The organism is Pseudoalteromonas shioyasakiensis, from assembly GCF_024518675.1.
GTDB classification, from domain to species: domain Bacteria; phylum Pseudomonadota; class Gammaproteobacteria; order Enterobacterales; family Alteromonadaceae; genus Pseudoalteromonas; species Pseudoalteromonas shioyasakiensis_B.
On the sequence record NZ_JANIGL010000001.1, the window covers coordinates 57,672 to 115,342 of the forward strand.

Sequence of the window (57,671 nt, forward strand, 5' to 3'; positions counted from 1 at the left end):
AGTTATGTAATTGTTTTAATTAACCTGAACTTTGGTTAAGAGATTCACTATATTTTGATTTATTATCCAAAATTCAGGTTATTTAAGCTCATCAGCCACTTCAGCTATTTTTTGTCTGAGCCAAATATGGCTGGCATCGCGATGAAGTAGCGGGCTCCATATCATGTCTAACTCAAATGGTGGGATGGGAAAAGGCGGCTCTAAAATGGTCAAGCCAGGGTCGTCTAAATAAATATTTGCGGCTTTTGATGGCAACGTCGCGACTAAGTTTTGCTCTTTCGCTAAGTGAATAGCGACGTGGTAGTTACGAGTAAAAGTGGCAATATTGCGATGTTTGCCAAAATGAGCAAGGGCCTCATCAACCCAGCCAAGCTTTTGCACATCTTTTGGATCCATGCCCACGCCAACACCAAAGCCTGTCTTACTTACCCATATATGGCGAGCTTTTAAATAGCTATCTAGGCTAAAACTTTCGATTATGGGATTATCGGCTTTAACTAAGCAACAGAAGCTGTCTTTCCAAATGCGTTTATGGTGAAACGATTGGGGTAGGTTTTCAAAGCGATTGATTGCCATGTCTACTTTACCATTTTCTACATCGTGGAAGGTGACATCACTGGGTGTGAGAATATCCAAGGTGGTGTCAGGGGCTTCTTCATGTAATTTACTTAGTAGTCGTGGAGCGAGTGTGCTGGCGGCGTAGTCACTGGCCATGATCCTGAACACACGTTTACTTTGGCTTGCTTCAAACTCCCTATTAGGCGCCAGCGTTTCTTCTAGGGTCATTAATATTCCACGGATCACTGGCTGTAACTCAATAGCGCGTTCGGTAGGTACCATGCCATCACTGGTGCGTACTAAAATAGGATCGTTAAATAAGTTGCGTAACCGTTTTAGGCCATTGCTCATTGCAGGCTGAGTGATATTGAGTTGGTTTGCGGCACGAGTGACATTGCATTCGCGCAGTAGGGTGTCTAAGTAAACCAGTAAATTTAAATCTATCTTACTAATGTTCATTGTGTGTCCTTGCGTTTACCAGTACTGGATAAAACGTTGTGTGTGAGGATAAGGGTAAATGTGGCTAACGATACCGTTTGTTATATTTTTTTGCGCTTGTTGCCAATAGTTTACATCCAAAAGCTCAGGGTGTGCCTGGGTGAAAATAGCTTTATAACGCGGGTTAGGCATAACAAAAGTACAGAGTTGTTCAGGAAATACATCTTGCGGCGCAACTGAGTAACTTTGTTCATCTGTTAAATAATCATCATAGCTTTTGGCTTTTGGTAGTGCTCTAAAATTCATATCTGTTAGGTATTGCACTTCATCATAATCATAGAAAATGATACGTTTATGGTTACTGACACCAAAGTTTTTAAGCAGCATATCACCGGGAAATATATTAACCGCAATCATTTCTTTGAGGGCTTGGCCATATTCTGTGATTGCCGTTGTCGCCTCTTCCTCAGTGGCTGTTTCTAAAAATAAGTTCAGCGGGGTCATACGTCGCTCAATATATAAGTGCTTTATAATGACTAAATCATCTTCAATCACCATTGACTCACCAATGGTGACTTTAAGCTGTACGAGTAACTTATCGTCAAAGCGCGATAAAGGAAATACGACGTTCGAATACTCTATGGTATCAGCCATGCGGCCAACACGGTCATGGCTTTTAACGAGTTGATAGCGTTTAAGAACGGTGTCTCTGCCAAATGGTTTGCTTTCGCCAAATTTATCTTTAATTACTTTAAATACATAACCGAATGAGGGAAGGGTAAACACCATCATCACCATACCTGGCGTTCCTGGGGCTATGATAAAATCATCTTTAGAGCGTCCTAAGTGGCCAAGAAACTCTCGGTAGAACTCTGTCTTGCCTTGCTTATGAAAACCAATGGCATTATAGAGCTCTGCCAATGTTTTATTTGGCATTAATTGATTTAAAAAACGTACCAATGCGGAAGGTGCATGCGTTTCAACCATAAAGTAAGCACGAGCAAAGCCAAAAATCACCCGCATTTGAGATGAGTTGGTCAGTAGGGCATCTAAATAAAGCCCGTCATTATTATGGTGTAAAACAGGAATGATAAAAGGCTGAATACCACTGCTTGAAACTACTCGACCAACAATATAGGCTGCTTTGTTGCGATAAAAGGGGGTTTGCAGTATATCAAAGCGCATTTGCCATGCGCTGTGATGGGTATCCGGTGCTTGTTTATAAAACGCCTTTACCAGCAAGCGAATATCACGCTCTAGATCAACAAAATCAGCCTTAAAGTCAAACTGCTCTATTATTTTACGGATGGTCGGTTTAAGCCCATCAATAACGGGGAAGTAACTTCTGTACTCCGCTTCAATCGGTAAAGCAGGTGCATCAGCAAGCGATGTTTCGACAAAAATAAAATCATTATTAAAGTAGCGACGATGAAAAAGCCGACAAAATACCGAGTTATAAAATGTTTCTGCAAGCTCTGCTTGAGGGTGAAATTGCAGAAACTGTTGGTAATGTTGTTTACTGGCGAGCCATAATTCTTCATCCAGTTGCTCGCTAAGGGTTAAATGTGCCGTTTTTAAATGTGTGATGGTTTCGTTTACGCGTTCATCATAGTGACTTATTCTAAGCCGGCTTATTTCATGTAATTGTGGCCAATTTTGTGAAGCAAAGGCGACAGGTGCCTCGGCGGTAATTTGTTGGAATAATTGATAGTGCTTTTTAAAGCCTTTTAATATGAACTCAGCAATTGTGTGTGCGTGCATGTGAGAGTACTCCTAAAAAACGACATAGAGTTTTTACTCTATACTTGTTAAGAGTATGCTAAAAAATAGTAAAACCCAATAGCTTATTCATAACGTTTTAGCTTTTTTTCAAGTTTGGTTAGTTGCTTTTCAACTGTTTTGACATCTCTAGCATAGCGTTTATTAATTGCCTTGAGCTGTTTTTTTATATCTTTGCTAATTCTTTTTGTTTCGCTGTCACTGAGTATTCGTTTCAAGCGCTGTTGCTGATTAAACTCAGCGCGATCTCTGTCGCGTGAAAGAATATCTAGTTGGTGATTTTGACTGCGAATTTGTGCATTGAGGTTACGAACGATCTGTTCTTTTTCCAGTGTGTTAAGCGTTTTAACATGGTTGGCGTTAGGATCTGAAAATGCAACATTGGTTTGTTTTATTTTGTGCTCTGTCGCATTGGAGCCACAAGGGAATTGGCTAAATACAGTACCTCGGTCTGTTGTACATTTATAGTAATGCGTTTTAGTGGCAAGGACTTGGGCAGAAAATACTGTCACGAGGATGAAAAATAAAAAACTTAAAAGGTATGTTCTCATAATGAGCTTCCATGCTTGGATCCCTTATGAAATATAACCCAAATTCGGTAAATCACAAGGTAAGTATTACAAAGCCACGTATAAATTAACAACAGTGGCTTTGCTAAACGTTGGTTACTGAGTAAAGGTTTTTAACTTTTTAATGCTTTGTACTAAAAATGGAATATCTAACCCTTGTTCAATAGAAAAGCCTTGCGCCGCAGAGATGTTTTTATAGTTGCCGTCAGAATCAATTAATGTAATGCGATCCTTTTTGTAAGCAATAAACACACCTTGCGAGTAGGTCACACCAGTATCGTCTTTTTTGTCATATAAATTAACACCCAACATGCTTTGTGTCGCTATATCAGAGCAGTTTAAGTATTCGCCTATGCTCGTAGCAATGATATCGCTTGGCTGAATAAGACCTTCGACTTGTGTGATTTTTTTGTCTGAGCTGTAAAGCCGTGAAGTTGTGACAACGTCATTGCTATTTTTAGCTAAACTAAATGCATAAACATGCGTTTGTTCATCGAATGACAGTGATGCAATATCGGTTTGTTCTGCATTAATAATACGTATCGCTACATTGTTCGTGGCTGCATCGTTAATAAAGTCAAAATCAGCAAACCCGGTTACCGTTAAGCTTCGTTGCTTATTATGCCAAGCTGGAAGTGATTGCTGAGTAAATAAAGCTGGCTTGTAATAAGCAGGCAAACCATACGCTAAGCTAAACAGTGTATCTTGGCTATTTACGGGCTGTAAAAAGTGCTCAGTGTGATACCAATCATTATGTTTATCAGCAAACTTAGACAATGATTCGTTATCAGCAAACACTAAAATGGTGCTGCCGGCATTGGGGGTTGACTCACAACGTGGCAGTGGGGCTGGCAAAGCATAATTTATATTTTGATTTGATAGCCTAACATTATGCGCTTGTTTGTAACTTTCAATATCGAGTAAATCGTTTTTAGCTAGCAGGCTTTTTGCTGTTGTTGGGTATGATAATGGTAAAACGTTATCTTGCTTGGTGATGTCAAACTCAAGGTTGGCATCGGCCCAAATATGGATACTGTGGCTCAGGGCAAAGCAGGTGACTAAAAGCGAAGTGGCGTAACGGCCAAATTTATACTGCTTTAAGCGTGCTAAATGGTGCCAAGTATAATTACTGACTAATAATTGAAACGCTAAAATTAGCATAACAATACCGCCAGCTAATAAAGTCGTTAGGGCTGGCGAGCTGGTGAGACGATGCCATAACAGAGTGACGATTTCAGGCAGTGCCGAGCTACTCAGATGATATCCTAAATTAAAATAAACGTAGGCGTCTAGGGTAAGCAAGGAGGCACCAAAGGTAGCCAGTACTGCTGCCATACCCCGAATATGCCGCGGGTAAGGAAACACTAAACTCAGAGGAAAAACCGTCAGCACAAATGCAATAAACGTGATAAAGCTGGTGTGGCTAAGCCAAGTCACCAACATATACACAGTGCCCATTACAGTTGTCGGTGGCGAATCGGCAAATAAGTAGCTTAAACTAATAAATAATACTAAGCCGATATTAGCAAAGGTAAACCAATGCCCCCAGCTTAGTAATTGACTCGCTTTAGACGAAAACTGATTGTGCTGCGATAAATTCATATAAGTTATTTAACCGATTGCGCTAATGCTTTGGCAAAGTTATCAGCAACGGCTTGTCTTTTCCCTGTTGGTACATGCTCTTTTAAGATATGCGTGATAGAATTTCCTAAACACATAAGACTTAAATCAACCGGCGCATTGTGCTCAGTTAACACATCAATGAGCTGATCGACGATTTGTTCTACTTCATCATTAGAATATTTTGATAAGATTGGCATCAGTTGGTTCAATAAAAGAGTTATATTCTCGTATTTTAACACCAGAGGCGTGAAAAACAAAGATGACAATAGATGTTAAAAAGTTAGTCGTTCATTATGTAGACAAAAAAGACGACGATACGCAGATCCATTTACGCAATGATGAAATGGCTGTTAATGATAAAGTTGCAGTATTTATCGAGCAATTACATCACGCTTACAATGGTAAACCTGGCAAGGGTTACTGTGCTTTTAGTGGCGATAAAAACAGTGTTGTTGCGTCAGCCATGCAAAGCTACCGCAATGACGAGCTTGGTTTTTGGCACATGACAGAGCAAGCAACAACGGTATTAAAAGAAGAGTTAAATAAGTACGCGTTTAATGAAACTGGTTATTTAATTTTTTGCCATTACCAGTATGTTGCCACTGATTATATGTTGATTGCCATGATCAACATTAAAGAGCATTACTCTATTACCTCAGAGCTTGATTTAGCCTCATCACGCCACTTAGATATTTCGCGGATGCAGCTTGCTGCGCGGATTGATTTAACCGGTTGGGATACCCAAGCTGACGACAACCGTTATATTTCCTTTATCAAAGGACGTGCTGGGCGAAAAGTTGCTGACTTTTTCTTAGACTTTTTAGGGTGTGAAGAAGGCATTGATCCAAAACAGCAAAGCCAAGCTATGCTTAACGCCGTTGAAGATTATTTATCTGAGCAGCAATTTGATAAGTCAGAGAAAGATGACTTACGCAAACAAGTGTTTGATTACTGTAATGACTGTGTAACTACAGGTGAAGATGCCAATGTCAGTGAATTATCGCAAGCACTCACAAAAGGTGATGACAACCCATTCGATAGTTTTTGCAAAGAGCAAAGCTACGATTTAGAAGAGTCATTCCCAGTTGATAAAAAAACCGTGACCAGCATGGTTAAATTCTCGGGTCTTGGTGGTGGTGTGAGTATAAGCTTTGAACGTAAGCACTTGGGAGAGCGTGTCACATATAACGAAGCCACTGATACGTTAGTGATTAAAGGCATACCGCCTAACCTTAAAGATCAATTACAACGGTTTATGGAAAGTGAAGACTAGATCTTTAAGCCATAAGCGGTAAGTTTTAAGATTGATTTGAGTTAAATTAAAGCGAAGTGTATGCACTTCGCTTTTTTTATACTAGTTTTAAGCGTGTTTTCGCTTTTTACTCGTTTTTTATTGCAATAAATCATGTCGCTCTGACTTGCTAATATTATTTTGAGAGGTGAGGAACGTACCAGCTACAAACTAAGGTCAGTGCAAAATTATTCAACAAATTTAAACTACATGTTAATTTTAACTTAATAAAGTTGCTGGTTTTCTTGAAATAGACAATAATTAATGATAATTATAGGTACGACAGCTACTTTTAATACAGCTTTTTAGCTGTGAAGTTTATTTAAATATATGATATTTAGCTATTTTCACTTTTCGGTGAAAAGCGTTATTTTTGTTTTTGCTGTTAACTAAAAATCGCCAAGTATTTAACAAATAAGGAGAGAAGATGAAAAATATATTTACTATTGCTTTGATCTCTGTTTTTACAATGGGATGTACGTCAACAACAATGTCATTAAGTGAAAAGGATATTGAATACGGTCAATTTGTCATAAATGAAAATTTATCAAGCGAAGATAGTGTCCAAGGCTTTAAGTTTAGTGGCTGGAAGTCTCTTTCAGATAACTATCTTATAATCACAGCTGTACATGACAAAGACTACCTTATACAAACGAATGGAACATGTATAGATTTGAATAACTCACATGATATTCAAATAAACCGAACTTCAAGTTTAGCTATTTATAAACAAAGTGATTCAATTTCTCGTGCAGGGAATTTTGCTGGGAAGTGTAATATTAAATCGATTTATCCAATTTCAAATGAGCAAACAGATGAGCTCGTTAGTATAGGTAAAACTTTTAAAAGTGAAAGCTAATATAATTCACTGAAAATAGTTGGCTAATTTTTCCAATATTTAGCCAACTTTTATGCATATTTTTGAATGTGATACCTATACTGAACCATAACAGACTACCTCTGCGAGAGTGCTTTCCTGAAGCTTCCATTTATTATAAAAAATTAATTTGAACTCTGTGAACTTCTGAATAGATGCTGGAATGAGTATTTAGATAAAATGTGAACCTTACTTACTCATTGATAGAAAACAGGAACTGGATTATTATTTAGCCAATAAAAATATTTTTATTAAACTACGCATAAAAAGCAAGGTAATGGAATGCGACAAACACTAAAAGATGCGTTTTGCTTTGAAATGGATGCAGGAATTCGTTTATACATGCTTAATGAATTTGATGCTGCTTTTTATCATTTAGAACGAGCTCATATTCTTGGTCAGCGTTATATAATTCCCCATACTAAATCTCACTGGTGGATGCTTAAAGTTGGCTTGAAGCAGCATAAATTTAGAGATGTATTTGGCCAAGTAACCAGGATTATAGCGTCGTTATTATTTTCTAAGATTTGGGTGCCAATGGGCAATACTGGTGGCTCTAATGTTAATCCATTAAAACCTATGCCTATTCCCGAAGATTTAAAGAAGGTTTTACAGTCATGAAACAGCCAAAGGTTTTTGAAGGTGGCTGTTTGTGTGGCTATATCCGCTACCTTGTTACTGCGACAAAGCTGGCTTCACATACCTGTTCGTGTAAACAATGCCAGCGTCATTCGTGTGGATTGAGTTATCAAAAGAACAAATAGAGTGGACAGGCCCAGGTGGCTTGCCAACAGTGTGGCGCTCATCTGAGTACTCGAGCAGGGCTTTTTGTTCTCAATGTGGAAGTACAATTGGTGCGATTGACGATAAGCCGACAGTAGCAATTGCGCTTGGAACTTTTGATTCTCCAAATCGCCAAGGCTTGGCGCCACAATCTCATTCTTATATTTCGAAGTTGCCTAAATGGTGGAGAATTGATCACTTAAAAACATGTGATTAGTTTAGGTAAAACAGCGTATAAGCTCGGCCGCTATAATATTAATTAGAGAAAAGAAAATTTGAGAAACAAAAAGCCGCGTTAATTTTCATTAACGCGGCTTTTTACTGTGCTTTTAGCTAAACCAAAGGCGTTAATCAGCACTCATGGTTTTAGTCATTGCAGCGCTTGCGCGACCAGCTGGCTTGATAGAGCCGGCACGTAGACCACTATCAGGAATAGCTTCACGTTTGTCGTGTGCCATCGCTTTAGGCGTGTGGGCAACTTCGCTATCAGCAACAGCAGTTGGTTGTGCCATTGGCGCACTTGCATGGCCGGCAGCAATTATTGTTTTGCTGTTTGCATTAGCAACCGGTGCTTGTTCAGTTACAGCAGGTGCTTCTTCAGTTGCAACAGGCGCCTCTTCAGTAGCAACAGGTGCTTCTTCAGTAGCAACAGGTGCTTCTTCAGTAGCAACAGGTGCTTCTTCTTCAGTTACAGCAGGTGCTTCTTCAGTTGAAGAAGGTGCTTCTTCTTCAGTTGCAACAGGCGCTTCTTCAGTTACACTAGGCGTTTCTTCAGTTACAGCAGGCGCTTCTTCAGTAGCAACAGGTGCTTCTTCAGTTGCAGCAGGTGCTTCTTCGGTTGCAACAGGTGCTTCTTCGGTTGCAACAGGTGCTTCTTCAGTTGCAGCAGGTGCTTCTTCAGTTACAGCAGGTGCTTCTTCAGTTACAGCAGGAGCTTCTTCAGTTGCAGCAGGTGCTTCTTCAGTTGCAGAAGGTGCTTCTGTCGTGGCCTCAACTTTTGCCAAGTCTTCTGTGGCAAGCGCTTGTTCTACTTGCTCTGATGCATCAGTTGCTGTTTCTTCCGATTTAGCTTTAAGCTCAGCTTCATACTCGGCTGCTGCTTGATCTGCTACTGGAATAAACGCAGGCGGTTGAGTACCTTGTGTTTCATTGCCTTCTTCACCTTGCTCAGGGCGGCGACGACGTTGTCCTGCAGCACGTAAGTGACGTGGTGAGCGGCGTGAACGAGTACGTGTTTGCCCTTGCTCTTCGTCAGCTGATGCATCTTGCTCAGGAGCAGCAGTGTGCTCTGGCTCTGATTTTGGTACTTCAGGTGCTTTCTCTTTGCTTACATTTGGCTGTGTTTCAACTTGCTCAATGTCAACAACAGGTTTAGCTTCAGGCTTTTCTTCAGCAGCTTTAGCAGGCTGTTGTGATACAGCTTGTTCCGTTGTTGCTGAATCTACTGCTGCATTATCATCATTTTGCACACGAACTTTCTTACGAACGTTGCGGCGTTGACGACGTGCTTTTGGCTTTTGCTCAGTTTTTTCAACGTTAGCGTCTTTATTCTCTACAGGCTCTTTAACATCAGCTGTAGGCTTTTTATCGTCAGTACGGTTTTCGTTGCGTTTACGAGAGTTTGAATTACGACGACGCTTATTGCGGTTTTCGTTTCTATTCTCTTTTTGCTCTGTGTTACCAGTATCTGTCGTTGATGCTTCCTCAGTAGGACGTTCATTTCGCTCGTTTTGAGGTTTATTGCGTGAATTGTTGCGACGACGTTGGTTATTTCGGCGGCGGTTATCACCATCATTGTTACGATTGCGGTTATTACGGGTATTCGATTTATTAGTTTGCTCTTTCTTCTCTGGCTCTTGTTTTTCACCTGAGTCAGCAAATAAAGATTTAAACCAATTGCCAATGCTAGCCAGTAAACCCACTTGCTCATTAGCACTTACTGCTGCTTTTTGTGCTGGTGCTGGTGTTTCAGCTGTTTGAGGAGCTGGACTTGATGGCATTACAACACCTTTCAATCTCGGCTCTTCACGTACTGCAACAGTTGGCGTCTTCGATGTTTCAAACACTTCTGGCTCAGGTGCTACAACTTGGTCATAGCTTACAGTTTCAAGTGTTTCATCTTTACGTAAACGCATAACTTCGTAGTGTGGTGTTTCCATGTGTTGATTTGGAATGATCACTACATCACAGCTGTGGCGTTTTTCAATGCGGTGTACGCTACGGCGTTGCTCGTTTAATAGATAAGCGGCAACAGCAACAGGCACTTGCGCATTAACTTGCGCTGTATTGTCTTTAATCGCTTCTTCTTCGATTAAACGTAAAATTGATAACGCAATCGACTCGTTTGAACGAATAGTCCCTTGGCCGCTACAACGAGGGCATGGCCCTTGGCTTGCCTCACCTAGTGAAGGACGCAAGCGCTGGCGTGACATTTCAAGTAAACCAAAGCGTGAAATTTTACCAATTTGTACGCGGGCACGATCTGGTCTAACAGCATCTTTTAAGCGGTTTTCTACTTCACGTTGATGGCGTGGTGGTGTCATATCGATAAAGTCGATAACGATTAATCCACCTAAGTCACGTAAACGTAATTGACGGGCAATTTCGTCTGCGGCTTCTAAGTTTGTGTTCAGTGCTGTTTCTTCGATATCACCGCCTTTTGTGGCTTTTGATGAGTTGATATCGATAGAAGTAAGTGCTTCGGTTGGGTCAATTACAATTGAGCCACCTGAAGGCAAACGCACTTCACGTTGGAAAGCAGATTCAATTTGGCTTTCAATTTGATAATGCGTAAACAGTGGTACTTCGCCAGAGTAAAGCTTTACACGGCTCATAAAGTCAGGGCGAAAACGTTCAATGTGTGCTTTTGCTTCTTCAAATACACGTGGTTTATCAATTAAGATTTCACCAATATCACGGCGTAAATAATCACGAATAGCACGGAAAATCACGTTGCTTTCTTGGTGGATTAAAAACGGTGCTTTGCCAGAGTTTGATGCCTGTTGAATGGCATCCCAGTGTACAAGCAATGCTTTTAAATCGTAGTTAAGTTCTTCAAACGATTTACCCACACCCGCTGTACGTACAATTAAGCCCATACCCTTAGGTAATTCTAAACGGCTTAATGCTTCTTTTAGTTCAGTACGCTCATCACCTTCGATACGACGTGAAATACCGCCAGCGCGAGGGTTATTAGGCATAAGTACTAAGTAGCTGCCGGCAACGCTGATAAAGGTGGTTAGTGCTGCGCCTTTTTGGCCGCGCTCTTCTTTATCAACTTGTACGATCACTTCTTGACCTTCTTTGATTACGTCACGAATGTTCGGACGACCTTGGAAAGTGTAACCTTGTGGGAAGTAAGTACGTGCGATTTCTTTTAAAGGAAGGAAACCGTGACGTTCAGCGCCGTAATCAACAAAGGCTGCTTCTAATGACGGTTCAATACGTGTGATTTTGCCTTTGTAAATATTGGCTTTTTTTTGTTCGTGACCCGGGCTTTCGATATCTAAATCATACAGGCGCTGGCCATCAACCAGTGCTACGCGCATTTCTTCTTGCTGCGTCGCATTGATTAGCATACGTTTCATATTGTTACTCTACTGTGTTATGTCGCTGACATGACGAATTTTTTCGCCTGTTCAGTTGCTCCTGTCGCTTGTTTTTATGCAGTCTCACGACTGGATATATGGCGGAGCTTGGTGCTGTATTTGTTTACAAGTGACTTTATGGTTGTGGCTGACAATAACGTTTTTTACGTTATTAGGTTCATAATAGCGACAAAACTAGCGGCTGTTTTACAGCATCGTATTGGTGTCTTGTCCAGAGTCGACCATTTTTAAATTTACTTGTTTACTTACAGCACATCTGCTGAACGGCGTTTAACGCCGTCACGATCAGACAAATTATCTGTTCAAATTGCTTTTATTTTCTGCAATTAAGGCTGTTCATGCTCAAACTTAACTTACGATATATTACGCGCACCGTCGTTAATTGAACGCACGTGCAAACTAGGTCTGTATAAAAGCTTTGGAAAACTTATCTCGGATCTGTATGATCAATTACCTAGAATGTGCATCACGAATGTCTTAATGTGTTAAAAAGCACCGTTGTTATTGCAAATACTATTTTGCACTGGTGATTATCCCACTATTATAACCGTGTTAGCAACTAAATTATTTTACTTAAATCAGTGATTAGGCAATGTCAGAAAAAACCGGCTTACAAGTATCTTTCGTCACGATTACCGAAGACCACCTAGGTCAACGGATTGATAACTTTCTTATTACCCATTTAAAAGGGGTGCCTAAAAGCGCTGTTTATAAAATTCTCCGTAAAGGTGAGGTACGGGTTAACAAAAAACGTATTAAGCCTGTATATAAACTTCAACTTGATGATGTGGTACGTATCCCACCAATTAAAATAGCTGAGCGTCAAGACGACTTTGTGCCAAATAAGCTTGATAAAGTGAAGCAGCTGGAAGAGGCTATTTTATTTGAAGACCAATACCTTATTGTGATTAACAAGCCTTCAGGTATGGCTGTACATGGCGGCAGTGGGTTAAGTTATGGCTTAATTGAAGCCTTGCGGTCATTACGGCCACAAGAGCGCAGCCTTGAACTAGTCCACCGACTCGACCGTGACACTTCTGGGTGTTTATTAATTGCTAAACGTCGCTCTGTATTGACGAGCTTACATGAGCAACTGCGTGAAAAAACCATGGAAAAAAACTACTGGGCACTTGTTGATGGCCAGTGGGAGTCTAAAACTAAGAATGTAAAAGAGGGCTTACGCAAAAATACCTTGCAGTCAGGGGAGCGTATAGTGCGAGTAGATAACAGTGAAGAGGGTAAACCGTCACACACTCGCTTTAAAGTCCTTGAACGTTTTGATGAATGTTCGTTAGTGCAAGCCTCACCAGTAACAGGGCGAACGCACCAAATTCGTGTTCATACCCAGTGCCAAGGTCACCCTATTGCCTGTGATGATAAATACGGCGACCAAGCATTTGATGCCGGCATGCGCAAAATTGGTTTAAACCGACTATTTTTACACGCACATGATTTGAGTTTTTATCATCCTAAAAACGAAACAACCATGCGTGTTGAAGCGCCACTTGATAAGACCTTAACAAATTGCATAAAAACATTACGCGCAGCTAAATCGTGAAAAATTATAAATTAGTGATATTTGATTGGGATGGCACCATCATGGATTCGGTGACTAAAATTGTCAACTGTATGCATCAAGCTGCAGTAAGTTGTGGTTTAGAGCCACCAAGTGATGAAGCTATTAAAAATATTATTGGCTTATCACTCGAACACGCTGTGGCGACTTTATTCCCTGATAATGCCAACCTATATCCTGATTTAATCGCCGGATATAAGCATCAATATAAACATGTTGATGTTACACCTACGCCTTTATTTGCCGATGTCGAACTGACATTGGCAAGGTTAAAAGCTAAAGGGGTTATTTTAGCGGTCGCGACAGGTAAAAGCAGAGCAGGCCTTGAGAGGCTATTGACTGAAACAAAACTTGGCCACTATTTTAGCGCCACACGAACAAGTGATGATGCGCAATCTAAGCCTTCGCCTGATATGCTGTTGCAATTAGTCAAAGAGCTTAATATTGATTCTGCAGAAGCATTGATGATTGGCGATACGAAAATTGATATGGCGATGGCGCAAGCGGCTCAGATGGATCGTGTTGGAGTCACTATGGGGGTGCATAATGCAGCCCACCTTAGTGAATTTGAGCCACTTGCTACGGTTGATTCATATCAACAATTATCGACTCTTTTACTCGACTAGCAGGCTTGGTTGTCTAGTACATCTAAACCAAACTCAGTCAATAATTGGCTGAGTTTAATCAGCGGTAACCCAATTAAGCTGTTTGGATCATCGCCGCTGAGCTTTTCAAATAAACAAATGCCGAGTCCTTCGCTTTTAAAACTACCGGCACAATTGTATGGTTGTTCAGCATCGCAATAGGCGTTTATTTTAGCCGTTGTTAGTGTTTTAAATGTCACTTTAAAAGGCTCTACGATAGTTTTTATGCTATCGGTTTTTATATCATACACAGATAAACCGGTTAAGAAGGTGACAGTGTTTGCACTAAATAAGCTAAGCTGTTTAATTGCGTTTTCTTTGTTGTGCGGCTTACCTAATATTTGCCCATTAAAAACTGCCACTTGATCTGAGCCAATAACTAACCCTTCAGTATATTTACCCTGCGCGGCACGTGCTTTTAATGCACTTAAGCGCATCACTAACTCGGAGGGGGATTCATTGGCAAGAGGAGTTTCGTCAACATCAGGAGAAAAACTGGCAAACGGAAGATTAAATTTTTGCAATAAAGACTGACGAAATGGTGAACTTGAAGCTAATATAAGCGGGTAGTGCATGGATTATTTTCCTAATGAAAATCAGATTGAGTTAGGATAAATCAGATCCGTTGGCAAAACAAAGAAATGAATCGGGAAAAACCAGCTAAAAATGGTTTTTTACTTTGACTAACCAAGTAACTATCTATATGATGCAGCCCCTATGCAAAAGGTGAAAATTCCCATCACTCTTCATCCAGGCAAAGCAGCTCAACACCGTTTAAGTTATGACGGCATTGTTCAGCTTGAAAAACTGACTCGTTTACGAGAAGTTATCCAGGAAGAAGCAGGTGAAATAGCGGTAAAAATTCATTGCAAGAATGATGAGCAAGGTTTAGTTGTGATCCGTGGCAATTTGTCCACACACGTAACTGTTACTTGTCAGCGTTGTAATGGTGATTTAGGGTTGGATTTGGATCAAGACTTTGTGTATTCGCCAGTCGGTTTGGATGCAGAGTCAGATGATCTTCCAGAAGACTACGATGAAGTAGCACTTGATGAAAATGGTGAAATAGACGTTTACGAGTTAATCGAAGACGAACTACTTTTAGCAGTTCCATTAGTGCCTACACACAACGAAGCTTCATGCAGTTATTCAGCAAAGCCTGCCAGCTTTGGTGTACTAAAGGCGGAAGATGATAAACCAAATCCATTTGATATTTTGAAACAACTTAAGAAAGATTCTTAGGAGAAGACTATGGCTGTACAAAAAAGCAAAAAGTCTCGTGCAAGACGCGGCATGCGCCGTTCACACGATGCGATCAGTGGTCCAACTTTAACTGTAGACCAAACATCTGGTGAGACTCATCGTCGTCACCATGTGACTGCAGATGGTTACTACAAAGGCGTACAAGTAATTTCTAACTAAGAGATTGCTTATATGCTGACCAATCTAACCATTGCGTTAGATATGATGGGGGGCGATTATGGCCCCCGTTCATCTATCCCCGCAGCCGTTAACGCGGTAAATGCTAATGCCGACTTAAGACTCATCTTATGTGGCAACGAGCAAGTAATATCTAAAGAACTCGAATCCCTCGATTCTTTATCTCATCCAAGATTAATTATTCGTCATTGTAGTGAAGTTGTCACTAATGGCTGTGAACCGGCTTTAGCTGTTCGTTCTAAAAAAGATTCCTCAATGCGTGTAGCCCTTGATTTAGTTAAATCAGGTGAGGCACAAGCATGTGTCAGCGCGGGTAACACCGGTGCATTATTGTTTATGGCGCATTACGTATTGAAAATGTTGCCCGGCGTTAAGCGACCTGCATTGATATCAGCGGTGCCGACTGAGCAAAAACACCCTGTCTATTTACTTGATTTAGGTGCCAACGTGCATTGTGATGCACAAACCTTGTATCAATTTGGCATTATGGGCTCCGTGGTTGCAGGACAAGCGCTCGGTTGTGATAACCCGAAAGTCAGCTTATTAAATATCGGCTCAGAAGACATTAAAGGCCATGAAGATATTAAACAAGCCGCGCAGCTTATGCAGCAATGTGATTACTTAAATTACACCGGCTACAGCGAAGGCAGCGATATATTTACTGGTAAGTCAGATGTGATCGTCTGTGAAGGTTTTGTCGGTAATGTTGCCCTTAAAACCTGCGAAGGTATCGCTAAGCTTATTATGTTTAAGCTAACTAAAGCGCTAAGAAAGCACTTTTTCTACAAATGTATGGCTTTTTTACTACGTCCTGTCATAAAAAAACTCTATAAAAGGGTGAACCCCGACCAGTATAACGGCGCAAGTCTGGTAGGATTGCGCGGTATTGTCGTAAAAAGCCATGGAAATGCATCAGCTAAAGCATTTCATGCTGCTATCGATGAAGCTGTCAGAGAAGTAGAACGTCAACTTCCCGAAAAAATAGCAGCTGTCTTCGAGCAAACACATTCAACAAAAAAAGTAACGGCTGACGAGTAATTAATGATGTCAGGCGCTTACTTAAACATTTATTAAATTGTTTAATTAAAAGAGCAAAGTATGGCACAAAAAATCGCACTTGTTTTTCCAGGTCAAGGCTCACAATCTGTGGGCATGTTAAGTGAGCTACTTACTGAATCAGACATTGTAAAAGCAACTTTTGCCGAGGCATCAGATGCACTTGGTTATGACTTAGCAGCACTCGTACTGAATGGTCCAGAACAAGAACTAAACCAAACTCATCGTACTCAACCTGCTTTATTAACCGCTTCGGTTGCTATTTATCGTCAATGGTTAGCTGCAAATCCAGATGCAGATGTGACCATGGCAGGACACAGTTTAGGTGAATATTCAGCGTTAGTCTGTGCAGATGTGCTGAGCCTTGCACAAGCGGTTAAATTGGTTGAAAACCGTGGTTTATATATGCAAGAAGCTGTTCCTGCTGGTGTGGGTTCTATGGCTGCAATTATAGGTCTTGGTGATGATGAAATTAAAGCTGCCTGTATCGCCTCAGCGCAAGAAGAAGTCGTGGCACCGGTCAACTACAACTCACCAGGCCAAGTAGTTATAGCGGGCCATAAAGCGGCGGTTGATAGAGCATCAGAAGCGTGTAAAGAAGCCGGCGCAAAACGCGCATTACCTTTATCAGTGAGCGTACCATCGCATTGTGAACTGATGAAGCCAGCGGCAGAAAAATTAGCTGTTGATTTAGCCGCTTTAACATTTAATACACCTAAGTGTGATGTAATTAATAATGTTGATGTCAGTGCAGAAAATACTGCCGATGCAATTAAAGATGCATTAGTACGTCAATTATATAGCCCAGTACGCTGGACTGAAACGGTACAAGCCTTAGTAGCACAGGGAATTACCCAAAGCTACGAGTTTGGTCCTGGTAAAGTATTAACGGGTCTAGCAAAACGAATTGATAAAGCAATGGTATGTGGTTCGGTAAATAGCCAAGCTGCCATTGATGAAGCTAAATAAGAGTAGGATAGTAATGGCAAATTTATTTTCACTAGAGGGCAAGGTAGTCCTTATTACTGGTGCAAGCCGTGGTATTGGTAAAGCAATTGCGACAACCTTAGTTGCGCAAGGCGCGAAAGTTGCCGGCACCGCTACCAGTGAGTCGGGTGCGGCTAAGATCAGTGAATACTTAGCTGATAACGGTAAAGGTTATGCGTTAAACGTAACTGATCCTGCATCGATTGAGGCGACACTTGCTGCGATAAAAGCAGATTTCGGTGATGTTGATGTATTAGTTAATAATGCTGGTATCACCCGTGATAACCTTCTAATGCGCATGAAAGAGGGTGAGTGGGACGATATCATCGATACCAACTTAAGCTCTATTTTCCGTTTGTCTAAAGCGGTATTACGCCCGATGATGAAGAAAAAGCAGGGCCGTATTATAAATATTGGCTCAGTTGTTGGTACTATGGGTAATGCAGGTCAAGCTAACTATGCAGCGGCGAAAGCGGGTGTTATCGGTTTTTCTAAATCATTAGCACGTGAAGTTGCGTCGCGCGGTATTACTGTAAACGTAGTGGCCCCTGGTTTTATTCAAACTGATATGACTGATGAGTTGACAGACGAGCAAAAAGCAGCAACGCTTGCTAATGTACCTGCTGGGCGTTTAGGCCAGCCAGATGAGATTGCCGCTGCTGTTTGTTATTTAGCGTCAGATGCCGCTGCCTATGTTTCGGGCGAAACGCTGCACGTTAACGGCGCAATGTACATGGTTTAAGGAACGTTGTTCCTTTTTTAAATTAAGCATGCTTACCGAAAAATGTTGAATTTTTTGTTATCTTGCTTTAAACATACTTGAATTCGCTGTGAAAATAAGCGATAAAAGATAAAAATAACACTCAAGAGGTTTGACCAGATAAATAATTATCAGCAAATCCTTGAATCACAGAATTATGCGCCGTAAACTACGCCGCAATCTGAAAATAACGCATTGGCGTTTTTAATAAAGGAAAGAAGAATGAGCGACATCCAAGAACGCGTAAAGAAAATCATCATTGAGCAACTAGGTGTTAAAGAAGAAGAAGTAAAGCATGAAGCTTCTTTCGTAGATGACTTAGGCGCAGATTCACTTGATACTGTTGAATTAGTAATGGCTCTTGAAGAAGAGTTTGACACTGAGATCCCAGACGAAGAAGCTGAAAAGATCACTACAGTTCAAGCTGCAATCGATTACGTTACAGCTCACGCTGAGTAATCAATCGCAAATTAAGGGCAGCATTCGCTGCCCTTAATCTATCCGTTATATGATACTAATTAACTTAGTACACACCCCACCTAAAATAATAATTCCCTTATTGGAGGCAACCCGTGGCTAAACGTCGAGTCGTCGTAACTGGCTTAGGAATGTTGACACCGCTAGGTAACGATGTTGAATCAACCTGGCAAGGCTTGTTAAATGGCAAAAGTGGTATTCAAACTATCACACATTTCGATACTTCAAGTTTTGGCACCAAATTCGCAGGCTTGCTGAATGATTTTAATGCGTCTGACTATATGTCACCGAAAGATGCGAAAAAAATGGATTTGTTTATCCAATATGGCATAGCAGCGGGTGTGCAAGCATTACAAGATTCTGGCCTTGAGATCACAGAGCAGAACGCACAGCGCGTTGGTGTAGCTGTTGGCTCAGGCATTGGTGGTTTAACGTTAATCGAAGAAAACCACATAAAATTATTAAACAGTGGCCCACGTAAGTTATCACCTTTTTACGTACCGTCGACCATTATCAATATGATCTCAGGTCATTTATCGATTATGCATGGCTTACGAGGCCCTAATATTTCTATTGTTACTGCATGTACAACTGGCCTACATAATATTGGTCATGCAGCGCGTATGATTGCATACGGTGATGCAGATGCCATGGTTGCCGGTGGTGCTGAGAAAGCTTCTACGCCGATCGGTATGGGTGGCTTTAATGCGGCTCGTGCACTTTCAACCCGTAATGACGACCCACAAGCGGCATCTCGTCCATGGGATAAAGACCGTGACGGTTTTGTGCTTGCTGATGGTGCTGGTGTTATCGTACTGGAAGAATACGAGCACGCTAAAGCACGTGGCGCTAAAATTTACTCTGAGCTAGTTGGTTTTGGTATGAGCGGTGATGCTTATCACATGACCTCACCACCTGAAGATGGTGCAGGTGCTGCCTTGGCGATGGAAAATGCGTTAAACGACGCAGGCGTAAACGCTGATCAAGTGGGTTACATTAATGCTCACGGTACTTCAACCAACGCTGGTGATAAAGCTGAAACCTCAGCGGTTAAATCAATCTTTGGTGATGCAGCAAAAGATGTGATGGTCAGTTCATCTAAATCTATGATGGGTCACTTGTTAGGTGCTGCGGGCTCTGTTGAGTCAATAATTACAATCTTGTCATTACAAGATCAAAAAGTCAGCCCAACAATTAACCTTGATAATCCAGACGAAGGCTGTGACCTAGACTACGTTCCTCACACCGCACGTGATGCTAAATTAGACTACGCATTATGTAACTCGTTTGGTTTTGGCGGTACTAATGGCTCGTTGCTGTTTAAAAAGGTATAATCTTTTTAAACAACGAGACAGAATAATAGCCCAGTTGTGACTGGGCTTTTTTATATGCAAAAACAACAGCTAATTACAACATCTCAAGCCAGTTTAGTTAATACCCGTGATCGTGGCTTAAACTATGGTGATGGCTTTTTCACAACCGCTAAAATTGTCGATGCTAAGGTGGAGCTATGGCCTTTACACCGCGCACGTTTAGTGGAATGTGCTAAACGTTTAGCCTTCCCTGAAATTAACTTTATTGAGCTTGAAGCGGCTATTAGCGCTTATATTGCTAACGAAAAGTGCGCAGTACTAAAAGTGCTGATCACCCGGGGTGAAGGGGGGCGAGGTTATGGCCTGCCTGATCAACCACAACTGAACATCGTATTGTCTTTATCTGCATATCCATCTCATTATGATGAACTCAAGTTAACTGGATTAAGCTTGGCTGTGAGTCCGATAAAATTAGCAGCACAACCGCTATTTGCCGGCTTAAAAACATTAAACCGATTAGAACAAGTGATGATCAAACACGCCATGCAATCACAACAATGCGATGATGTTTTAGTCCTTGATCATCAAAACCATGTTATAGAAACCTCGGCAGCGAATGTATTTGCTATTAAAGCTGGGCGAATTTTTACCCCACAGTTAAATGAATGCGGTATTAAAGGGGTTTACCTACAATCGTTATGTGCTAAATTGCCTGTTGAATTTGTGCAAATGACAGTAGAACAATTAAAAACAATGGATGCTGTCTTTGTGTGTAACAGTTTAATGGCTGCTATTCCTGTAGCTGCTATTGATAATGTTAAATTTGAGATAAAGACGAGTTTAAGCGTATTAAATGGTTTAACAGCCAAGGAGTTTACGTGTTAAAAGTGATTACCAGCATTTTAGTTCTGGCGTTAGTGGTGACGGCAATTGGTTATCAACAACTACAAGCAACCATAACCAGTACATTAATGGTTCCTGCCAACACTCAATTTGAGGTAAAAAAAGGAACTGGGTTTAATCAGCTTTGCCAACAGTGGCAAGCAAAAAATTGGTTAGAACACTGTTTTAAATACCAGGTTGTGGCAAAGCTAGATCCGAGTCTCACAGATTTGAAAGCCGGCCTCTATGAACTTGATTCGGGCACTGTGCTGGATAATATTCGCCGTATAAATCAAGGTGAGCAGGTTAGTTTTAGTTTTACTATTATCGAAGGGCAAACATTGCGTGATGTACTTGCGTCAATAGAGCAGGCACCGAATTTACATCAAGATCTAGAGTTAGAGAAGTTGAGTCAGCAAATTATAGATTCTGATCAACACTTAGAAGGCTGGTTGTACCCTGATACGTATCATTATCATGCCGGTGATAGCGCGAGCTCACTACTTAAACGAGCACACCTTATTATGCAGCGCACACTTGATGATGCATGGCAGCAACGGGCTGAAGACTTGCCGCTTAACAGCGCTTATGAGGCGTTGATTATGGCCTCAATTATAGAAAAAGAAACGGGTCTTGCTAGTGAGCGACCTATGATTGCCTCAGTGTTTACTAATCGCCTTAACTCTAACATGCGATTACAAACTGATCCTACGGTAATTTACGGTTTGGGAACTGCCTATGATGGTGATATTAAGCGTAAAGATTTAACCAGCTACACGCCTTATAATACCTATAAAATAAATGGCTTACCGCCTACACCCATTGCAATGCCTTCGAAGGCAGCGATTTTAGCAGCGCTAAATCCGCCAGAATCTGACTTTGTGTACTTTGTGGCGAAAGGGGATGGCAGTCATCAGTTTTCAAAAACACTCAAAGCACATAATAAAGCTGTGCAAGATTACTTACGCTATCAAAAACAATTAAGTAATTAACTCAGTAGCAAATCGAATATATAAAAGAGATACCATGACAGCTAAATTTATAGTGATCGAAGGGCTAGAAGGAGCAGGTAAATCAACTGCTATTTCTATTTGTCAGCAATTTTTGACCCAGCATAATGTTGATTTTGTCAATGTTAGGGAGCCAGGTGGTACGCCACTTGCTGAACAGCTACGTGACTTAGTTAAAGCGAATCATCAAGAGCAGATTGCCAGTGAAACAGAATTGCTGATCATGTATGCGGCCCGTGCTCAATTAGTTAATAACGTTATTCGTCCTGCGCTTAATAATGGTCAATGGGTACTTGGTGATCGCCATGATTTATCGTCACAAGCTTACCAAGGTGGCGGACGTGAAATTGAACAAACGACTTTAAAAGCACTATCGGATATTGTGTTAAAAGGCTTAAAGCCTGATTTAACTATTTACTTAGATATTGAGCCATCAATTGGTTTGGCGCGTGCGAAAGGACGTGGCGAGCTTGATAGAATAGAGCAAGAAGCACTGAGCTTTTTTGAACGTACTCGGGCACAATACCTTAACCTTGCAAATAATGACGATTCAATTAAAACAGTGAATGCAAATCAAACTATGGCGCAAGTACATAATGATATCATTACGGTTTTAGAACAGTTTATGCAAAGTAATAATTAATATGATTTACCCATGGCTTAGCGAAATAGAACAACAGCTTAGTACGAGTCTACGGACCGGGCGATTCCACCACGCTCAACTGTTTAATGGCCAACAAGGTGTGGGTAAAACAGCAATGGTTGAGCAACTTGCTGATGCACTTTTGTGCCAACAACCGAGCAATATTAAAGCATGTGGTCAATGTAAGAGCTGCCAATTAAATCAGGCTGGTACTCATCCCGATAAATTTAACGTGCAAGTTGAAGGGCAGAGTATTGGGGTTGATGAAATTCGCACTGTAAGTGACTTTATGAGTCATTCAGCTGCACAAAATGGTAATAAAGTGGTGATCATTAAAGATTGCCATAAAATGACTACTGCGGCTGCCAATGCCTTGTTAAAAACACTTGAAGAGCCGAGCCCACAGCGATTTTTATTATTAACCACCACCACAGCAACACAATTACCCGCCACTATTTTAAGCCGTTGTAGCCGAACTGATGTACAAGTCTCTGATACTGATAGTACTCAACAGTGGCTCGCATCATTACAAATTATTGACTACCCTTGGCTTAGCTTGTTTTATCAACAACCTTTATTGGTGCAGGCTTGGCAGCAAGCAGATCAGTTAACAACGATTGAACAACTGTATAAATTTGCAACTAGCTTAAAACAAGGCCATAATTTCAGTGAGTTAGTAGATATTATTAATAAAGATAGTGAATTAATACGCGTTTTTTGTTTATTTGTGAGTGATCAGTTAAAGCAGCAACTCGTGTCTGGCATGCAATTTGATGCTTATCAGCAGGCACAACAGGCTTTAACTGAGTTTTATCAAAATAGCACGCAAGTGCTTGGCCTTAACTTACCATTGGCTGTCTCTCGATTGGCGTATTCACTACGTAACGGATAATTAGGATTTTTTATGCAAGAGTTACTTGTTGATTTAGAAGATTTAGACGAACTTTACCGCTGTTATATGCCTTATCTTAAAACAGGCGGCTTATTTGTACGCACTAACATGCGCTACGAAATGGGTCACTCATTAGCGCTAAAAGTTACTCTTCCGGATGCATTAGAAGATGATGTCGTCACTGGTAAAGTAATGTGGATCACCCCACAAGGCGCTCAGAGCTCTAACCCACCAGGTATAGGCATTAGTTTTTTAGATGATAAAACTAACCTTAATGCGAAGATCGAAAAACTACTAGGGACTATGTTAAACTCTGGTAATCCAACTTATACCATGTAGTAAGCAGTAATTGTGATTGTAGATTCTCATTGCCATTTAGACCGTCTTGATTTTGATAAACTTGATTTAAACCTTGACCAAGTACTTGATAGTGCACGGGCAAAGCAAGTAGAACACTTTTTATGTGTGAGTGTTACCTTAGATCAATTTCCAAGTATGCTGGAAAAAATTCAACACTACAGTGATGTGTCGGCCTCATGTGGCGTACATCCTCTTGATCAAAAAGATGCCCTTGATAAACAACGCCTGATTGATTTAGCAAGTCACGATAAAGTCGTCGCCATTGGTGAAACAGGGCTTGATTATTATTATTCAAAAGACACCCATACCATTCAACAAGAAAGCTTCGTTGGTCATATTGAAGTGGCTAACCAACTACAAAAGCCGTTAATTATTCATACCAGAGATGCCCGCGCCGACACGATTAATTTAATGCGCGAGTATAACGCTGAAAAATGCGGTGGTGTATTACATTGTTTTACAGAAGATTGGGATATGGCCAAAAAAGCCATTGATTTAGGCTTTTATATTTCTATCTCGGGCATTGTGACTTTTAAAAATGCAGTAGAGCTAAAAGACGTTGTTAAACAAATCCCACTTGATAGATTACTTATTGAAACCGACTCACCTTATTTAGCACCAGTACCTTACCGTGGTAAAACCAATCAGCCTGCGTATGTGCAAGATGTGGCCTACTACATTAGTGAACTTAAAGGTATTAGCTATAAAGAATTGGCTACAGCTACAACAGCTAATTTTTATTCACTCTTTAATTTAGCAAAGCAGGGTTAACGTTTTATGAGCCAAGCACCACTTCCTCTACTTTTAATGGGGCCAATGGTGCGCCGTGCTGATAAAAATGAGGTTTGCATTCAGTTTGCAACCTCAACGCCGCTAAACTGCACAATAGAGCTTAAGCAATACAATAGTTATTGTGAACATGAGTCTGTTTGTTTAGGTGAGCGGCTTTTTTTACATTACGTTATTTTAAAGCCCATCGAGCATGAATTTCCATTAGATACATTGATAAGTTACCGGCTTTTTAATGGAGAAAATGAAATAGCGCTTAATGAATTTTGCTACCCTAATAAAAACACGCCTGAATTTGCTATCCCGAGCACGTTAACTCACATATTACATGGCTCATGTCGTAACCCTCACCATCCAGCAAAAGACAGCTTGGTTGCTGCTAATCACTTTGTACAAGCAAAGCGCAGTGATAATGAGATAGGGGCTGATATTTTGCTGCTATCGGGAGATCAAGTTTATGCCGATGATGTAGCGGGCGCTATGTTAATCGCCATTACTCGGTTAATTGATGTGTTGGGAATATACCAAGAACAACCGCTTGATATAGAGTTACCCGAAGATATACAACAGCAGCTTTACCAGCGCCATCTTTATTTACCTAAAGTTCCATGGCAACAACGCAATAAAATAGGGGTAGGGTATTGGCTGAAAAAAGACGTACCGCATTTTTCAAGTTTAAAAGCCGATAATCATTTAGTTTTTTTTCAAGAGTTTATTGCCCTTTATTTACTCAACTTTAGCCCTGTCGTTTGGCAGTTAGTAGATTTTGAAAGCATCAACTATCAGGCGAGTTCACCTAAGTGCCAAGATATATTTGATAATGAAAAGGCGGCATTGCTAGCGTTTAAAACCGGATTAAACGACACTCAAGTGTTATTTGCCAACGTTCCGAGCTACATGATGTTTGACGATCACGATGTAACAGATGATTGGAACCTCACTGCAGGTTGGGAGCAAGTAATTTATCAGCACCCAGTCAGTCGACGTATTGTCAACAATGGCCTGATAAGTTATTGGTTATTTCAAGGGATTGGAAATGATGCTGGCAATAAAAGCTTCAGCTTATTAGCACCTTTTAAGCAAAGCTTCGCAGCCGATGAGCAATGGCAGTTCAAAACGTTTGATAAAACCCTATTAGAATTTAACCATTGGCACTATGAACTCAATACCGTACCAAAAGTTGTGGTGCTAGATACACGCACCCATCGCTGGCGTAACGAACAAAACTTTAATGAACCTTCAGGTTTGCTAGATTGGGAGCGCCTGACAGAGCTTGAAGACAGTTTATTAACTCATGAGCAAGTTATTATCGTTTCCCCTGCGCCTGTTTTTGGTGTTAAATCGATAGAAGCCATTCAAGCACTGTTTAATATCTGTGGCCAACCATTGTTAGTAGATGTTGAGAACTGGATGGCACATGAAGGCTCCGCGAAAAAGCTACTTGATACCTTTCGTCGTGACGACACCCCAAAAGAGACACTAATTTTGTCTGGTGATGTTCATTACTCATTCTGTTTTTCAGTGCAAAAACGTTTTGGCAAACACCCCAATCGTATTTGGCAACTTACTGCCAGCGGAATTAAAAACGAATTCCCGCGTAAGCTAATTAATATTCTCGATAAGCTCGATTCAATATTATATGCCCCTAAAAGCCCTCTCAACTTTTTTACTAAACGTTGGCAAATGGAGGTCGATAAACATCAAACTAAAGGTGAAGGGCAAAAGTATTTAGTCAGTGACGCAGCAATAAGCTTAATAGAGCTTGAAAACGGCAAACTCGCCCGTTATCAGCTAATACATACTGATAACAGAACGACAGAGTTTGATTTAGAGCAGAACTAACTTCTCTTTATTTGTAAGAGTGAACGGGTGGTGGAAGTTTGTTTGTTAAAATAGTCAAGCATAGAATAATTATAAATAGCATAGAATTCGCACCCGCCTGAAGTGAGTAATCAACGGTTGAGTGTAGTAGCATTGCTGTTATTGCAATAGCACAGCCAAAAGCAGTTCCTTGATATAATGATGTTTTACGAGTTTTCATAGTATTAAGGCACAGCCAAAAACAATACAATACTAATATCCCAAGTATTAGGGTAGCAGGTAAACCGAGTTCGACTGCAAACTGGATATAGTCATTATGTGCATTATCATAGTAACCTGAGTATGGCTCGGACTGGTAAGCAGGGAAAGCGGTATAAAAAGTACCGCCGCCAGAGCCGATGAAAGGCTTATCTAAGATTAGTGGTATTGCATCTCTTACAACTTCATCTCTAGATTCAGAGTGAAGGCTTGTCTCGGTTATGCGCTCTTTAATTCTTTCAACATCGAATAATGCACCTATAATTATTACATCAACTATAAAAAAACTGAGGATTATATATTTAAAAGAGGGTGGTTTGTTTTTATAGATAAACACTGCAATTAAGCTTATTAGGGTTAATGAAATAAAAAATGCTGAGTTCCCCATTCTGCTGCGCGTTAGAATCAAAGCAACAATTATAATGATCAATGCTATTCGTATCGCTATTTTTGGACTCAGCAATACAGCGGTAAAATCCCTTAAAAGCTGAACCTTTGAATTTGAAGGTTTAGGCTTATTGTTGAGTTGGCTAATAAACAAGCCGATCCCAAGTGATAAGCTTAACATAAGGTAATTTGCTAGGAAGTTGGCGTAAGAAAAACTTCCTAAAGCTCGCCCTGTTTCTTGATAACCAAAAACTGGGCTCATAGCTGATGGGGTCAGGTTTAAAAAGCTGGCATATAATGATTGACATAATGCCGTTAAAGTAATGGTATAAAGTAGTATTTTAACTTTTTGTTTTGAATCACAGTATACAAACAGTAACCAGCATAGTATGAGCATATAAGTTGTTTTTATCAACATCTGATTTGTTTGTTGGGTATCTATACTTACTGTCAGCGTTTGTATTGAGCATAATGTGATAACACATAAAAGTGAGCTAAAAATAGGCCAAGAAAAAACTGGGGGTAAAAGCCTCCTAGAAAAAAACAAACTATTTGCTAGGTGTAAGGTGAAAACAGAAGTTAGTAAAAAGCCTAACGTCATTATAGCCCAAGGCCTAAAACTTCCTAAAGGAATAGGTAATAGAAAAATAAGAACGCAAAGCATATAAAAAATAAGTTTATTCAATGTATTCTCATGATAAATATAATGAGTGCAGCATTGATCGTTGCACATTCTAAATTTAGATTATTAAATTCCTGATTCCGAAATTCCAGAGTCTCCACCTGAGCCACCTGAGCCATTTGGTGTTGTACGATTAGGGAGAGAAAAGTCAGGGATTAAAAGAGTAGGAGTACCACCTGCAGCAGTTGCTTCTGACGCAACTGTTGCATCTACGCCATATGTTATAGCCGAAAGAGTTATAGTGTCAAAGTCCGTACCATATAAATTCAGGGCGTGTAAAAAGTCACTAATTAATGGGTTATCTTTACCAATGGCATTAATAACAGTTGAAACCATAAAGTCAACATCACCAGAATTACATTCACGACTGTAACAAATTGAGCTAATTTCTTTAACTAAGCTTTGAGTGAAATCATCTGGTTTATTTGGCTGCGCATCTTGAAGAGTGCTAATTAATTTATCGGCATGTGGTTTGGTTGCAGTTTGTAAATCTTTAGCTATGACTTGCGAAGGTACAAACCATAAAGCTCCAATCATTATACCTGTTAAGGTTATAACTTTCATTTTAGTCCCTTTATTATGTAAATGTTACTTAATTACTGAATATAAACTCACCATTAGATAAAGTAAACTGTTTATTGTTTATATCATTTTTAAGAGAATTAATTGAGGTTGGGGTGCTAATATATATACCCTGCAACCCATCGCAGGCTAAATTTTTAAGCGTTAACATTGTTTCCTTGTCTTCAATTAGTGATGCTAATGTCTTGATACCAAAGCCATGACATATTGTGTTGACAGTTTGAATAAAAAACTGAGCTTGGGTATTATGTGTAATACCTTTAATGTAGCTGCCATCAAGCTTTATGTATTTTATATTAAGGCCTTGAATGTACCTTAAAGATGATAGGCTTATTCCAAAATGTTCAACACAGACGTTTATCCCAATTTCATTAATAATATCTATATGCAAAGTCGCTGTGTGTATGTTTCGAAGTAAGCTAGATTCATGAAATTCAAATATGAGGTTATTCTTGAGTGCGGCCTTAGTTTGAGAGAATAATCGAAGCCATTTAATGAAATCCCTTGAGTAAAGGGATGATTGACTTAAGTTTATAGCAAACCTCGCTTGTGGGTATTGCTCTTTAATTACAACAAAGTCGCGAATAAGTTTTTTATCTAATTCAATTGTTAAATTGAGAGTTTCGGCCATCGTAAATAAATGACAGTTGTTAATTGTTCTGTCATTGTGAACAAAAAGAGCGAGTACTTCAAAATATTCGATTTTTCGCCCATCATGAGCGGCTTTTATTGGCTGGATCTTGAAATTAACTTCACCAGAAGAAATAATATTATTTATTATCTTGCGCCACTGAATAACGCTAAAATGCTCGTTAACCTGCCCCTGCTTATTTACTTCATTAAAAATGCAACGCGTATCTAATAAAGATAGTACCTCATTCAATGAATGTGTAGCTGATACCGACAGTACAGCAAAATTGGCATAGCCTTCTGTGTGTATATCTAAGCTTGATTCTTTAAAGTAGTTATTTAGTTCAGTGTATATTTCTTGCAAGAAGTATTGATCATACGGTGCTAATATCATGAATGTGCCACCGTTTAACCTATAGATTTTTGTATTACTTAATTGGGAAAATCCATCTTTAATCTTTTCTGCAGTATCAAGCACATATTTATCACCGTCATGATAACTAATTGACATATTGATATTAGAAAGTGATGGAAGAGTGATCATTAAAGCGCTAAGCGGCTTATCTTCAGCAATTGAGCTAACTACTGAATTAAAAAAACTTTCAAGATACTTACGATTTCCTAAACCTGTTAATGGATCAACATAGAGCTTCTCCGTTAAGTCTTCAGCTTGCCTTGTTAATGAATCAAAAGTTGCCTGTAGATTTGTAACCATGAGATTAATAGCTTGAGTAACCGTTCGTAATTCCCTAGCAAGAGGCATTTTTCTAGTAACAGTAAAGCGCTTGAGAGTAACTAAATTGGCTTGTTTTTCTAGTAGCTTTAGAGGCCTAAATATTGCTTTTAAAATAAAGTAAGCAACTATCAATGACATAAAAGCAAGCCAAACTGTATTATATAATGACTGAACTGTACTTTGCCAAAGGGTTCTATATGAAGAAGCTGTATGGGTTGTTACTTCAAGGGTACCTGCAATCATCCAACCATTACTTACTTCTGAACCTTTAGAGGGGGCCTGTAAGGTAAATTGATTGATAAACCACTGTGGTACCGTTTCTACCTGCTTGGAGTTTTCTAGGGAAAAGATAACATTGCCATTGCTATCTGTTAAACGGATATGCTGATAAAAACCTGAATCGAAAATTGCACGGCTCATTGTTTTGGCAATAGTATAATCATCTAAGTTCATAAAAGGTGATATTGATAGACCCAAACTATTGGCAGTATCTTGGGCATGACTACTCATTTGTGATTGTAAGTAGTTACGCGTGGAATCTATATTATTGAAAAAGCTTATTAAAAATGACGAGAGTGAAGTTATAATAATTAAACCATAAATTTGGGTTTTTAAGCTTATGCCATCTTTTATCTTTAAAGACATATCAATAATCCTTTAATATTTAGGGGGTTGGACGAACTTGCCCTTTTTCAATTCTTTCAATCATTGCGGCCCAAGAGGAAACACCAGGGCTTGTCCTTAACTGATTTCCTAGGCCCTTCGCTTTTGCTAGCCAAAGCCCACTACCATTAAAACTATATATAGGTGTTAGATCGTTCCTCTGATCAGCAGTGGTGACCTTGCTAGTGAAATTGTCCAGTACAAAAGGTATTTGGTTAGGTTGTTCAAAATAAATTAGGACCATATGCGGTTGATTAACATTTATTTTCCTTACGTACATGAACCTAATTTTATCTTCAGATATACCTAATGATAAAAGGGTAAAGTATTTAGCAATCACATAATCTTCACAGTCTCCAGCACCCATGCCTAAGGTTTCCAATGGTGTTGCCCAGTAATCATTTTTGCCCCAATGCTTAATGTCGTCTTTATACTGTATATGCTTATTCATAAAGTTATTGACTAAATGTATTTTTCTCCAGTCAGACTCTGAACTATTGCTTTTTAAAAAATCTAACCAACGTTTGATGCGTGTTGCCCCCTGACTATCATAATGTTTCGTAGCGTCACTTAGCACTTTAGTGTCATGTAAGTGTAGGATTGAATTTTCGGTTTTTGCTGTGGTGGCTATTAATAAAAATAATAAAAATTTATAACGCAAAGACTGTCCCGTAAAGCATACCATTAAGGAGGCTTAACCAGTGTAATACGTTTTACTTTAGAATGGTAGCTTGTTTAATATTACTAAAATAAAATTTTTTAAAAGTTTTTATTTTGTTTGTTTTAAAATCTATCAGTGTATGTTGAAACGGTACATTATGTATGTATAATGTTCGAAAATAATAAGTTATGTACAGCATGGATGTATGTTTTACTCATATGGATTTGAATGTTTCACTTTTCTGACTATGTCTAAATCAGTGTTTTTCAACTTTCAATTTCTCATCCAATCTAGTCATAACTAGCTTTTATTAAGAGTTTTTACAAAAGTTACTAGTTTGATTTTTGCATTTATGTGATATCACTAATTTATCTGTTTTAAGGTTTTTAGTTCTTATAATCACTAGGTATGTTAACTGAAAAAATAATTTTGTATGTTTTTAAACTATATGAAATTAAAATTATTTCGGAAAACTAAATTATACCACAGGTGTATTTAAAATTTTAATTAATAACTGTTTAGAGAATACATGACTAAATGGCGTGGTGAATTTAAATATTAAGGTACGCTAAACGTGGTTTTATTTACATTTTAGCAAGGGTTTATAGTAGGCAAACCCTAAAATTAAAGGATTAAAATGAAAGTTACATTTTATGGAATCGGTTATGTTGGCTTAGTTCAAGCAACAATATTAGCAGATGCGGGACATAACGTTTGTTGTGTTGATATTGATGAGAAGCGCATTGAAGATCTCAAGAATGGAATAATTCCGATTTATGAACCAGGCCTAACTCCTTTAGTGCAAAAAAATTATCAAGAAGGGCGCTTATCTTTTACAACTGACTCCAAATTTGGCGTTGAATTTGGCGATTTACAATTTATTGCTGTAGGTACACCTGCTGATGAAGATGGCTCAGCAGATTTGAAATACGTACTGCAAGTAGCTGAAACTATTGCTACACATATGACCCGCTCTAAGGTTATTGTTGATAAGTCAACAGTACCTGTAGGTACAGCTGAAAAGGTAAAGATTAAAGTTCAGAAAGTATTAGATGGTCGACAGAGCAACTTATCTTTTGCTGTCGTATCAAATCCGGAGTTCCTAAAAGAAGGGGCTGCAGTAAATGACTGTAAACGGCCAGATAGAATAATCATCGGAACTAATTCTACACTTGCTGAAGAGCAAATGAGAGAGTTATACGCGCCATTTAATCGCAACCATGAAAAAATCATTGTCATGGATATTAAGAGCGCGGAACTAACGAAATACGCTGCAAATTGTATGCTTGCAACTAAAATTAGCTTTATGAATGAAATGGCCAATATTGCTGAACGAGTAGGTGCTGATATCGAACATGTTAGACACGGTATTGGCTCCGACTCCAGAATTGGCTATCAATTTATATACCCAGGTTGTGGTTATGGTGGTTCGTGTTTTCCTAAAGACGTACAAGCACTTGTTCGTACAACCGATGCGATTGGATACAATTCGCAGATTTTGAAAGCGGTTGAGTCAGTAAATGCTGCACAGAAAAATAAACTTTTTGAATATATTTCGAATCGTTATGATCTAGAAAACAATCCTTCTGCTTTAAAGGGGCGAGTTTTTGCGCTATGGGGACTAAGTTTTAAGCCAAATACAGATGATATGAGAGAAGCTCCAAGCCGTGTGCTTATGGAACAACTTTGGGCTGCAGGTGCAAATGTGCAAGCATATGACCCAGAAGCTATGGAAGAAACACAGAGAATCTATGGTAGTCGTAATGATTTAGTGCTGATGGGAACAAAGGAAGCCGCTCTTAGTAGTGCAGATGCACTAATTATTTGCACTGAGTGGCAAGCATTTAGGGCCCCTGACTTTGACTTTATTAAAACTAATCTTAGCGAGCCTCTTATTTTCGATGGAAGAAACTTATTTGATCCAAACCGTATGGTTAAAAAGGGAATAAGCTACTATAGCATTGGCCGTGGCCTATCGGTTACGGAGGTGTAAAATGAAGTACTTAGTAACTGGTGCTGCAGGGTTTATTGGTAATTTTGTGTCAGAGCGTTTGTGCTCATTAGGCCATGATGTTGTTGGGATAGACAATTTAAATGATTACTATGATCCAACGCTTAAAAAAAGGCGCTTAGATCGTTTAATTGGCTTTAAAAATTTTACATTTATTAAGCTTGATATCGCAGATAGAAAATTAATCGCTAAACTATTTGCCACTGAGAAATTTGACCGTGTTATTCATTTAGCTGCACAAGCCGGGGTAAGATATTCACTCGATAATCCAATGGCCTATATTGATTCTAATCTTGTTGGTATGGCGACAATTTTAGAAGGGTGTCGTCATAATAAAGTGAAGCATTTGGTATATGCATCTTCAAGCTCAGTATATGGTATGAATGAAAAAATGCCTTTTTCAGTCGATGATGCTGTAGATCATCCTGTTTCACTCTATGCAGCAACTAAAAAATCAAATGAATTAATGGCACATAGTTATAGTCATTTATATGATTTACCAACTACGGGCTTACGTTTTTTTACTGTTTATGGTCCGTGGGGGCGGCCAGATATGGCACCTTTTTTATTTACTGATGCTATCGTAAATAATAAAAAGATAAATGTTTTTAATAATGGCGAAATGCAACGCGATTTCACGTATATAGATGATATTGTTGAAGGTATTATTCGTATACAAGATGTTATTCCAGCTCGAAATAATGCTATCGCTAAACCCTCTCCAGCAAGTGCAAAAGCACCTTACCGAGTCCATAATATAGGTAATAATGTACCTGTCTCTTTGATGTCATTTATTGAAGCAATTGAGCAAGCAGCAGGTAAGGTTGCTGAAAAAAATTATCTACCAATGCAAGCTGGTGATGTGCCTGCCACATTTGCTGACATAGACAGCCTTTCTAATGTGATAGGTTTTAAACCTGCTACTGATATTAAAGATGGGATGCAGCAATTTGTTAATTGGTATAGAGAATACAATCAATGAGCAAAAAAGTTGTTTGTCTAGTTATTAATAGTTTAGGTGGAGGCGGTGCTGAAAGAGTTTTTGCTAGGCTAGTGAATCTATTGGATACTCAAGGTCAATACAAAGTCACCGTTATAACCTTAGATCAAGAAGCAATTGAGAACCCTCTTGATAGTGGAATAAAACATATTCAATTAGATTGCCAAGGTTCGTTAATAAAGAGCATGATAAATTTAAAGAAGGCCCTTTATGAACTAAACCCTGATTTAGTTATTTCATTTTTGACTCGATCAAATGTTGCAGCTGTTTATGCCGGTAGAAAAAAGCCGTTTCCAGTAGTTATTAGTGAAAGAGTAAATACATCTTCTCATTTTGGCAATGGTCTTTTGGGCTTTTACAAAAAGGCTTTTACACGTTACTTCTATAATAAAGCTGACTCCTTAATAGCAGTTTCGAATGGTGTAAAACATGACTTATCAGAATTTTTTAACCTAAAGCATAAGAAAATTTATGTAATAGGTAATTCATACAGTCATGAAATGCTTTTGAATAAAGCAGACGAGTTTTTGGTTGAATTCGAAAAAAATAGTTTCGTTGTCTGTGTGGGGCGATTTTATAAAAACAAAAACCATTCCTTACTAATCAATGCATTAGCAAGTTCATCCTATAATAATAAGCTTGTTCTTTTAGGCGATGGCCCAGAAAGGAAGAACCTTGAAGAGTTAGTTAAGCAATTAAATTTAACAGAACAGGTCATATTTAAAGGATTTATAAAAAACCCATATCCATATATTAAAAATGCATCAGGTCTTATCTCTACTTCTTTAGCAGAAGGGTTTCCTAATGTAATTGCTGAAGCACTTGTTCTTGGAAAATTTGTAGTTTCAAGCGATTGTCCATCAGGGCCTTCTGAATTACTTGATGATAGAGTTTCGAGTGGCACAGAAAATCTGACATTCGCAAAATTCGGGGTTTTGTTACCTTTAAATAATGAGCAAGCAACCAGTGAGGGTTTTAACCTGTTTAATGAACAGAGCTATATTGATAAGTATGAGTTAAAAGTTAAAAGCTTGAAAAATAGGTATTCACATGAACAATTCCTTAGTCACTTTAATCGTGTTATTGAGGAGGTTATAAGTGACTAGCTCTACTATAAATAAGGTTATTGCTGTTGCAGGCTTACGTGGCATTCCAGGTGTAATGGGCGGAGTTGAAACACACTGCGAAGAACTTTATAAACGATTACCGAGGAACATTAAGGTACTTGTATATGGACGAAAAGGTTACTGTGAAGATAAAGTTTTATCGGATACTTTAAAAATCAAATCTCTGCTTAGCCCTAAACTCCAGGCACTTGAGACACCTTTGCATACTTTGCTTGCAATATTTCATTGTTATATTTATGAAAAGGTTGATGTATTCCATATACATGGAATTGGGGCTTCAATATTTTTACCGCTTGCAAAATTACTTTTTCCAAAAGTTGTGGTTACTCACCACTCTCAAAATTATGAACATCAGAAGTGGGGGAAGCTAGCTAAAACGGTATTTAGATTAGGTGAAAAATTCACATTAAAGTATGCTGATCAGGTTTATTTTGTGTCTCGAACATTATTAGCAAACTCAAAAGCGCGTTTTCCTTTACGAGCAGATCATTATTACTTCATGGCTAATGGTTTTTCGCTACCCGATAGCTGTACAAGGTTAAATGATATTGACTTCCCTTTTTTTCTGGCTGTTGGCCGGTTGGTACCTGAGAAAGGCTTTCATGATCTAATCGAAGCATTTAACAAACATATTGGAGATGAAAAACTCATTATTGCTGGAGCTGCGGATTTTGAAAGTTCATATGCAAGAAAGCTAAAACAAAATGCAAATTCAAATGTATTATTTGTTGGAAAAAAAACGCGTTCAGAATTGAAGTGGTTATACTCTCATTGTAATAGCTTTGTTATGCCATCTTATTCTGAAGGGTTACCTATTTCAGCTCTTGAAGCTGTATCTTGCTCAGCACCAATATTAATGAGTGATATTGTGCAAAATAAAGATTTAGATTTCCCTGAGTCGTGTTACTTCGAACTAGGTAACATACAAGCTATTGCTACTAGACTAAAAAATGGTGGAATCACAGTTGATAAGAAGCTTTTAGATAATTATAACTGGGATAAAATTGCTAAAAACTACGTAAGCCTTGTCGATGAGGGAGCTCATTAATGGCTTATATTACCTCTGTAATCATGATAATTACTTTTTATTATGCGCTAAAAAAAGCACCTTATGTTAGAAGCTCTAAACTTTTTTTATGCTTTTACTCTTTATTTTTTGTGCGTGTAATATTTTCAGTAAATCATGAGATAACTTTTCAACCTGTGTTTGCTGGCCAATCACTTACATCACTCTCTTCTTTGGTGACTATATTTATTGTTTTTGTTCTTATTAATAAAAAATACCTAACTTATAGAGCCATTGTTCCTTATTATATCGTTATGGTATTAGCTGTTTTATCTACAGTATATTCTAGTGAATGGGTCGGTGGGGTTGTTGTATTAATGAAGTGGTCATTGCTTGTGGTAACCTCCATTGCAATTATTCAGTTGTTTTATCAGTTTGGTTTAGTTAACACACTAAGACCTTTTTATTATTTATTTATGGCACTGCTCATAAGTCAAGCATTCTCAATTTTATTGGGGCAAGGGAAAGACACCGAAAGCTTAAATTCAACGTCAAATGCGATTAGTTATATAGCAGGCTATGCACATGAAAGTGCGTTTTCTATCCTAATGTATAACGGATTTTTAATCTCAGCAATTTTAATGATAAAGAAGAGTGTAAAACCATTTATTCCATTTCTATTTTTATTAGGTTTAATATTTGCAAACTACCGAACATTACTTATTTCGGCAATGATTCCATTAATATGCACCTACTTAGCTTATTTTTATTTTGGTGCAAAAAAAGATACTAAAGTTACTGTGTTTACTTTAGCTATTATTTTTATTGGCATTGTAAGTACATTGTTTGGGGAGAGCATTATTAATAGATTTGGTGAGCTCGGCGGTGCATTTGTTAATGTCGGTGAGTTGATGACAATAGACTACTCGCTATTTTCTGTTGAAGAAAAACGGTTACTATCATCTCGTATTTATTTATGGAATATGTATTTAGCCGAATTTTCAGGTTTCTCTTTCTTTGAACAAGTTTTCGGTGCAGGTCCGGAAGCTTGGGCTAATTACTTTGAAGTATATGCACATAACACTTTTGTCGCGGTTTTGTTTGATTTAGGTTACATCGGATTGATAGCACTTATTATTGCTTTTTATTGTACTTTTAGAATGATACTAAAATCAAATGAGGGAAAGTTGAAGTTGACAATGATGAGCTTTTTAATAGGATTTTTTATTATGTCAAATTCAACTATGCCCTTGTGGGCAGTAGAAGGCGTGCACTTATTTTCGTTCATTTTTACAGTTGCTTTTTATCTGTCAAAAAAGAACTGAATCAAGTAAGAGAGAAGTAATAGATCAAAATATTTCTCTAAGCAAAATTAGCAAATGAGTTGGTTTACCTTGATTATTTAAAACTTAATGATTTATACAAGCTCTTTTTATATATTTATAAGAAGCAATTTTATTTCATGTTGCCTTGTCGTGCTTGGCTATTTAACAACACTCTGTAAACCATGCGAGTAATTTTAAGGACAGAATTTGAAAGGTTTGTTGTGGGTTTTTTTTGAAAAAGTGGGAGTCACCGTCCTTTCTCTGATTGCAATGTTTTGGTATGCAAAATTATTAGGTCCTGTTGATTTTGGACTTTCGATTGTAATTCTTTCTGCGTCTTTATTTGTTTCAACAATCATTGAAAATGTGCAGCAGTATCCTCTAATCGCTACGAAAGAGAATGTGGGCTCAGCATTTAAAAGCAGTGCTATAGGTTGGCTTATTTTATCGAGCTTGATTGCCACAGGACTTTTTGTTCTCCTTACATTTGTGTATGGCAATGATTGGTGGTTATTAATACTTTTTGCTGTTGTCTATATTCCAGTTTCTTCATTCTCACGTATTTATATAGCCGACTTAATTTTAAAACAAAAATTTAAACAGTTAGCTATTAGAGCTTTTTGGGGGAAAATAATAGGTGTTTTAACCGGCTTGATAACTGCTTATTTTGGTTATGTTGAATTTGCAATTATTTTACAAAGTTTAACCGTTATTGTTGTCTCATTGATTGTAATGGTTATCACAAATAAAACATTAATAAAGCAGAGCGAAAGCTTCAGCTTAGTTCTATTTAAAAGTTTAGTTATTGAAGGTGTTCCTTCTGGTGTAGCAATTATAGAGCAAAATGTTAAAAGCCATGGCCTGATTGTTTTACTGGGTATTTTTGCAGGTGCTCATATTTCAGGAATTTATTCATTAGCTGTAAAATTTGTTGATATACCTAGGACGTTGATTGGATTAGGGTTTAGTACATGGGCTATGGGGAAGTTTAACCAAGTAATGGGAAATAAATCTAAGCTATTAGATGTATTTAACACTGCAATGTTATGTTGTTGCTCTGTAATTTTACCCTGTTATGTTGGGATGATGGCAGTTTCAGAAGCATTAATATTAGAGTTTTTTGCTAGGGAGTGGTTTGGTGCTGCTAAAATTATTTTCTTTTTATCTTTGTATCAGGCTATTGTGTCCTTTTATATATATTTACCTCCTTTACAAGTTCTTTATAAAGCAACTTACAGAACGCTATGGGTAAATGTAGTTTCTACATCCTGTATAATTTTAAGTATTATTTTTCTTTCGGATAACTTTGGAATTTATGCTCCTTTAATCGGCATGTTTTCTTCGCTATTATTCACGATTCCAAAATACACCTTTGAAATCGTGGAGTTACTTGAAACCCGTGTACTAGCAATTATGCATATTATTTATGGGGTGGTTATCTCGGTGGCTTTGATGTACGTTTTGATAGACTTCGCCGAAAAAAGTTTAATTGTTAATAATTTCTATGTTTTAGTAATTTTTGGAGTTGTGAGTTATTCATTGATCTTTACTGTCTTTAATTTAGCTAATATTATCAATCGCAAAATATTAGCTAATATTAAAAGTTTGTAATGACTATTTTATACAATTATCAACATGTTCGGGAATAATACTCAACTCTCCGTAAGATGAATAATGAGAATTTGCAAAAGTAACTGAGCTGATTGCATCGGTATAGTTACGCAAATCACAAATCTCTATATGATCATTTACTTTGAAAGTAGAATTCATAAAGTTCACCTTTGCATCAATGGCTTGTATAGCATTTATATTAGCTATGTGGATGTAGCAATTTTTACAGGTGAAATCGTTATTCCATAGCTTCATATTGTAGCGTGCTTCTTTTCCTGATAGTGATGTAACATCAAGCAGAGTCGTATTTTTACCTTTGATATCAAAGTCTGCATCTTTGCTGTTACCGACAACAGTATTAACAATTGATACATTTGAAGCATCAGCATTTACCATGACACCATCACCTTGCTGGTACTCCCCACAGTTAGTAATAGCACCAATATTATTAGTGATTGTCACATTTTTAATAAGTATGTCTTCGACAAACCCACTTACACTTATGCCAGTTATGTGGCAGCTTTTAGTCTCTTCTGAAGAAGAAGCTAAAGCATCAAAAATAGAGTTGGTTATTGATATATTTCGGGGGGTTTTTCCATTTATGCGAACACCTGATTTAAAATAGCCTAGGCTTTTCACATTATTGACAACAATATTTTCAACGGTTGCAGTTATATTGCTGTCAAAATCGATGCAGCTCATCGTGTTATGGGCTGTAATTTTATCTATTTTAACATTGGTCACATTATAATTTTTAAATCTAAAGCAATATCGTGTATTTAAAAATTGCAAATTTTCAAATGAAATATTACTTCTAGCAATGACAAATCCAGCATTTCCCTCTGGTGTGAAATTATAATCACCGCTGAATATAACTTGTTCATCACCAATGACTTGAATGTCGTGGCTTCCGCCTCGTAAGTAGATAGCATCCTCTTGAATATAGGTTCCAGGCATTAATTTAATGGTATCAAGGTTTGGATCTGATAATAGAGTGTTTACACTATTTATACTGGCGGGTTTATCTATGGAATATCCATTACCCGTACCATTTGGGCTAATAAATCCAGTTCCGGCTACTGATATAGTGCTAGAAAATAAAAGGGCAGGAAGTGTATATGAATAAATGTTTGATTTCATGTTTATTTTTACCTTTCAAATAACAGCTAATAGATGAAAAGGTAAACTAAGCTGTAGCACAACTAGAATAGTTATGAGCAGTTCCTTTGGTAACTCCGCTACCATAGCAAAAATGCTTTAGGCCGGAAGCTTTGCGTCCTTGATTTTCACCAAGTTTGCCTTTGTCATTTTTTATTATAGTATTGTTTTGGGCTGGCTTAAAAGTCTTTTTATGCTTTTTTTTAAATTTTCTTTATTGCTTTTTTTTGAATGATTTTTTCTTGAAAAGCTTTAGTAATGCCATTAATTTAAATTGTTTTATATGTTGTTGTTATTATAAATAAATAGTTGAATGTTCCTCTAATTTAAAATACAATTTAATCGTTGATTAGCAATTTTTATGTTAGTCGAAGTATAAGAATTATTTAAGTTATGCTTAATTTAAAGGATTTAATTACCAAGGATGTTCTATGGCTACCTTTCAATGCCCCTCTTTATGTAATCTACCATGTAAATTAAAGTATCTTAATTAGCAAAGGCTTATCAGAATTTTAAACGTGAAATTGTTAGGTTAGCAATATGAAAATTTTAAAAGTTAAAAATATTGTGTATTTATATAAAAAATCATTTTATAAAATATACGCACTTCTCTTTGGGCAAGTTAACTTATTGAGAAGGCTAGGTGGGAATGTGGGAAATGGTTGTAGGTTTATAGGAAAAAATGAATTTGGCTCTGAGCCTTACTTAATTAGTATTGGTAATAATGTAAGTATGACATCTAGCTATTTCGTTAATCACGATGGTGGTGTTTGGGTTTTTCGGAAGGAGCATCCTTCAATTGACATTGTTAAGCCAATTAGAATTGAGAACAATGTATTCATTGGTAGTCACTGCATAATAATGCCGGGAGTTACAATTGGCTCAAACGTTGTTGTTGGTGCAGGTTCCGTTGTAACAAAAAGCCTTGAGCCAAATGCCGTATATGCAGGCATCCCAGCTAAAAGAATAAAATCATTGGAAGAATATAAAAGTAGTGTGTTAGCAATGAATTTGAACACTAAAGGAATGAGTTGCAAACGTACATACCTGGAATCACATTTTCGGCTTGAGAAATAGAAACGAATTTTATCTGGATATTAATGAATACACACGCTAGCCAAGCAACTAATAGCAAACTCCAAAGGTTACATGGGTTAGACTTTTGTAGGGCCATATTTATGATTTTAGGCCTGTTTTACCATGCTGCTCTGATTTACAGTACAGATTACATTTGGCGAGTAACAGATACTGAGTCATCCAGTTATCTAACAACTTTAGCTTCATTTGTTCATGCGTTTAGAATGGAAGCATTTTATCTAATATCAGGTTTTTTCTATCTACTTGTTTTTACAAAGAATTATGAGGGGTTTCTTCAAGAAAGGCTAACAAGGGTTATACCTCCTTTATTATTATGTGGACTACTTATTAATCCTATTATGAACCTCTATAGTTATGAGCGAACTTATGACTGGAGCTCAATAACATATTTTATAAATGGTCAATGGTTAGGTCATTTATGGTTTTTGGGAAATTTGATAGTTTATTTTGTGTTTGGATATCCTTTTTGTAAAAAAATTATAAAAATTGACTCAATTTCAAGAACTAATTTTATCATCATATTTTGTTTTTTAGTTCCGTTTATATCATTAGTGTTCCTTGTTTTATCTAAGTGGCTATTTAGCGGGAGTTTTATTTTTGTTTCTTTTGATTTACTTTTTGAATATTTTCCATATTTTCTTTTTGGTGCTTTGTGTTTTCAGTTTAAAGATCATTTCATAAGTTTGCTAACATATAAAGTAGCTTTTGTATGTTTCCTTATTTATTTTCTCGGCATTAAGTTTGTTAATATGGAACTGTTTTTTAATTTAGGGAGTAATGTTTCTAAAGCAGCTAGTAAACTAATAGAAGGTTTTTTAGTTCTATCTATGACCGCACTCTTCTATAACATAGGTAAAGGAGGCTCTAAGGCTGTTCGCTTGATTTCAGATGCAAGCTATACTACTTACCTATTACATCAGCCATTAATAGTAATTATATATTACCTTTCATTCAAGGGGGTCAGACTGAATGTATATCTTGAATATACTATTATAATAGTTCTAACATTTTTAATCTCTATATTTTGGCATTTTTATTCAGTAAAAAAACATCCTATTCTTTCTTACTTGTTTAATGGAGTAAAGCCTCGTTGAATATTATTCCTATAAGGCGCGGCTTTGGATATTAGAACTGATCCGATCATCAAGAGTCTAATGAAAAAAATGCCCAGTAAAATTCAGAGCTCTTTTACAGATGAACAGTTACAACACTTAAAGCTAGCAATAGGTGCACGTGAGTGGGGCAAGCATAAAGTTGATTTCCGTCGAGTCATACACTTATTTAAGTACCGCTATTACTTTGTCTTTCTGGCCGGCCGTAATAGAAGAAGGCTAACTGATGAGCAAAAAAAAGCTGTTATTTTTGGTCGCGCAACTTCAGCTAGTGTTGTATTTTTCTGTCTATTTTTACTCATTTTAGTGACTTTCTATTTATTTAAATCAGCTATAGGAGTAGATCTATTTCCTGGCTTCTCAGTCGGCTTGTGGGACTGGTTTCGCAAATTTATAGACTAGCGATAAACGGGTTTTATAAATAGACTGAAATTACTGTTTTTGTTTTCTATAGAATAATTAATAATAAGATAACATTTAATGTTATATTTAATATTATATTTAATATTATTTTATTTAATGCAATGTTTTCACTTTCTTCGTTTACTGTTATAGCTCTTTGTTTTAATTTTTTTGTTAAATCATTTAATATAAACTTATAAGGTTTTTATACGTGTGGTTTTTGTAGGGATTACTACAGTTTTTAAAAGCTGAATTTGTTTGTGTTATCTATATTGTTTTTTAAATTAAATGATTTTTCAGTTTAATGCAATTATCTTTATCGCCCCTGTATTTTATAGTTATTGATCTGTTCCTTATATGGATATATTATTGTGTTTCAATTTTAGTAATTTAGACGTTCAAGGAAGATACAGTGAACAGCAGCAGAACATTTAAACCATCAAGTTCTTCAGATGCTAACTTTTATAGACTATTTGATTTGCTCTCTTTGTACACTTCATTTCAGATAGCAAATTTTATTTATAACATCCATTTTAATTCAGCTTATCTGGCTGCTGCTTTATCTATCACTATTAGTTATATGTACTGTGCTGAGATATTATCTACATACAGATCATGGCGTGCGGGAAAATTTCGCACTATGGTTTTTTGCTCCTGGAGCTCCTTAGTTATTGCTTTTTCATTAATGTTTATAATTCTATTTGTATTCAAACTCACAGATGTTTTATCACGCAAAGAATTAGCTATCTGGTTCTTCTTTAGTCTGGTTCTCTTATTTATCTGGCGATTAGTCGTACATCTATATAAGCGTAATCGTCGTCGTTTAGGTCTTAACCTTAGAAATGTTGCAATTGTGGGTGCTACAGAGGGGGCTGCATATTTACATGAAGAGATAATGAAAAACAATGAGCTTGGATTTAAATTCATGGGTTTCTATGATGACCGAAAGCCTGAGAGGTTATTTAATCAAGCCTCAAACTATACTGTTGAAGGTACAATACAATCTGCTATAGATAAAGCGAGAGAAGGGACAATTAATATTCTGTATATAGCTTTACCTTTAAAAGCAGAAAAGCGTATTGCTGATATTTTACTGCAACTTGGAAATACGACTGTTGATGTACATGTCATTCCTGATTTTTTATTATCTAACTTAATCCATGCAAGAATAGAGCATGTTGGTAACCTGGATACACTTAGTGTATTTGAATCGCCATTAATAGGTGCCCAAGAGTTTATTAAACGTACAGAAGATATAATTGTTTCTTCGATAATATTATTGTTAATTTCGCCTTTACTCCTTGTTATAGCAGCAGCTGTTAAATTTACTTCTCCAGGAAATATTATTTTTAAGCAGGATCGATATGGGCTAGATGGAAGAAAAATTAAGGTGTGGAAGTTTAGATCAATGTCTGTAACTGAAAATAGTGATGTTGTTACTCAGGCGACCAAAAACGACGCTAGGATTACTAAGGTGGGTGGCTTTTTAAGAAGGACAAGCTTAGATGAATTACCCCAATTTATAAATGTACTGAAAGGCGACATGTCAATTGTTGGCCCAAGGCCACATGCCGTTGCACACAATGAAGAATATAGGTCAAAAGTTGACTTTTATATGCTGAGACATAAAGCAAAACCAGGGATCACAGGCTGGGCTCAAATAAATGGCTGGCGTGGTGAAACCGATACACTTAATAAAATGGAAAAGCGGGTAGAGTTTGATTTGCACTATATCAAGCATTGGTCACTTTGGTTCGATATTAAAATAATTTTTTTAACAATATTTAAGGGATTTAAAAATGCAAATGCATACTAAAACTATAGTACTGCTAAGTACTGCTTTGAGTATGGGTTTAACAGCATCTGCTAATGCTAATTATAAACTTGGAAGTTACATCAGCCAAAATGGAGCAGAACTTACCCCATCATTTATTATCGGTGCAAGTCATGACGATAACTTTTATAAAACACCTAATAATGAAGAGTCACGATTGATTTGGAAAGTTGCACCAAGCTTAAGCTCATTATTAGTTGATGGCCCTGATACTTATCAATTTGACATTGCAACAGTAACTTCTTTGCATAATAAGGACAGTTTAGACAATCATACCGATATCATTTTATCAACGGACATCCATAAAGAGTTTACTAGTAAACATAGATTAGATGTATCTGCTTATGCTGATTGGTTATATGAAGACCGTGGTACTGGTTTGACTGAGGGGTTAGGAGATTCAGTAACAGAATTAGTAAAGTACAGGCAACAAAATATAAATGTTGATTATGAATTTGGTGCCCAGTCTTCAAAAGCACAACTTTCTTTATCTGCTGGTTATTACAATAAACAATATGCGAACTTTGAAAATGTCTCTAAGTATCGTGATTTTGATAAAGTTCTACTAGGTATAACTGGATATTACAACACACAATCTACGAGTCGCTTTTTTGTTGAGTTCAAAGGTGAAAATTATCGCTACGACCACATACAATTTAGCGGTGTTTCTCGTGACTCGGATGATATTAAGCTACTAGTTGGTATGGAATGGGAAGCGTCCGCATTGACATCAGGTACCTTTAAACTCGGTTACCAGAATAAAGATTTTAAGTCATCGCAGAGAGAAAACTTTGATGGGCTTAGTTGGCAGGCTGATCTTGTATGGCACCCGCTTACTTATTCAAGTGTGTCATTTACTACAGCAAATGCAGCTAAGGATCCACTGGTACAAGGTGACTATATAGAAGAAACACTGTATGGCGTTACTTGGGAACATCAGTGGAATCACTTTATAGGAACATTTGCGAGTTTAAATTATAGTAAAGAGCAGTATAGCGGGGGTATCAAACGTAAAGACACAATAAAAAGTTCACGTCTCGGCTTGAATTATCATACCGGTAATTATGGTTTCTTATCTACTTACATTGATTACACAGATCAAACATCTACTCAAAATAATTTAATTTACGATAGCCTAATAATAGGTGTTGATTTTACTTTAGGCTTAAAGGCAAATTAATGAAATTTCTACATTATACTTTATTAAGTTTACTATTTATCATTGCTATAAGCAGTAATGCTGCAATAGCAAACAAACCAAAAAACTACATTTTGGGCCCTGGTGACACGATTGAAATTAAAGTTTTTGGCCAGCCGGATTTAGATGTTAGAGCATTACTTGGTAATAGTGGGGAAGTAAATTATCCATTTCTAGGTAAAGTGGTATTAGCAGGAATGACCATTGCTGAGGTTGAGAGAATTTTGACCAGTGGTCTTGCTCCGAACTATTTAGTTAACCCCGATGTATATGCTCAAGTGATCGAATACCGTCCTTTTTATATCCATGGAGAGGTCAAGAAGCCAGGCGGCTACTCATATCATCCAGGTATGACGGTTAATCAAGCCGTTGCATTAGCTGGCGGATTAACGGAAAGAGCATCCATTGAAAAAATTTATGTGTATAAAGAAAAGAACAAACAACAGCAAATCAAAGGCAATTTGAATAGTCAAATCGCTGCTGGTGATACAATTAAAATTGAACAGCGATTGTTTTAAAAAGACAAGGTAGTTATATAAATGAATAAGTTTCCGCAAACCTCGGCTGATAATGAGGATGTTTTCGACTTAGGTGCGTATATCAATGTAATTAAAAATGCAAAGTGGCGTATATTTAGCTTTGCAGTAGTAATTACTCTCTTTACTATATTAATCACTTTTACACTCTTACCTCAGTTTAAAGCTACGGCAACATTATTGATAGAATCTGAGCAGACTAAAGCGGTAAGCTTTGATGAAGTTTATGGTTTAGACTCTAATCAAAAAGAGTATTATTTTACTCAATTTGAGGTTATTAAATCAGATAGTATAGCTCGTGAGGTAATCACTCGGCTAGACATAAAGTCTCATCCAGATTTTATCGGTAAACCAACTTTAATTGACTCACTGAACGATTCTCTCAAAGAATACTTACCTTTTCTTAATCAACAAAAACTAACTTTACTAAGTAAAGAAGATAAAGCAGAAAAAGAAATGTTAGGACTATTGGTTAAATTTAAGGAAGAATTAAGTGTTTCACCTATACGTGGCACGCAACTTGTTAACATAAGTTTTAATTCAAGTGATCCTAAGCTGGCCGCAGACGTAGCGAACACTGTCGGGCAAGTGTATATTGATAGTCAAATGCAAGCTAAAATGGGGATAACTCAACAAGCTTCAAGTTGGTTAAATACACGCTTGTCGCAATTGCGTATTCAACTTGATGAATCAGAAAAGCGTTTACAAGCATATCGTGAGCAGCAAAAGCTTATTGATATTGAGGGGATTGCTGGTTTAGCAACACAAGAGCTAGAACAAATCTCTAATCAGTTAGTAAATGCTCGCGCAGAGCAGAATAACTTGCAGAGCATTAATCGTGTTATCAATGAGTATGGTAATAACAATATTGATTTGCTTGGTAGCATGCCTGAAATTACATCTCACAAAGTTGTTCTTGATGTTAAAAGAGAACTTGTATTAGTAGAACGAAAACTCGGTGAGTTAAGTGAAGTTTATGGCCCGAAACACCCTAGAATAATTTCGGTGAAATCTGAACTTGCTTCTGTCAAAGCGAACCTTCGTAAACAGATCAAAGGTTTGATTACGGGTATAGAAAAAGAGTTAAATAGAGTCACTCAGACAGTGGCTGCACTCGAAACTGACTTAGCTTTAATCAGAGAGCAATACCAAGATATTACACGTAAAGAAACGAAGTATAATCAGTTAAAACGTGAAGTTGAAACAAATCGAAATATCTTTAATACTTTTCTTTCTCGCTCTAAAGAAACAGAAGTAACCAGTGACTTTAGTTCTGCGATAGCTCGTTTCACCGATTACGCATACCCACCTAATAAACCTTTTAAGCCTAATAAAAAGTTTATGATTATTATGGCTTTTGTGATGAGTTTATTTTTTGCGATGATGGTAAGTCTAGTTTATGACGCCCTTAATGATACGGTAAAGTCAAAAGAAGATATTGAGCATAAACTTGCGCAGCGATTACTTGGCTATATTCCACGAGAAAAAGTAGGAAAGGATGGGGTATTACCAATTAGTTCTTTTTTCGACGTACAGTATAGGCGTTTTGCTGAATCAGTAAGGACATTTAGAACTAGCCTGCTTCTAACTCAGCTTGATAGGGAGCACAAAGTTATCGCTATTACTTCAAGCTCCCCATCTGAGGGGAAAACAACCGTCGCAGCAAATTTAGCCTTGTCTTTAGCTCAAATGGGGAAAGTACTATTAATTGATGCGGATTTAAGAAAACCATCTATTGCAAAACGCTTCGATATCCCAGGCTTTCAATCTGGGCTGAGCAACCTTATCATTGGTACTGAAACCATAGAGCAATGTATCCATGTAGATGAAACTTCAGGTGTAAATATTATGCCGTGCGGTCAAATCCCCAGTAATCCATTAGAGTTAATTTCTAATGAACGATTTAGTCAATTATTAGATTCGTTAAAAGAACAATACGATCATATAATCATTGATACCCCCCCTACGCAGGCGGTTAGTGATGCATTGGTTGTTTCTCGTTTTGTTGATTCAGTCATTTACGTAATAAAATCGGATGTAACTCGCGTTAAATTGATTAAAGCTGGCTTAGAACGCTTGTTTGATGCTAAAGCTCACATTGCCGGTGTAGTATTAAATCAAGTTGATGTACGTAATTCTTCAGATCAAGCGGCATATGGTTTATACGATTATTATGATTATTCACAAAAACCTGAGCAGTTAGGTACTTAATAATTTTGTAATGATTGATATTCATACACATGTTCTTCCAGGAGTTGATGATGGCGCTAAAGATCTTAATGATTCTTTAGCGCTATTAATCGTTGCAAAAGCAGATGGTATTGAACGTTTAGTTGCAACGCCCCACATTCAACCTGGTCGCTTTAACAATGATCGTACTAACTTAACTCATATTTTTGCAAAATTAAAAACGGCAGTTAGCAATGCAAACATTGATATTGAATTAGGGTTAGCAGCCGAAGCTCGTTTAGACAGTGAGCTAATAAACCTTATTAAATTAAGACAAGTCCCTTTTATTGGCAAGGTTGAGTCGTCAGACTGTCTTTTACTTGAGTTACCACATTCCCATGTTCCTCTGGGTTATGATAAGTTTGTTCGCTGGCTATTAAATGAGAATATCCGTGTGCTTATTGCACACCCTGAAAGAAATAGAGGTATCCAAAAAGATTACTCTTATATTAGTAAGTTAATTGATTTAGGCTGTGAGTTTCAGCTTACAGCATCTAGTATAGAAGGTCTGTGGGGACAAAATGCTCAAAGCTTAGGTGAAAAAATGCTTCTCAATGGACATGCTAACTATATTGCTTCTGATGCACACTCAATAAAACGTAGACCAGCAATTTTAAGTCGGGCAAAAGAGAAAGTAATTAACTTGTTAGGAGAACATAGAGCTCATAAACTATTTGTTGCCAACCCTAAATTATTGACAGAGAGTTTATTTCTTGATTGATAATACAACTTATAAAAAGCTATTCATAATCATATTACTATTTTTCAGTCTATATATTGCCTATCAAAGCGTGATTATAGCCCGTGCTAATGCATGGTATTTTAATGCTAGAAATACAGTTGATTATATGACAAAGAATAGCTTAGAGCGCCTAAAGTTAACACAGGCTCGGACGGCAATAAATAAAGCTATTTATTTACAACCCATACACCCACATTATTTACATATGAGTGCGTTTATCAGTGTATTAGAGTATGAATATGACGCTGTTCATTCAATAGATAATAACGAAGAGAGTTTTCAGATTATTGAAGCAAAGAAAGCACTCAATTTATCGCTAGCACATAGAAAATCTTGGTCAAAAACGTGGGTTTTACTTGCTCAGGTGGTTAGTATCGAGCAAGGAGCCAGTAAGCAAGTATATTCTTTGTTAAAAAATGCGAAATTAGCTGGACCATATGATTTTGATGTTCACTTAGCAGTTTTACATATTTCACTTAATAATTGGGAAAATCTGTCACCTAACTTTAGACACTTTTATGTACAAGAGCTTATTAATGCCGCTAACCAAGATTTTTATTTTCATAAAGTCTTTGATATGGCAGAAGAAATCGGAATGTTATCAACCCTTTGCTTATCTTTACAGTTTGGGAAAGAATTTGATAAAGTTAAGCAAACATCAAGTTACAAGTATATGTGCGTAGATAAAAGGCTCAGCAGCTAAGTAACCGGAGACCACACTTGGCTACTGCGTAATTTGATCACGGTGTTTTTCAACGTAATCAGCAACTTCACTAACGGTACCTAACCAATAACCATTTCTGTCGTTATTAAGATAGCGTAAAAGCTGATCCAATATGTGAGCGTCAGTGGTATATTGAGCCCCTTTACCAATTTCATGTCCAGCTAGGATCAGCCAACTATTATTACCACGTAATTGCTCTAACATGGTTTTGATTTCACCGAAACTCATGCCGTCTATTCTAAGACCCGTTAATTGAGAAAAGTCAGTAAAGTTTGGGTTATTTGCTGTTTCATCCAGCCATGTACGGCCGCTATCAAAATGTTTTGCGATTAAAGGAACATAGCTTTGGGTATTTATACCTCGGCCAACAAAGGTGTTACCGCAAGGGTAGGCGAACGCGCGAGGAGTTACTCCAAGCTGTTCTTTAATATAAGCTTGCGCACTGAGAATATCATTTTCAAGCCATTGCAAGGTTGTTTCTTCAAGCGATAGATCTAATTGGCGCAGCCATTCAAAATTACCTGTGCATACATGAGAACTTGTGTGGTTGGCAATTTCGTGGCCTGTGGCGACTGCTTGCTTCCATTTAGGTAGGCGCTCTTTAACATTAAAGGGCGATACATAAAATGTGGCTTTAACATTGTGCTTGTTTAATATTGCAAGTCCGGTGTCTACTTGACTATGGCGGGCATCGTCAAATGTAATACTAATGGCGTTTTGAGCTTGATTTGGATAACTAAAACCGGCGTAATTATTGTCGGCGGCGCCGCTTGAGATGCTAATTAGTGTGATAGGTATAAGCATTAGTTTTTTTAACATAAGTGTTTCCTTTTTCTTTTATGGAAACAAATTTAACTAATGAAATATATGCTACTTAAGCATAAAAAATGCCCAGAACGAATCCGCATTGTTCTGGGCTTAGGGGTGGCTCTTGGCGAGCCTGCGCTAACTTTAAAAAACACCTTCTATTCGTTAAGGGAGAAGTAGAAAGTATTATTAAGTGTAGTTAACAAATGTGAAAACGCCCAATATTTGCTGTTTTTTTATACTAAATTAAAACAAGCAGTTGCATAAAAAATCAAGAAAAGTGTGATTTTTATACAGGGGTTATTTGCAACTTACTCACAGTTTATACCTGCCAAGAGATGAGCTGGCTATTTTGTACCAAATCTCGTGGCAAAGAGTTCTTAATTTTGTTCTTTTGCCACTTACCTAAACCTACTGGACAACCACATAAAGTTAACACCACTTCATCAGTTGCATTGGTTACCTCAGCTAAGCGGATATCTTTACCCTGAAAGTAGTCGTTTGCCTGTTGATCAGATAAGGCGTAGGTATTTTTAACACAATGAGCGCCAAATACAGTGGCAAATTCGTGGGTTAGGCGTACACCGTTTTTGTGGATCATGCCTAACTGAATTCCTAGGCGTGAATATTTGATTTTATTTTCAATTGCATCAAAGGCCTCTGGGAACAACCATAGCTCTTTATCGCGCTGCATTAATTTACCCTGCAATGGACTTAAGCCAAATTGCTTTTTAATTATATTATTAAAAGCTTGTGCGGCTTTATTATCATAGGCTTGGAATGGGAATGCGCCTTTTTTTATTTTTTGTTGTGGGTTGTCAGCACTGGCTAGTTTTTTAAATTTCGCGATGAAAAAACCTTCACTATCGAATGTTTGTGGCCAAACGTGTAAATACCCTTGTTCTGTGGTTGCTTGCTCAGCATGTGGGAATAAATCTGCTAAACTTTCTACTGCAATACAGTCAGGAAATTGCGCAAGTAGATAATCACACACTTGTTGGTTTTCAAGCGGGGTTAAGGTACAGGTTGAATACACTAATGTGCCACCGGTTTTGAGGGCGTAAAAAGCGCTTTTTATTAACGCTTTTTGTACTTTAGCAATATCAATATTAGACTCAATTGACCAGTTTTTTAGAGCGTCTGCGTCTTTACGTACAGTACCTTCACCAGAGCAAGGCGCATCGAGTAATATGCTGTCAAAACATTCGAACATGTAATCACCAAAAATTACCCCATCAAAGTGTGAGAGGGCACAATTACCGACGCCCATACGTTTTAACGTAGCGCTAAGTACTTTTAACCGGGATGACGATAACTCATTGGCAACGAGCACTCCCTGATTATTCATCAACGCTGCTAACTGTGAGGTTTTTGAACCAGGGGCGGAGGCCATATCAAGCACATATGTGGCTTCAACGAGTGACTCTTTAAGTGCCATCGGCGGTAACATTGAACTTGCCTCTTGCACATAAATAGCACCGCTTAAGTGTAAATCGGTATTACCAAGAGGAAGTGCATTTTCCTCCTCAGCGGGGCGCGCTAGCCAAAAACCATCTTCACACCAAGGAATTTGCGTTAACTGCCAGCCTTTTTGTGCTGCCGCGAGCTTAAATTCCTCAACTGACATTTTTAAAGTATTAACCCGAATAGATTTACGCAGCGGTCTACGACACGCGCTAATAAAGTCATCGAGTGTGAGGTGGGCAGGCAAATAGCTAGCTACATCATCTATAAAGTGTTGAGGGATATACGTATTGGCGTTCAAGGCGGTGCTCACGAAGAGGAAATAATATGAGTATTCTAGCACTTTCAAAGCACCGCCTTAAATATAATTTTGATGCTGTATTGTGTCGACACCTAGTGGGTATTTAACGATTTTTATGTGTTTAATTGTTTTTATATGAGACTTATGTCGACAATGGCTGGTTTTTTCGCCTGGTTTTGTTGATTTAAGGTTGACACAATTTGTGATACATCCCATAGTGTAACCATGAATTGTCGACAATCTTAAAGAAGTACCAATGACACAAGACGCTTTTAGTAAAACTCAAATCACCACAGCTTCAGATCAGGTGTTTGTCGATATGCGCCGTGAGATTGTAGAAGGTAGCATTGAACAAGGCAGTAAAATTTCAGAGCCCGAGCTTGCTAAGCGTTACGGTGTCAGTCGTGCAACGCTTCGTGAAGCGCTGAACCGCCTAGAAAGTTGCTACTTAATTGAACGCAAAGCTAATGTGGGCTGTCGTGTCGTTGCACTTACCGCAGAGCGGTTAATCGAAGTGTACCAAGTTCGCAGTGCCCTTGAAGGCTTGGCGTGCCGATTAGCTGCCGACAATATGGCCGCTGATGAAGTACAAAGCTTAAAACAATTACTCAACCAGCACTTACAAACGCAACGAGTCAAAGAGGGTGAGTCATACTACCAAGAAGCGGGTGATTTAGATTTTCACTACCGCATAATCAAAGCCAGTAAAAACGATCACCTTATTCATTTATTAAGTAACGGTTTATATCAACTAATTCGCATGTACCGTGTGCAAATGGGCATGGTTGGGCCGCGAGTGTCTAAAGCGTTTGATGAGCATTTAGCGATTATTAATGCCATTGAAAACCATGATGGTGAATTGGCTGAGTTATTAATGAAGCGGCATATCAGCGCCTCACAAGCCAATATCCAAGCAAAATTTGAAAGATACCAATCAATGTAGGTATTAATAGCAGCACAAAAGAAGGCTGCGCAGTAATTAAAGACAGTCAAACTGTCATAGTCAGTATTTAAAAATATACGTTGCCTCGAGCAGCGACCGTTCAAAGGAGACAGCAATGTCAGCAGGATCAAAGTTTAAACAGGCGATAGCAAACAATCAGCCACTTCAAGTGGTGGGGACTATCAATGCTTATACGGCCATGATGGCTGAAAAAATGGGTCACCAAGCAATTTACTTATCTGGCGCCGGTGTGGCGAATGCCTCTTTCGGCATGCCAGATTTGGGTATGACTAGCCTTGATAACGTACTTGAAGATATTCGCCGTATTACCGGTGCCAGCGACTTACCGTTATTGGTTGATGCAGATACCGGCTGGGGCGGGGCATTCAACATTGCGCGTACAGTAAAAGAAATGACCAAAGCGGGCGCGGCAGGTTTTCATATTGAGGACCAAGTAGCACAAAAGCGTTGTGGTCACCGTCCAAACAAAGAGATCGTAAGCCAAAGCGAAATGGTTGACCGTATAAAAGCGGCCGTTGACGCGAAAACAGACAGCGATTTTTACATTATGGCGCGCACCGATGCGTTTCAAAAAGAAGGCTTAAACGCGGCCATTGACCGTGCAGCGGCTTGTGTTGAAGCAGGCGCAGATGCCATTTTTGCTGAGGCCGTGCATGACCTTGCTGATTATCAGGCATTTACTAAAGCGTTAAATGTGCCAATTTTGGCAAACATCACCGAGTTTGGTCAAACGCCTATTTATACTAAAGAGCAGTTGAGTGATGTGGGCGTGCAAATGGTGCTTTACCCGTTGAGTGCATTTAGAGCGATGAATAAAGCGGCATTAAACGTGTATTCAGCTATTTTGAATGAAGGCTCACAACAAAGCCAAATAGAAAATATGCAAACGCGTGCTGAGCTTTATGACTTTTTAGATTATCACACGTATGAAAACACCCTTGATAACCTTTTTTCAGCAAATAAATAATAACAATAAAAACTAGTAGGAGAATACTCATGGTCGATAAAGCATTAGGTGGCGCAGGTTTACGTGGACAAGTAGCAGGGCAAACGGCGTTATGCACAGTAGGGCAAACAGGCTCAGGTTTAACATATTGTGGTTACGATATTAGCGAGCTGGCAGATAAAGCACAATTCGAAGAAGTCTCATATTTACTTTCACGGGGCGAGTTGCCAACAACCTCAGAACTTGCCGATTATAAGGCTAAATTAAAAAGCCTACGTGGCTTACCTGCAGCACTTAAAACAGTGCTTGAGAATATTCCAAAAGATGCACATCCAATGGATGTCATGCGTACAGGTTGTTCAATGCTGGGCAACCTTGAAATGGAAGACGATTTTAACGGTGCAGATGATGCAATTGACCGTATGGTGGCAATTTTCCCAAGTATTATTTGTTATTGGTACCGCTTTACTCACGATGGTGTACGCATTGAAACACAAACAGACGATGACTCAGTAGGCGCGCATTTTTTAACAATGCTGCACGATAAAGCACCGTCTGAGCTTTTTGCCCAAGTGATGAATGTGTCACTTATTTTATATGCAGAGCATGAATTTAATGCATCAACCTTTACTGGGCGTGTATGTGCGTCAACGTTATCTGATATTCATTCATGTGTAACGGGTGCGATTGGTACACTGCGGGGGCCATTACACGGTGGTGCTAATGAAGCTGCGATGGACATGATCCAAGGTTTTACCAGTGCAGATCATGCTGAACAAGAAATCATGGGCATGCTTGAGCGTAAAGACAAAATTATGGGCTTTGGTCATGCTATTTACCGTGAGTCGGATCCACGTAATGTGATCATTAAAAAATGGTCTGAAAAGTTAGCTGCTGAGGTTGGCGATGATGTTCTTTATCCGGTCTCAGTGCGCTGTGAAGATGTAATGTGGCGTGAGAAAAAGCTATTTTGTAATGCTGATTTTTTCCATGCTTCGGCTTATCACTTTATGGGTATTCCGACAAAACTGTTCACGCCTATCTTTGTTATGAGCCGTGTTACTGGTTGGACTGCACACGTTAAAGAGCAACGTGCGAATAACCGTATTATTCGCCCAAGTGCTGATTACACAGGGCCTGAAGCACGCAGCTATACACCAATCGAATCACGTTAAAGATGAGCTGAGCACAATAACACTGTGCTCACTTTTTCAATTGCACAGAGTTATTAGCTGATAGTTTTTTCAAACTCTCCTTAATCACGCTAGCTGTGTGCAAACACCGTCACCCAATTAGCGAGTCTCATCATGACCATTATTAATAACACACAATTTCGAAAACCGCTGCCAAACAGCAATGTCGATTACTTTGACACGCAAGCGGCTGTTGATGCTATAAAACCTGGCGCATATGCAACATTGCCTTACACATCTCGTGTATTAGCCGAGAACCTAGTACGTCGCTGTGAGCCTGATATGCTCAATGCGGCATTGTCACAATTGATTGAACGCAAGCAAGACTTAGACTTCCCTTGGTATCCAGCGCGAGTTGTTTGCCACGATATTTTAGGGCAAACAGCCCTAGTGGATTTAGCAGGTCTACGCGATGCAATTGCTGAAAAAGGGGGCGATCCCGCTAAAGTAAACCCTGTAGTGCCCACTCAGTTAATTGTTGATCATTCATTAGCAGTAGAGCATGCGGGTTTTGATCCAGATGCCTTTGAAAAAAATCGTGCCATTGAAGACAGACGTAACGATGACCGTTTCCACTTTATAAATTGGACAAAAACTGCCTTTAAAAACATAGATGTGATCCCGCCGGGTAATGGCATTATGCATCAAATCAATCTTGAAAAAATGTCGCCAGTGATCCAAAACCGTGATGGTATTGCTTTTCCAGATACCTTAGTGGGTACCGATAGCCACACCCCACACGTTGATGCGCTAGGTGTAATCGCTGTTGGTGTGGGTGGCCTTGAAGCTGAAAGCGTTATGTTAGGTCGTGCATCATATATGCGTTTACCTGATATTGTAGGTGTTGAGCTCACAGGTAAACGCCAACCAGGCATTACTGCAACCGATATTGTATTGGCAATCACTGAGTTTTTACGTGAGCAACGTGTGGTTTCAACGTATTTAGAGTTTTACGGCGAAGGCGCAGATGCGCTTACATTAGGTGACCGTGCAACTATCTCAAATATGACACCAGAATTTGGTGCAACTGCTGCCATGTTTTACATCGACCAGATGACCATAGACTATTTGCGCCTGACAGGGCGTGATGAAGAACAGATAGCTCTAGTTGAAAACTATGCTAAAACCGCAGGTCTTTGGAGTGATAGCTTAAAAACAGCTCAGTATGAGCGCGTGCTTAAATTTGATTTATCCAGCGTTGGTCGTAATATCGCGGGCCCTTCTAACCCGCATCGGCGTGTCGCTACCAAAGATCTTGCCACAACTGGGATCTCTGGGATTGTTGAAAATGAACAAGGCTTGATGCCCGATGGTGCGTGTATTATCGCCGCTATTACAAGTTGTACTAATACTAGTAATCCACGTAATGTTATAGCCGCAGGTCTTATTGCACGAAATGCGAACGCAAAAGGGTTAAGCCGCAAACCTTGGGTTAAAACATCCCTCGCACCGGGCTCAAAAGCAGTACAATCTTACCTTGTAGAGGCTAATTTATTACCAGAGCTTGAGCAACTCGGCTTTGGGATTGTGGGCTTTGCTTGTACCACCTGTAATGGAATGAGTGGCGCACTTGAGCCAAAAATCGAGCAAGAAGTCATTGACCGAGATTTATATGCAACAGCGGTGCTATCAGGTAATCGTAATTTTGATGGCCGTATTCACCCTTATGCAAAACAAGCCTTTTTAGCATCGCCGCCGCTGGTGGTCGCTTATGCCATTGCAGGCACAATTAGATTTGATATTGAAAAAGATGTACTCGGGCAAGATCAACAAGGTAACGACATTACCCTTAAAGACATTTGGCCGTCAGATGAAGAAATTGATGCAGTAATAGCACAAAGTGTAAAACCTGAGCAATTTAGAAAAGTATATGAGCCGATGTTTAATTTAACCGTTGATTATGGTGAAGATAACGACCCGCTTTATGACTGGCGCGAGCAAAGTACCTATATACGCCGCCCTCCGTATTGGCAAGGTGCACTTGCCGGTGAGCGCACTATGAAAGGGATGCGGGCGTTGGCAGTGCTTGGAGATAATATTACCACTGATCATTTATCACCTTCTAATGCGATTTTAGCCAGCAGTGCAGCAGGTGAGTACCTCACAAA

At 38.3% G+C, this 57,671-nt stretch carries 54 protein-coding genes and 1 riboswitch (1 of these 55 only partly in view); of the genes, 40 read left to right on the forward strand and 14 right to left on the reverse strand.

Annotation, left to right across the window (positions count from 1 at the left end; genetic code table 11):
- Positions 1–78: 78 nt before the first annotated feature.
- From NQT69_RS00270 to NQT69_RS00290, 5 genes are all read right to left on the reverse strand, one after another.
- On the reverse strand, positions 79–1,017 hold the full coding sequence (locus tag NQT69_RS00270) for a LysR family transcriptional regulator (RefSeq protein ID WP_256825735.1): 939 nt from the start codon (positions 1,015–1,017) through the stop codon (positions 79–81).
- Between the two features lie 15 nt (positions 1,018–1,032).
- Positions 1,033–2,757 carry a bifunctional isocitrate dehydrogenase kinase/phosphatase gene (aceK, locus tag NQT69_RS00275; protein WP_256825736.1) on the reverse strand — a complete coding sequence of 575 codons (1,725 nt, stop codon included), beginning with the start codon at positions 2,755–2,757 and terminating at the stop codon, positions 1,033–1,035.
- Positions 2,758–2,840: 83 nt separating this feature from the next.
- Positions 2,841–3,326 carry a DUF4124 domain-containing protein gene (locus NQT69_RS00280; protein WP_256825737.1) on the reverse strand — a complete coding sequence of 162 codons (486 nt, stop codon included), beginning with the start codon at positions 3,324–3,326 and terminating at the stop codon, positions 2,841–2,843.
- Positions 3,327–3,440: 114 nt separating this feature from the next.
- A complete protein-coding gene (locus tag NQT69_RS00285) occupies positions 3,441–4,946 on the reverse strand; it encodes a DUF3413 domain-containing protein (RefSeq protein WP_256825738.1) in 1,506 nt (501 codons plus the stop codon).
- Between the two features lie 5 nt (positions 4,947–4,951).
- A complete protein-coding gene (locus tag NQT69_RS00290) occupies positions 4,952–5,164 on the reverse strand; it encodes a DUF1414 domain-containing protein (protein WP_058558974.1) in 213 nt (70 codons plus the stop codon).
- Positions 5,165–5,226: 62 nt separating this feature from the next.
- Here NQT69_RS00290 and yejK point away from each other — a divergent pair, with 62 nt between their 5' ends.
- The 5 genes from yejK to NQT69_RS00310 all read left to right on the forward strand — a co-directional run bounded on the left by yejK (position 5,227) and on the right by NQT69_RS00310 (position 8,135).
- Entirely contained in the window at positions 5,227–6,240 is a 1,014-nt protein-coding gene (gene yejK, locus NQT69_RS00295; protein WP_087531867.1) for a nucleoid-associated protein YejK, read from the forward strand.
- A 445-nt stretch (positions 6,241–6,685) separates the two neighbouring features.
- Complete coding sequence (locus NQT69_RS00300) at positions 6,686–7,117, forward strand: DUF6491 family protein (protein ID WP_256825739.1); 432 nt, start codon at positions 6,686–6,688, stop codon at positions 7,115–7,117.
- A gap of 300 nt (positions 7,118–7,417) precedes the next feature.
- Complete coding sequence (locus NQT69_RS00305) at positions 7,418–7,756, forward strand: DUF3703 domain-containing protein (RefSeq protein ID WP_256825740.1); 339 nt, start codon at positions 7,418–7,420, stop codon at positions 7,754–7,756.
- Positions 7,753–7,899, forward strand: coding sequence for a GFA family protein (locus tag NQT69_RS19600; RefSeq protein ID WP_444860507.1), 147 nt, complete (start codon positions 7,753–7,755; stop codon positions 7,897–7,899). The genes NQT69_RS00305 and NQT69_RS19600 overlap by 4 nt, the downstream gene beginning before the upstream one ends.
- Complete coding sequence (locus NQT69_RS00310; RefSeq protein ID WP_256825741.1) at positions 7,854–8,135, forward strand: GFA family protein; 282 nt, start codon at positions 7,854–7,856, stop codon at positions 8,133–8,135. Before NQT69_RS19600 ends, NQT69_RS00310 begins: the two co-directional genes overlap by 46 nt.
- 130 nt (positions 8,136–8,265) lie before the next feature.
- On the opposite strand, the gene rne is transcribed toward NQT69_RS00310, so the two are convergent.
- Positions 8,266–11,505: a ribonuclease E gene (gene rne, locus NQT69_RS00315; RefSeq protein WP_256825742.1), complete on the reverse strand. Its 3,240-nt coding sequence runs from the start codon at positions 11,503–11,505 to the stop codon at positions 8,266–8,268.
- 613 nt (positions 11,506–12,118) lie between these two features.
- Between rne and rluC the strand changes: the two genes are divergently transcribed.
- The gene (gene rluC, locus NQT69_RS00320) at positions 12,119–13,084 is read left to right on the forward strand and encodes a 23S rRNA pseudouridine(955/2504/2580) synthase RluC (RefSeq protein WP_256825743.1); all 966 of its coding nucleotides are present in this window, start codon (positions 12,119–12,121) and stop codon (positions 13,082–13,084) included.
- Positions 13,081–13,728: an HAD family hydrolase gene (locus NQT69_RS00325; protein ID WP_256825744.1), complete on the forward strand. Its 648-nt coding sequence runs from the start codon at positions 13,081–13,083 to the stop codon at positions 13,726–13,728. The genes rluC and NQT69_RS00325 overlap by 4 nt, the downstream gene beginning before the upstream one ends.
- Here NQT69_RS00325 and NQT69_RS00330 read toward each other — a convergent pair.
- Positions 13,725–14,321 carry a Maf family protein gene (locus tag NQT69_RS00330; RefSeq protein WP_256825745.1) on the reverse strand — a complete coding sequence of 199 codons (597 nt, stop codon included), beginning with the start codon at positions 14,319–14,321 and terminating at the stop codon, positions 13,725–13,727. The genes NQT69_RS00325 and NQT69_RS00330 overlap by 4 nt on opposite strands.
- Before the next feature lie 142 nt (positions 14,322–14,463).
- Between NQT69_RS00330 and yceD the strand changes: the two genes are divergently transcribed.
- From yceD to NQT69_RS00400, 14 genes are all read left to right on the forward strand, one after another.
- The gene (yceD, locus tag NQT69_RS00335; RefSeq protein WP_256825746.1) at positions 14,464–14,988 is read left to right on the forward strand and encodes a 23S rRNA accumulation protein YceD; all 525 of its coding nucleotides are present in this window, start codon (positions 14,464–14,466) and stop codon (positions 14,986–14,988) included.
- A 9-nt stretch (positions 14,989–14,997) separates the two neighbouring features.
- Entirely contained in the window at positions 14,998–15,168 is a 171-nt protein-coding gene (gene rpmF, locus NQT69_RS00340) for a 50S ribosomal protein L32 (protein ID WP_008109865.1), read from the forward strand.
- 12 nt (positions 15,169–15,180) lie between these two features.
- Positions 15,181–16,224: a phosphate acyltransferase PlsX gene (plsX, locus tag NQT69_RS00345; RefSeq protein ID WP_256825747.1), complete on the forward strand. Its 1,044-nt coding sequence runs from the start codon at positions 15,181–15,183 to the stop codon at positions 16,222–16,224.
- Between the two features lie 60 nt (positions 16,225–16,284).
- Positions 16,285–17,211 (forward strand): ACP S-malonyltransferase, encoded by a 927-nt coding sequence (gene fabD, locus NQT69_RS00350; protein ID WP_256825748.1) that lies wholly within the window; start codon positions 16,285–16,287, stop codon positions 17,209–17,211.
- A 13-nt stretch (positions 17,212–17,224) separates the two neighbouring features.
- Complete coding sequence (gene fabG / locus NQT69_RS00355; protein WP_256825749.1) at positions 17,225–17,971, forward strand: 3-oxoacyl-ACP reductase FabG; 747 nt, start codon at positions 17,225–17,227, stop codon at positions 17,969–17,971.
- A gap of 240 nt (positions 17,972–18,211) precedes the next feature.
- The gene (gene acpP / locus NQT69_RS00360; RefSeq protein ID WP_016707440.1) at positions 18,212–18,448 is read left to right on the forward strand and encodes an acyl carrier protein; all 237 of its coding nucleotides are present in this window, start codon (positions 18,212–18,214) and stop codon (positions 18,446–18,448) included.
- A gap of 113 nt (positions 18,449–18,561) precedes the next feature.
- Positions 18,562–19,800: a beta-ketoacyl-ACP synthase II gene (fabF, locus tag NQT69_RS00365; protein WP_256825750.1), complete on the forward strand. Its 1,239-nt coding sequence runs from the start codon at positions 18,562–18,564 to the stop codon at positions 19,798–19,800.
- Between the two features lie 54 nt (positions 19,801–19,854).
- On the forward strand, positions 19,855–20,664 hold the full coding sequence (gene pabC / locus NQT69_RS00370; protein ID WP_256825751.1) for an aminodeoxychorismate lyase: 810 nt from the start codon (positions 19,855–19,857) through the stop codon (positions 20,662–20,664).
- A complete protein-coding gene (mltG, locus tag NQT69_RS00375) occupies positions 20,658–21,653 on the forward strand; it encodes an endolytic transglycosylase MltG (protein ID WP_256825752.1) in 996 nt (331 codons plus the stop codon). Before pabC ends, mltG begins: the two co-directional genes overlap by 7 nt.
- A 34-nt stretch (positions 21,654–21,687) precedes the next feature.
- On the forward strand, positions 21,688–22,314 hold the full coding sequence (gene tmk / locus NQT69_RS00380; RefSeq protein ID WP_256825753.1) for a dTMP kinase: 627 nt from the start codon (positions 21,688–21,690) through the stop codon (positions 22,312–22,314).
- Between the two features lies 1 nt (position 22,315).
- A complete protein-coding gene (holB, locus tag NQT69_RS00385) occupies positions 22,316–23,206 on the forward strand; it encodes a DNA polymerase III subunit delta' (protein ID WP_256825754.1) in 891 nt (296 codons plus the stop codon).
- 12 nt (positions 23,207–23,218) lie between these two features.
- Positions 23,219–23,545 (forward strand): PilZ domain-containing protein, encoded by a 327-nt coding sequence (locus NQT69_RS00390; RefSeq protein ID WP_256825755.1) that lies wholly within the window; start codon positions 23,219–23,221, stop codon positions 23,543–23,545.
- A 12-nt stretch (positions 23,546–23,557) separates the two neighbouring features.
- Positions 23,558–24,337, forward strand: coding sequence for a TatD family hydrolase (locus NQT69_RS00395; RefSeq protein WP_256825756.1), 780 nt, complete (start codon positions 23,558–23,560; stop codon positions 24,335–24,337).
- A 6-nt stretch (positions 24,338–24,343) separates the two neighbouring features.
- Positions 24,344–26,197: an alkaline phosphatase D family protein gene (locus NQT69_RS00400; protein ID WP_256825757.1), complete on the forward strand. Its 1,854-nt coding sequence runs from the start codon at positions 24,344–24,346 to the stop codon at positions 26,195–26,197.
- Between the two features lie 7 nt (positions 26,198–26,204).
- Here the strand turns inward: NQT69_RS00400 and NQT69_RS00405 are convergent, their stop codons facing one another.
- From NQT69_RS00405 to NQT69_RS00420, 4 genes are all read right to left on the reverse strand, one after another.
- Positions 26,205–27,506: an O-antigen ligase family protein gene (locus NQT69_RS00405; RefSeq protein WP_256825758.1), complete on the reverse strand. Its 1,302-nt coding sequence runs from the start codon at positions 27,504–27,506 to the stop codon at positions 26,205–26,207.
- A 63-nt stretch (positions 27,507–27,569) separates the two neighbouring features.
- Positions 27,570–28,067: a hypothetical protein gene (locus NQT69_RS00410; RefSeq protein ID WP_256825759.1), complete on the reverse strand. Its 498-nt coding sequence runs from the start codon at positions 28,065–28,067 to the stop codon at positions 27,570–27,572.
- Positions 28,068–28,095: 28 nt separating this feature from the next.
- Positions 28,096–30,096 carry a bifunctional diguanylate cyclase/phosphodiesterase gene (locus NQT69_RS00415; protein ID WP_256825760.1) on the reverse strand — a complete coding sequence of 667 codons (2,001 nt, stop codon included), beginning with the start codon at positions 30,094–30,096 and terminating at the stop codon, positions 28,096–28,098.
- Positions 30,097–30,115: 19 nt separating this feature from the next.
- The gene (locus NQT69_RS00420; RefSeq protein WP_256825761.1) at positions 30,116–30,775 is read right to left on the reverse strand and encodes a transglutaminase-like cysteine peptidase; all 660 of its coding nucleotides are present in this window, start codon (positions 30,773–30,775) and stop codon (positions 30,116–30,118) included.
- 637 nt (positions 30,776–31,412) lie between these two features.
- On the opposite strand from NQT69_RS00420, the gene NQT69_RS00425 reads away from it, so the two are divergent.
- The 6 genes from NQT69_RS00425 to NQT69_RS00450 all read left to right on the forward strand — a co-directional run bounded on the left by NQT69_RS00425 (position 31,413) and on the right by NQT69_RS00450 (position 38,855).
- Complete coding sequence (locus tag NQT69_RS00425) at positions 31,413–32,768, forward strand: UDP-glucose dehydrogenase family protein (RefSeq protein WP_256825762.1); 1,356 nt, start codon at positions 31,413–31,415, stop codon at positions 32,766–32,768.
- 1 nt (position 32,769) lies between these two features.
- The gene (locus NQT69_RS00430) at positions 32,770–33,768 is read left to right on the forward strand and encodes an NAD-dependent epimerase (protein ID WP_256825763.1); all 999 of its coding nucleotides are present in this window, start codon (positions 32,770–32,772) and stop codon (positions 33,766–33,768) included.
- A complete protein-coding gene (locus NQT69_RS00435) occupies positions 33,765–34,892 on the forward strand; it encodes a glycosyltransferase (RefSeq protein ID WP_256825764.1) in 1,128 nt (375 codons plus the stop codon). The genes NQT69_RS00430 and NQT69_RS00435 overlap by 4 nt, the downstream gene beginning before the upstream one ends.
- A complete protein-coding gene (locus tag NQT69_RS00440) occupies positions 34,885–35,961 on the forward strand; it encodes a glycosyltransferase family 4 protein (RefSeq protein WP_256825765.1) in 1,077 nt (358 codons plus the stop codon). The genes NQT69_RS00435 and NQT69_RS00440 overlap by 8 nt, the downstream gene beginning before the upstream one ends.
- Entirely contained in the window at positions 35,961–37,244 is a 1,284-nt protein-coding gene (locus tag NQT69_RS00445) for an O-antigen ligase family protein (protein ID WP_256825766.1), read from the forward strand. The genes NQT69_RS00440 and NQT69_RS00445 overlap by 1 nt, the downstream gene beginning before the upstream one ends.
- Before the next feature lie 207 nt (positions 37,245–37,451).
- Complete coding sequence (locus NQT69_RS00450; RefSeq protein WP_256825767.1) at positions 37,452–38,855, forward strand: oligosaccharide flippase family protein; 1,404 nt, start codon at positions 37,452–37,454, stop codon at positions 38,853–38,855.
- A 3-nt stretch (positions 38,856–38,858) separates the two neighbouring features.
- Here NQT69_RS00450 and NQT69_RS00455 read toward each other — a convergent pair whose 3' ends face one another.
- Complete coding sequence (locus tag NQT69_RS00455; RefSeq protein ID WP_256825768.1) at positions 38,859–39,995, reverse strand: hypothetical protein; 1,137 nt, start codon at positions 39,993–39,995, stop codon at positions 38,859–38,861.
- Positions 39,996–40,080: 85 nt separating this feature from the next.
- Positions 40,081–40,165: riboswitch (cyclic di-GMP riboswitch) on the reverse strand.
- 388 nt (positions 40,166–40,553) lie between these two features.
- On the opposite strand from NQT69_RS00455, the gene NQT69_RS19490 reads away from it, so the two are divergent.
- From NQT69_RS19490 to NQT69_RS00500, 9 genes are all read left to right on the forward strand, one after another.
- Positions 40,554–41,090 (forward strand): acyltransferase, encoded by a 537-nt coding sequence (locus tag NQT69_RS19490; RefSeq protein WP_306173934.1) that lies wholly within the window; start codon positions 40,554–40,556, stop codon positions 41,088–41,090.
- Positions 41,091–41,113: 23 nt separating this feature from the next.
- Entirely contained in the window at positions 41,114–42,205 is a 1,092-nt protein-coding gene (locus NQT69_RS00465; RefSeq protein WP_256825769.1) for an acyltransferase family protein, read from the forward strand.
- Between the two features lie 60 nt (positions 42,206–42,265).
- Positions 42,266–42,625, forward strand: coding sequence for a 3-phosphoshikimate 1-carboxyvinyltransferase (locus NQT69_RS00470; RefSeq protein WP_256825770.1), 360 nt, complete (start codon positions 42,266–42,268; stop codon positions 42,623–42,625).
- 412 nt (positions 42,626–43,037) lie between these two features.
- Positions 43,038–44,441 carry an undecaprenyl-phosphate glucose phosphotransferase gene (locus NQT69_RS00475; RefSeq protein WP_256825771.1) on the forward strand — a complete coding sequence of 468 codons (1,404 nt, stop codon included), beginning with the start codon at positions 43,038–43,040 and terminating at the stop codon, positions 44,439–44,441.
- Positions 44,425–45,639: an outer membrane beta-barrel protein gene (locus NQT69_RS00480; protein WP_256825772.1), complete on the forward strand. Its 1,215-nt coding sequence runs from the start codon at positions 44,425–44,427 to the stop codon at positions 45,637–45,639. Before NQT69_RS00475 ends, NQT69_RS00480 begins: the two co-directional genes overlap by 17 nt.
- Positions 45,639–46,175: a polysaccharide biosynthesis/export family protein gene (locus NQT69_RS00485; RefSeq protein ID WP_256825773.1), complete on the forward strand. Its 537-nt coding sequence runs from the start codon at positions 45,639–45,641 to the stop codon at positions 46,173–46,175. The genes NQT69_RS00480 and NQT69_RS00485 overlap by 1 nt, the downstream gene beginning before the upstream one ends.
- Before the next feature lie 21 nt (positions 46,176–46,196).
- Positions 46,197–48,404, forward strand: a complete 2,208-nt coding sequence (locus NQT69_RS00490) for a GumC family protein (RefSeq protein ID WP_256825774.1) — start codon at positions 46,197–46,199, stop codon at positions 48,402–48,404.
- Between the two features lie 10 nt (positions 48,405–48,414).
- Positions 48,415–49,143, forward strand: a complete 729-nt coding sequence (locus tag NQT69_RS00495) for a tyrosine-protein phosphatase (protein ID WP_256825775.1) — start codon at positions 48,415–48,417, stop codon at positions 49,141–49,143.
- Positions 49,136–49,867 (forward strand): VpsP family polysaccharide biosynthesis protein, encoded by a 732-nt coding sequence (locus NQT69_RS00500; RefSeq protein WP_256825776.1) that lies wholly within the window; start codon positions 49,136–49,138, stop codon positions 49,865–49,867. Before NQT69_RS00495 ends, NQT69_RS00500 begins: the two co-directional genes overlap by 8 nt.
- A 21-nt stretch (positions 49,868–49,888) precedes the next feature.
- On the opposite strand, the gene NQT69_RS00505 is transcribed toward NQT69_RS00500, so the two are convergent.
- Together NQT69_RS00505 and rsmF are read right to left on the reverse strand one after the other, a co-directional pair.
- The gene (locus tag NQT69_RS00505; RefSeq protein ID WP_256825777.1) at positions 49,889–50,707 is read right to left on the reverse strand and encodes a polysaccharide deacetylase family protein; all 819 of its coding nucleotides are present in this window, start codon (positions 50,705–50,707) and stop codon (positions 49,889–49,891) included.
- A 310-nt stretch (positions 50,708–51,017) separates the two neighbouring features.
- Positions 51,018–52,460, reverse strand: coding sequence for a 16S rRNA (cytosine(1407)-C(5))-methyltransferase RsmF (gene rsmF / locus NQT69_RS00510; RefSeq protein WP_256825778.1), 1,443 nt, complete (start codon positions 52,458–52,460; stop codon positions 51,018–51,020).
- A gap of 256 nt (positions 52,461–52,716) precedes the next feature.
- On the opposite strand from rsmF, the gene NQT69_RS00515 reads away from it, so the two are divergent.
- The 4 genes from NQT69_RS00515 to acnD all read left to right on the forward strand — a co-directional run.
- The gene (locus tag NQT69_RS00515) at positions 52,717–53,403 is read left to right on the forward strand and encodes a GntR family transcriptional regulator (RefSeq protein ID WP_256825779.1); all 687 of its coding nucleotides are present in this window, start codon (positions 52,717–52,719) and stop codon (positions 53,401–53,403) included.
- 115 nt (positions 53,404–53,518) lie between these two features.
- Positions 53,519–54,391, forward strand: a complete 873-nt coding sequence (gene prpB, locus NQT69_RS00520) for a methylisocitrate lyase (protein ID WP_256825780.1) — start codon at positions 53,519–53,521, stop codon at positions 54,389–54,391.
- Between the two features lie 29 nt (positions 54,392–54,420).
- Entirely contained in the window at positions 54,421–55,545 is a 1,125-nt protein-coding gene (gene prpC / locus NQT69_RS00525) for a bifunctional 2-methylcitrate synthase/citrate synthase (protein WP_256825781.1), read from the forward strand.
- A gap of 132 nt (positions 55,546–55,677) precedes the next feature.
- Positions 55,678–57,671, forward strand: the 5' portion of a protein-coding gene (acnD, locus tag NQT69_RS00530) for a Fe/S-dependent 2-methylisocitrate dehydratase AcnD (protein ID WP_256825782.1). The gene runs 613 nt beyond the window's last position; only the first 1,994 of its 2,607 coding nucleotides appear in the window; it begins with the start codon at positions 55,678–55,680; its stop codon lies beyond the right edge, outside the window.

What these genes read in the sequence shown, in the direction of transcription:
- prpB (WP_256825780.1), top strand. Translation starts at nt 53,519, where the DNA reads ATGTCAGCAGGATCAAAGTTTAAACAGGCGATAGCAAACAATCAGCCA.
- NQT69_RS00270 (WP_256825735.1), bottom strand. Translation starts at nt 1,017, where the DNA reads ATGAACATTAGTAAGATAGATTTAAATTTACTGGTTTACTTAGACACC.
- NQT69_RS19600 (WP_444860507.1), top strand. Translation starts at nt 7,753, where the DNA reads ATGAAACAGCCAAAGGTTTTTGAAGGTGGCTGTTTGTGTGGCTATATC.
- NQT69_RS00415 (WP_256825760.1), bottom strand. Translation starts at nt 30,096, where the DNA reads ATGTCTTTAAAGATAAAAGATGGCATAAGCTTAAAAACCCAAATTTAT.
- aceK (WP_256825736.1), bottom strand. Translation starts at nt 2,757, where the DNA reads ATGCACGCACACACAATTGCTGAGTTCATATTAAAAGGCTTTAAAAAG.
- fabG (WP_256825749.1), top strand. Translation starts at nt 17,225, where the DNA reads ATGGCAAATTTATTTTCACTAGAGGGCAAGGTAGTCCTTATTACTGGT.
- NQT69_RS00290 (WP_058558974.1), bottom strand. Translation starts at nt 5,164, where the DNA reads ATGCCAATCTTATCAAAATATTCTAATGATGAAGTAGAACAAATCGTC.
- fabD (WP_256825748.1), top strand. Translation starts at nt 16,285, where the DNA reads ATGGCACAAAAAATCGCACTTGTTTTTCCAGGTCAAGGCTCACAATCT.
- NQT69_RS00330 (WP_256825745.1), bottom strand. Translation starts at nt 14,321, where the DNA reads ATGCACTACCCGCTTATATTAGCTTCAAGTTCACCATTTCGTCAGTCT.
- rluC (WP_256825743.1), top strand. Translation starts at nt 12,119, where the DNA reads ATGTCAGAAAAAACCGGCTTACAAGTATCTTTCGTCACGATTACCGAA.
- NQT69_RS00305 (WP_256825740.1), top strand. Translation starts at nt 7,418, where the DNA reads ATGCGACAAACACTAAAAGATGCGTTTTGCTTTGAAATGGATGCAGGA.
- acpP (WP_016707440.1), top strand. Translation starts at nt 18,212, where the DNA reads ATGAGCGACATCCAAGAACGCGTAAAGAAAATCATCATTGAGCAACTA.
- rpmF (WP_008109865.1), top strand. Translation starts at nt 14,998, where the DNA reads ATGGCTGTACAAAAAAGCAAAAAGTCTCGTGCAAGACGCGGCATGCGC.
- NQT69_RS00410 (WP_256825759.1), bottom strand. Translation starts at nt 28,067, where the DNA reads ATGAAAGTTATAACCTTAACAGGTATAATGATTGGAGCTTTATGGTTT.
- rne (WP_256825742.1), bottom strand. Translation starts at nt 11,505, where the DNA reads ATGAAACGTATGCTAATCAATGCGACGCAGCAAGAAGAAATGCGCGTA.
- pabC (WP_256825751.1), top strand. Translation starts at nt 19,855, where the DNA reads ATGCAAAAACAACAGCTAATTACAACATCTCAAGCCAGTTTAGTTAAT.
- NQT69_RS00485 (WP_256825773.1), top strand. Translation starts at nt 45,639, where the DNA reads ATGAAATTTCTACATTATACTTTATTAAGTTTACTATTTATCATTGCT.
- holB (WP_256825754.1), top strand. Translation starts at nt 22,316, where the DNA reads ATGATTTACCCATGGCTTAGCGAAATAGAACAACAGCTTAGTACGAGT.
- NQT69_RS00425 (WP_256825762.1), top strand. Translation starts at nt 31,413, where the DNA reads ATGAAAGTTACATTTTATGGAATCGGTTATGTTGGCTTAGTTCAAGCA.
- NQT69_RS00455 (WP_256825768.1), bottom strand. Translation starts at nt 39,995, where the DNA reads ATGAAATCAAACATTTATTCATATACACTTCCTGCCCTTTTATTTTCT.
- NQT69_RS00470 (WP_256825770.1), top strand. Translation starts at nt 42,266, where the DNA reads ATGAAAAAAATGCCCAGTAAAATTCAGAGCTCTTTTACAGATGAACAG.
- NQT69_RS00465 (WP_256825769.1), top strand. Translation starts at nt 41,114, where the DNA reads ATGAATACACACGCTAGCCAAGCAACTAATAGCAAACTCCAAAGGTTA.
- yejK (WP_087531867.1), top strand. Translation starts at nt 5,227, where the DNA reads ATGACAATAGATGTTAAAAAGTTAGTCGTTCATTATGTAGACAAAAAA.
- NQT69_RS00445 (WP_256825766.1), top strand. Translation starts at nt 35,961, where the DNA reads ATGGCTTATATTACCTCTGTAATCATGATAATTACTTTTTATTATGCG.
- NQT69_RS00300 (WP_256825739.1), top strand. Translation starts at nt 6,686, where the DNA reads ATGAAAAATATATTTACTATTGCTTTGATCTCTGTTTTTACAATGGGA.
- NQT69_RS00280 (WP_256825737.1), bottom strand. Translation starts at nt 3,326, where the DNA reads ATGAGAACATACCTTTTAAGTTTTTTATTTTTCATCCTCGTGACAGTA.
- NQT69_RS00480 (WP_256825772.1), top strand. Translation starts at nt 44,425, where the DNA reads ATGCAAATGCATACTAAAACTATAGTACTGCTAAGTACTGCTTTGAGT.
- yceD (WP_256825746.1), top strand. Translation starts at nt 14,464, where the DNA reads ATGCAAAAGGTGAAAATTCCCATCACTCTTCATCCAGGCAAAGCAGCT.
- plsX (WP_256825747.1), top strand. Translation starts at nt 15,181, where the DNA reads ATGCTGACCAATCTAACCATTGCGTTAGATATGATGGGGGGCGATTAT.
- NQT69_RS00495 (WP_256825775.1), top strand. Translation starts at nt 48,415, where the DNA reads ATGATTGATATTCATACACATGTTCTTCCAGGAGTTGATGATGGCGCT.
- NQT69_RS00515 (WP_256825779.1), top strand. Translation starts at nt 52,717, where the DNA reads ATGACACAAGACGCTTTTAGTAAAACTCAAATCACCACAGCTTCAGAT.
- NQT69_RS00285 (WP_256825738.1), bottom strand. Translation starts at nt 4,946, where the DNA reads ATGAATTTATCGCAGCACAATCAGTTTTCGTCTAAAGCGAGTCAATTA.
- NQT69_RS00430 (WP_256825763.1), top strand. Translation starts at nt 32,770, where the DNA reads ATGAAGTACTTAGTAACTGGTGCTGCAGGGTTTATTGGTAATTTTGTG.
- NQT69_RS00310 (WP_256825741.1), top strand. Translation starts at nt 7,854, where the DNA reads ATGCCAGCGTCATTCGTGTGGATTGAGTTATCAAAAGAACAAATAGAG.
- prpC (WP_256825781.1), top strand. Translation starts at nt 54,421, where the DNA reads ATGGTCGATAAAGCATTAGGTGGCGCAGGTTTACGTGGACAAGTAGCA.
- NQT69_RS00505 (WP_256825777.1), bottom strand. Translation starts at nt 50,707, where the DNA reads ATGTTAAAAAAACTAATGCTTATACCTATCACACTAATTAGCATCTCA.
- NQT69_RS00490 (WP_256825774.1), top strand. Translation starts at nt 46,197, where the DNA reads ATGAATAAGTTTCCGCAAACCTCGGCTGATAATGAGGATGTTTTCGAC.
- NQT69_RS00435 (WP_256825764.1), top strand. Translation starts at nt 33,765, where the DNA reads ATGAGCAAAAAAGTTGTTTGTCTAGTTATTAATAGTTTAGGTGGAGGC.
- NQT69_RS00390 (WP_256825755.1), top strand. Translation starts at nt 23,219, where the DNA reads ATGCAAGAGTTACTTGTTGATTTAGAAGATTTAGACGAACTTTACCGC.
- tmk (WP_256825753.1), top strand. Translation starts at nt 21,688, where the DNA reads ATGACAGCTAAATTTATAGTGATCGAAGGGCTAGAAGGAGCAGGTAAA.
- NQT69_RS19490 (WP_306173934.1), top strand. Translation starts at nt 40,554, where the DNA reads ATGAAAATTTTAAAAGTTAAAAATATTGTGTATTTATATAAAAAATCA.
- NQT69_RS00400 (WP_256825757.1), top strand. Translation starts at nt 24,344, where the DNA reads ATGAGCCAAGCACCACTTCCTCTACTTTTAATGGGGCCAATGGTGCGC.